The sequence below is a fragment of the Streptomyces sp. 3MP-14 genome (assembly GCF_006334905.2).
Taxonomy (GTDB): Bacteria; Actinomycetota; Actinomycetes; order Streptomycetales; family Streptomycetaceae; genus Streptomyces; species Streptomyces triticirhizae.
The window spans coordinates 1-47604 of record NZ_VDLZ02000027.1 but is presented as its reverse complement, the minus strand read 5'-3'; the positions used below and the strand labels follow the sequence as shown (position 1 = coordinate 47604).

General features: G+C 73.5%; 36 protein-coding genes and 1 CRISPR repeat array. Of the genes, 8 read left to right on the top strand and 28 right to left on the bottom strand.

What is annotated here, in order from left to right:
* Positions 1-622 precede the first annotated feature (622 nt).
* A complete protein-coding gene (locus FH609_RS30240) occupies positions 623-1900 on the bottom strand; it encodes an FAD-binding protein (RefSeq protein ID WP_139675393.1) in 1278 nt (425 codons plus the stop codon).
* A 577-nt stretch (positions 1901-2477) separates the two neighbouring features.
* On the opposite strand from FH609_RS30240, the gene FH609_RS30235 reads away from it, so the two are divergent.
* Positions 2478-3626 (top strand): LLM class flavin-dependent oxidoreductase, encoded by a 1149-nt coding sequence (locus FH609_RS30235; RefSeq protein WP_139675391.1) that lies wholly within the window; start codon positions 2478-2480, stop codon positions 3624-3626.
* A 106-nt stretch (positions 3627-3732) separates the two neighbouring features.
* The gene (gene ssuE, locus FH609_RS30230) at positions 3733-4290 is read left to right on the top strand and encodes an NADPH-dependent FMN reductase (protein ID WP_139675389.1); all 558 of its coding nucleotides are present in this window, start codon (positions 3733-3735) and stop codon (positions 4288-4290) included.
* Positions 4291-4365: 75 nt separating this feature from the next.
* Here the strand turns inward: ssuE and FH609_RS30225 are convergent, their stop codons facing one another.
* From FH609_RS30225 to FH609_RS30180, 10 genes are all read right to left on the bottom strand, one after another.
* The gene (locus FH609_RS30225) at positions 4366-5499 is read right to left on the bottom strand and encodes an LLM class flavin-dependent oxidoreductase (RefSeq protein WP_226962061.1); all 1134 of its coding nucleotides are present in this window, start codon (positions 5497-5499) and stop codon (positions 4366-4368) included.
* A 90-nt stretch (positions 5500-5589) separates the two neighbouring features.
* Complete coding sequence (locus FH609_RS30220) at positions 5590-6606, bottom strand: ABC transporter substrate-binding protein (RefSeq protein WP_139675387.1); 1017 nt, start codon at positions 6604-6606, stop codon at positions 5590-5592.
* The gene (locus tag FH609_RS30215) at positions 6603-7070 is read right to left on the bottom strand and encodes a ferredoxin family protein (RefSeq protein ID WP_139675386.1); all 468 of its coding nucleotides are present in this window, start codon (positions 7068-7070) and stop codon (positions 6603-6605) included. The genes FH609_RS30220 and FH609_RS30215 overlap by 4 nt, the downstream gene beginning before the upstream one ends.
* Positions 7067-8731: an FAD-binding protein gene (locus tag FH609_RS30210; RefSeq protein ID WP_139675384.1), complete on the bottom strand. Its 1665-nt coding sequence runs from the start codon at positions 8729-8731 to the stop codon at positions 7067-7069. The genes FH609_RS30215 and FH609_RS30210 overlap by 4 nt, the downstream gene beginning before the upstream one ends.
* On the bottom strand, positions 8728-9612 hold the full coding sequence (locus FH609_RS30205) for an ABC transporter ATP-binding protein (protein ID WP_139675383.1): 885 nt from the start codon (positions 9610-9612) through the stop codon (positions 8728-8730). Before FH609_RS30205 ends, FH609_RS30210 begins: the two co-directional genes overlap by 4 nt.
* Positions 9613-9667: 55 nt before the next feature.
* Positions 9668-10621: an ABC transporter permease gene (locus FH609_RS30200; protein WP_139675381.1), complete on the bottom strand. Its 954-nt coding sequence runs from the start codon at positions 10619-10621 to the stop codon at positions 9668-9670.
* Positions 10622-10660: 39 nt separating this feature from the next.
* Positions 10661-12025, bottom strand: a complete 1365-nt coding sequence (locus tag FH609_RS30195) for an LLM class flavin-dependent oxidoreductase (RefSeq protein WP_139675379.1) — start codon at positions 12023-12025, stop codon at positions 10661-10663.
* Positions 12022-12864 carry an ABC transporter ATP-binding protein gene (locus tag FH609_RS30190; RefSeq protein WP_139675377.1) on the bottom strand — a complete coding sequence of 281 codons (843 nt, stop codon included), beginning with the start codon at positions 12862-12864 and terminating at the stop codon, positions 12022-12024. The genes FH609_RS30195 and FH609_RS30190 overlap by 4 nt, the downstream gene beginning before the upstream one ends.
* Positions 12840-13739, bottom strand: a complete 900-nt coding sequence (locus tag FH609_RS30185) for an ABC transporter permease (RefSeq protein WP_226962060.1) — start codon at positions 13737-13739, stop codon at positions 12840-12842. The genes FH609_RS30190 and FH609_RS30185 overlap by 25 nt, the downstream gene beginning before the upstream one ends.
* A complete protein-coding gene (locus FH609_RS30180) occupies positions 13736-14932 on the bottom strand; it encodes an ABC transporter substrate-binding protein (protein WP_139675374.1) in 1197 nt (398 codons plus the stop codon). Before FH609_RS30180 ends, FH609_RS30185 begins: the two co-directional genes overlap by 4 nt.
* Before the next feature lie 771 nt (positions 14933-15703).
* Between FH609_RS30180 and FH609_RS30175 the strand changes: the two genes are divergently transcribed.
* From FH609_RS30175 to FH609_RS30160, 4 genes are all read left to right on the top strand, one after another.
* Positions 15704-16450, top strand: coding sequence for a sugar phosphate isomerase/epimerase family protein (locus tag FH609_RS30175; RefSeq protein WP_139675372.1), 747 nt, complete (start codon positions 15704-15706; stop codon positions 16448-16450).
* Complete coding sequence (locus FH609_RS30170; protein WP_139675370.1) at positions 16447-17556, top strand: Gfo/Idh/MocA family protein; 1110 nt, start codon at positions 16447-16449, stop codon at positions 17554-17556. Before FH609_RS30175 ends, FH609_RS30170 begins: the two co-directional genes overlap by 4 nt.
* Before the next feature lie 253 nt (positions 17557-17809).
* Complete coding sequence (locus FH609_RS30165) at positions 17810-18379, top strand: hypothetical protein (protein WP_139675368.1); 570 nt, start codon at positions 17810-17812, stop codon at positions 18377-18379.
* A 396-nt stretch (positions 18380-18775) separates the two neighbouring features.
* Complete coding sequence (locus FH609_RS30160; RefSeq protein WP_139675366.1) at positions 18776-19252, top strand: VOC family protein; 477 nt, start codon at positions 18776-18778, stop codon at positions 19250-19252.
* A gap of 133 nt (positions 19253-19385) precedes the next feature.
* Here FH609_RS30160 and FH609_RS30150 read toward each other — a convergent pair whose 3' ends face one another.
* The 9 genes from FH609_RS30150 to FH609_RS30110 all read right to left on the bottom strand — a co-directional run bounded on the left by FH609_RS30150 (position 19386) and on the right by FH609_RS30110 (position 30599).
* Positions 19386-19844 (bottom strand): VOC family protein, encoded by a 459-nt coding sequence (locus FH609_RS30150; protein WP_139675364.1) that lies wholly within the window; start codon positions 19842-19844, stop codon positions 19386-19388.
* Positions 19845-19972: 128 nt separating this feature from the next.
* Complete coding sequence (locus FH609_RS30145) at positions 19973-20671, bottom strand: TetR/AcrR family transcriptional regulator (protein ID WP_226962059.1); 699 nt, start codon at positions 20669-20671, stop codon at positions 19973-19975.
* A 106-nt stretch (positions 20672-20777) separates the two neighbouring features.
* A complete protein-coding gene (locus FH609_RS30140) occupies positions 20778-22277 on the bottom strand; it encodes a sodium:solute symporter family transporter (protein WP_139675360.1) in 1500 nt (499 codons plus the stop codon).
* A gap of 105 nt (positions 22278-22382) precedes the next feature.
* Complete coding sequence (locus tag FH609_RS30135) at positions 22383-23447, bottom strand: isopenicillin N synthase family dioxygenase (RefSeq protein WP_139675358.1); 1065 nt, start codon at positions 23445-23447, stop codon at positions 22383-22385.
* A gap of 9 nt (positions 23448-23456) precedes the next feature.
* A complete protein-coding gene (locus tag FH609_RS30130; RefSeq protein WP_139675356.1) occupies positions 23457-24275 on the bottom strand; it encodes a hypothetical protein in 819 nt (272 codons plus the stop codon).
* A complete protein-coding gene (gene uca / locus FH609_RS30125) occupies positions 24272-27931 on the bottom strand; it encodes an urea carboxylase (RefSeq protein ID WP_139675354.1) in 3660 nt (1219 codons plus the stop codon). The genes FH609_RS30130 and uca overlap by 4 nt, the downstream gene beginning before the upstream one ends.
* A complete protein-coding gene (locus FH609_RS30120; protein ID WP_139675352.1) occupies positions 27928-28602 on the bottom strand; it encodes an urea amidolyase associated protein UAAP2 in 675 nt (224 codons plus the stop codon). The genes uca and FH609_RS30120 overlap by 4 nt, the downstream gene beginning before the upstream one ends.
* Positions 28599-29477: an urea amidolyase associated protein UAAP1 gene (locus tag FH609_RS30115; RefSeq protein WP_193318126.1), complete on the bottom strand. Its 879-nt coding sequence runs from the start codon at positions 29475-29477 to the stop codon at positions 28599-28601. Before FH609_RS30115 ends, FH609_RS30120 begins: the two co-directional genes overlap by 4 nt.
* Positions 29478-29726: 249 nt before the next feature.
* Entirely contained in the window at positions 29727-30599 is an 873-nt protein-coding gene (locus tag FH609_RS30110; RefSeq protein WP_139675349.1) for a helix-turn-helix domain-containing protein, read from the bottom strand.
* Positions 30600-30829: 230 nt separating this feature from the next.
* On the opposite strand from FH609_RS30110, the gene FH609_RS30105 reads away from it, so the two are divergent.
* Entirely contained in the window at positions 30830-31783 is a 954-nt protein-coding gene (locus FH609_RS30105) for an alpha/beta hydrolase (RefSeq protein WP_193318125.1), read from the top strand.
* A 32-nt stretch (positions 31784-31815) separates the two neighbouring features.
* Here FH609_RS30105 and FH609_RS30100 read toward each other — a convergent pair whose 3' ends face one another.
* The 8 genes from FH609_RS30100 to FH609_RS30065 form a co-directional block, all read right to left on the bottom strand.
* Positions 31816-32844: a LacI family DNA-binding transcriptional regulator gene (locus FH609_RS30100; protein ID WP_139675345.1), complete on the bottom strand. Its 1029-nt coding sequence runs from the start codon at positions 32842-32844 to the stop codon at positions 31816-31818.
* A gap of 32 nt (positions 32845-32876) precedes the next feature.
* On the bottom strand, positions 32877-33791 hold the full coding sequence (locus FH609_RS30095; RefSeq protein ID WP_226962058.1) for an ROK family protein: 915 nt from the start codon (positions 33789-33791) through the stop codon (positions 32877-32879).
* Entirely contained in the window at positions 33788-35488 is a 1701-nt protein-coding gene (locus FH609_RS30090; protein ID WP_139675343.1) for a class I mannose-6-phosphate isomerase, read from the bottom strand. The genes FH609_RS30095 and FH609_RS30090 overlap by 4 nt, the downstream gene beginning before the upstream one ends.
* Positions 35489-35563: 75 nt before the next feature.
* Positions 35564-38752 carry a glycoside hydrolase family 38 C-terminal domain-containing protein gene (locus FH609_RS30085; protein WP_139675341.1) on the bottom strand — a complete coding sequence of 1063 codons (3189 nt, stop codon included), beginning with the start codon at positions 38750-38752 and terminating at the stop codon, positions 35564-35566.
* Between the two features lie 142 nt (positions 38753-38894).
* Complete coding sequence (locus FH609_RS30080; protein WP_139675339.1) at positions 38895-39743, bottom strand: carbohydrate ABC transporter permease; 849 nt, start codon at positions 39741-39743, stop codon at positions 38895-38897.
* A gap of 14 nt (positions 39744-39757) precedes the next feature.
* Positions 39758-40717 carry a carbohydrate ABC transporter permease gene (locus tag FH609_RS30075; protein WP_139675337.1) on the bottom strand — a complete coding sequence of 320 codons (960 nt, stop codon included), beginning with the start codon at positions 40715-40717 and terminating at the stop codon, positions 39758-39760.
* Positions 40714-41976: an ABC transporter substrate-binding protein gene (locus FH609_RS30070; protein WP_226962057.1), complete on the bottom strand. Its 1263-nt coding sequence runs from the start codon at positions 41974-41976 to the stop codon at positions 40714-40716. The genes FH609_RS30075 and FH609_RS30070 overlap by 4 nt, the downstream gene beginning before the upstream one ends.
* Before the next feature lie 276 nt (positions 41977-42252).
* The gene (locus FH609_RS30065; RefSeq protein ID WP_226962056.1) at positions 42253-43560 is read right to left on the bottom strand and encodes a serine hydrolase domain-containing protein; all 1308 of its coding nucleotides are present in this window, start codon (positions 43558-43560) and stop codon (positions 42253-42255) included.
* 337 nt (positions 43561-43897) lie between these two features.
* Here FH609_RS30065 and FH609_RS30060 point away from each other — a divergent pair, with 337 nt between their 5' ends.
* Positions 43898-45409 (top strand): selenium-binding protein SBP56-related protein, encoded by a 1512-nt coding sequence (locus FH609_RS30060; RefSeq protein WP_139675331.1) that lies wholly within the window; start codon positions 43898-43900, stop codon positions 45407-45409.
* Positions 45410-45662: 253 nt separating this feature from the next.
* Positions 45663-46791: direct repeats of the CRISPR family, unit length 28 nt; unit sequence CTCCTCCCCGCACGCGCGGGGATGTTCC.
* Positions 46792-47604 lie beyond the last annotated feature (813 nt).

Genomic DNA, 47604 nt, shown 5'->3' with positions numbered 1-47604 from the left:
GCATTACGGTGGGACACGAAGACCTCCATGCGGTGCAGTCCTAGACAGCTCCACCACATCGGAGGTCTTCGTCATGCTCAAGCCCCAACCACTGTGACCAGTGTCAACAACGCTCGTGATCAATACAGCTAGGCCAGGCCGGCTGGACATCTGCCGGTCGAGTTCGCTTGCGCCTGGTTGAGCCTGGGCGGCCACGTCACTGCGCGGCCGGGCCCGCTCGCGCCCGGTCAAGCTTGGCCCGAGGGGCCCACGGCCGGCCAGGCCACTGCCGAGTCCGCTTGCCCCTGTTCGAGTCGGGCCCGCTGGGCCGCTGCGACGAGCCCCGTCGCCACTGGCTAGGCCAGGCCGGCCGGTCTCGCCGCCGGGCCCAGCCCGCTCGTCGCGGGTCAAGCCGGGCCGGCCAGGCCATCGCCGGCCAGCCCACCGAAGGGTCCAACCCGCTCGCGCCCGCCGGGCCACCGCCGGTCAGGCCGCCGCCGGCCAACCCACCGCCGGCCAGCCCACCGCCGGGCCCAGTCCGCTCGCGCGCGGTCAGGCCGGGCCGGCCAGCCGGCCGCCGGGCTCAGCCCGGTCGTCGCGGGTCAAGCCGGGCCGGCCAGGCCATCGCCGGCCAGGCCACGGCTCAGGGCGTCGCGGCCAGCAGTCCGTCCAGGTAGGCGTTGCGGAAGCAGCCCTCCGGGTCCAGGGAGTCGGCCAGCCGGCGGAAGTCCGCCAGTCGGGGGAAGCGCTCGGCGACGGTCGCGGGGGTGGCCGCCGTCACCTTCCCCCAGTGCGGGCGGGCGCCCAGCGGCAGCAGCCGGGCCTCCACGGCCGCCAGCACCGGCAGCACCGCCGCCATGTCCTTGACCCAGGTGAAGTGGAACGCCACCGAGTCCCGGCCCTCGGCGGGGCTGAGCCACAGGTCCTCGGCCGCGATCGTGCGTATCTCCGAGACCTGGAGCACCCCGGCGAAGTCCGCCGCCATCTCCCGCAGCAGGCCCACCGCCTCGCCGGCCGACGACCGGGGGAGGAACAGCTCCGACTGCAACTCCTCGCCGCCGCTGGGCGTGAACTCCGGCCGGAAGTGCGGCAGTCGCTCGTGCCAGGGCCCGGGTACCCCGCCCTGCTCGGTGCAGTAGGTGGCCGGCATCCCCGGGATCGGGTGCCAGGGTTCGGTGGTCAGCCGCCCGCCCAGCCAGCGCTCCCCCGGGTGGCCGGCCTCCTCCCGGTCGAGCCGGCGCTTGAGCAGGACCGTGGCCGTGTCGCTGTGCCAGTCGGTGAAGACGCTGACGCTGTAGGCGCTGGCGGAGATCTCCGGATACCCCGCGGCGACCGTCCCCACCGGCACCCCCGGATAGACCCACTGCGCCACCTCGAAGGCCGGCTCCACCTCCAGCGTCAGCGCCGTGACCACGCCCAGCGCGCCCAGGTGGACCACGGCGCCCGGGAAGCGCCCCGGGTCGGACTCCCGGCTCAGCGTGAACGTCTCGCCGTCGGCGCCCACGAACTCCATCGCCGTGACGGCCGAGGCCAGCCCGCGCCGCTCGTTCCCCGAGCCGTGGGTGCCGGTGGCCACCGATCCGGCGACCGAAATGTGCGGCAGGGAGGCGAGGTTGGCGAGGGCGAAGCCGGCCGCGTGCAGCTCGGTGGCCAGCTCCCCATAGCGCAGTCCGGCACTCAGCGTGACCGTGCCGCCTGCCTCGTCGATCTCCACCCTCTGCGGCAGTCCGTCCACCCGCAGCAGGTCGCCCTCGGTGTCGGCGATCCGGTTGAACGAGTGCCCGCTGCCGAGCACATGGGCCCGCTGAGCACCGGCGACGATGTGGCGCAGCTCGTCGAGCGAACGCGGCCGATGGAGCCGCGCGGCGCCGAAGGTGATGTTTCCCGCCCAGTTGTGTGCCCGGGCCCCGCTTGTCTGCATGTCCCGACCGTAATACGAAACCCGACACCGAGAGTAGTGGCCTCCGGTCTACATTCCTTCGACGGACCGCGCGCCCCGCACGCCCTCCTCAGGGAGGAGCGCGCGGCGGGCGCGCGGACGAGCGCCCGGCGCACGCCCCGTCTCGCATGGCGAGCGTGGCATTGACGCTCCCCAGGTCGCGTGCTTGCATCGAACCATGCCCGGTGCCCAGACCCTGACCCGCCGCCGCTGCGTGGATCTGCTCCGCGTGGCCGCCGCGATGTGTCCCGTCTGTCGCTGACCCACCGACTCCCCGGCCCGGGCCGCGCGTTCCCCGCTCCGCCCCTCGTTGAGCCTCGTCGTTGAGTCTCGTCGAGGAGCCTGGTCGAGCGCCGTCACGCACGCCCGAGGCCCGGCCGCCTCCGCCGATCAGGCCGGCCCCGTACAGGGGGCCCGGCCCCACCTCCCCAACCGGTCCTCCCCGAGGTCAACTCCCCGTGGCCACCGTGCGCGTGGCGCCGGCCCCCGCCGGCGCGCGCCCCGGGCCGGCCCGTTGCGCGACCGCCCCAGGCCGGGCGCTGATAGGAGCGAATCGTCCATGTCCCTGACCTTCCACTGGTTTCTGCCCACCAGCGGCGACAGCCGCCATGTCGTCGGCGGCGGCCACGGCACGCCGGTCAACGCCGCCGGCGGCGACCGGCCGCCCACGGTCGGCTATCTCGCGCAGATCGCCAAGGCCGCCGAACAGGTCGGCTTCGAGGCGGCGTTGACGCCCACCGGCGCCTGGTGCGAGGACGCCTGGCTGACCACGGCGATGGTCGCGCAGCGCACCGAGCGGCTGAAGTTCCTGGTCGCCTTCCGGCCCGGCCTGATCTCACCCACCCTGGCGGCCCAGATGGCCGGCAGCTACCAGCGGCAGACCGAGGGGCGGCTGCTGCTGAACGTGGTCACCGGCGGCGAGAGCCGTGAACAGCGCGCCTACGGCGACACGTTGGACAAGGACGCCCGCTACGCCCGCACCGACGAGTTCCTCGCGATCGTCCGGGGCCTGTGGCGCGGCGAGACCGTCAGCCTGACGGGCCGTCATCTGCGGGTCGAGGAGGCGCGGTTGATGCGGCTGCCCGATCCGGTGCCGGAGATCTACTTCGGTGGCTCCTCGGCGGCCGCCGGGCCCGTCGCGGCCCGGCGCTCCGACGTGTACCTCACCTGGGGCGAACCGCCCGCGCAGGTCGCCGAGAAGATCGCCTGGGTGCGGGGCCTGGCCGAGGCGGAGGGCCGGACCGTGCGCTTCGGGGTGCGGCTCCATGTGATCACCCGCGACACCTCCGAGCAGGCCTGGGCCGAGGCCCAGCGGCTGCTCGCCGGCTTCGGGCCCGAGGAGGTGGCCCGCGCCCAACAGGGCCTGCGGCTCAGCGAGTCGGAGGGCCAGAAGCGGATGTTGGCGCTGCACGGCGGCACCCGCGACAACCTGGAGATCCATCCCGGCCTGTGGGCCGGTATCGGCCTGGTGCGCGGCGGCGCCGGCACCGCGCTGGTGGGCAGCCACGACGAGGTGGCCGACCTGATCGAGGAGTACCGGGCCGTCGGCATCGAGGAGTTCGTCCTCTCCGGCTACCCGCACCTGGAGGAGGCCTACTGGTTCGGCGAGGGCGTCCTTCCGCGCCTGGCCGCCCGTGGGCTGTGGACGCATCCGCAGCACGCCCAGACCCCGACGTCCGTCCGGCCCGCGCCGGTCGCCGCCGCCTGAGCGGCCGTCGGAGCCGTCGCGTGAACGGCCGTGTGACCGCCGCCCGTTCGACCCGCCCGTGAAAGAACGCAGGGGGCCGACCGCCCCCGAGTCCGAGGAGCCTGCCATGGCTGTCGTCCTGTCCCTGTCCGGAAGTCCCTCGCCGACCTCACGCACCGCCCGGCTGCTGCGCCACCTGGACGCGCGCCTCACGCTCCAGGGCCACGAGGTGATACCGCTCGACGCCCGCAGCCTGCCCGCCGACGCGCTGCTCGGCGCCGACCTGCGGCACCCGGCGATCGTCGAGGTGGCCGAACTGCTCGCGCGCGTGGACGGGTTGGTGGTGGGCACCCCCGTCTACAAGGCCGCCTACTCCGGGCTGTTGAAGTCCCTGCTGGACCTGCTGCCGCAGTACGCGCTGAGCGGCAAGACGGTGCTGCCGCTGGCCACGGGCGGCAGCACGGCCCATGTGCTGGCCATCGACTACGCGTTGCGCCCGGTGCTCTCCTCGATGGGCGCCCAGCACATCACCCCCGGCTGGTTCGTCCTGGACCGCGACATCCAGGTGCAGCCGGACGGCTCGGTGGTGCTGGCCGATGCGGTGGCCGAGCCGCTGGAGCAGATCGTCGACCTGTTCTCGCTGGAGCTGTCGTCCGGCCAGCGGGTGCTCAAGCCCGTGGCCTGAGACAACGGAGGGCCGCCGCACCGGAGTTGGGTGCGGCGGCCCGTGTCGTTCGGCCGACCGTGGTGTCCGAGGCGCCTACGCCAGGCCCCAGGCCCCGGCCAGCAGCCGGTAGGAGCGGACCCGCGCGGCGTGGTCGTGGGCGATGGTGGTGATCAGCAACTCGTCGGCCTCCGTGACGTCCCGCAGCCGCCGCAGGCCGGCCACGACCTGCTCGGGTGTGCCGACGAAACGGGTCGTCAACCGGTCCGCGACCAGGGCCCGTTCCTCCTCCGTCCACGCGACGACGTCGTCGGCCTCCTCGGGCGTGGGGTAGGGGATGGCGCCCCGGCCGGTGCGGATCGCCCGCACCCAGGCGCCGAAGCCGGCCGCCAGCCGCCGCGCGGTGGCCTCGTCCTCGGCGACCAGCACGTCGGCCGAGACCTGCACCCGGGGTGCGGGATGCTCGGCCGACGGCACGAAGGCCGCCCGGTAGGCGGCCACGGTCTCCAGGATGGTGCCCGGGCTGACGTGGTAGTTGGCGGTGAACGGCAGCCCGCGTGCGCCCGCCACCCGGGCGCTCTCCCCGCCGCTGGAGCCCAGCACCCACAGCTGGAGCGCCGCCCCCTCGCCGGGCACCGCGTGCACGGGGTCGCCGTCCGGCGTGGTGAACGTCCCGGCGAGCAGGGCGCGGATCTCGTCGATCTGCTCGGCGTAGTCACGGGGTTGGGCGCCCGGCGGGCGCAGCAGCTCCTGCTGGGCGAGGAAGCGGGGCAGGTTCAGCAGCCGGCCGGGGGAGAACGGCGGCGGGATCACCACCCCGTTCACCTCCCTGGTCCCCACGGGCTCCTTCGGCTCGGGCGGCGGCCCGCCCTCGCGGGTGGCGCGCTGGCCGCCGCGCCCGAGGCCCAGGTCGATGCGGCCGGGGGCGACGGCGTCCAGGGTGCCGAACTGTTCCACCACCGACAGGGCGGTGGGGAAGCCGAGTTGGACCGCTCCCGAGCCGACCCTGATCCGGCTGGTCGCGCCGGCGACCAGGGCGATCACCAGTGCCGGCTGGGAGCTGGCCACCCCGGCCGCCAGATGGTGCTCGGCCAGCCAGTAGCGGTGGTAGCCCAACTCCTCGGCCGTGCGGGCGAGATCGACGGTGTTGCGCAGCGCGGTGGCGGCGTCGCCGCCCGAACTGATCGGCGCCAGGTCAAGAACGGACAGCGGCACGGGCTCTTCGGACACGGGGCCCCTCTCGATGGGTGGTCGATGGTGCTGCTCGCCGGCGTGCCGTGGTGTGGCCGCCGGCGCGTGGTGGTGTCGCCGCCGGCCGGATCAGTTCCCTTCGGTGCGCACCAGCCAGTCCTCCAGGTCGAAGTCCTCCGCGATGAAGTCCTCCTCGACCAGGAACTCCTTGGTGCCGGCCAGCAGTTCGAGGCCGCGCTCGGGGAACGGGCCGTCCGGCAGGTGCTCCTCCAGGGTGGTCGCGCGCACCAGCTCCTCGGGGAAGTCGGAGAGCGTCACGGCGAAGTCCTGGTAGGAGGCGAAGTCCTCGCGGGCCAGCCGCACGCCCTCGTCCTGCCACTCCTGCCAGGCGGCGGCGAAGTCCGGGTTCTCGTCGAGGAACGACTCGGTGGAGACGGTGGCGCTGGTGCCGGCGTAGTCCGGATGGTCCTCGGCCAGATGATCGATGATCCGGTAGCCCTTGGCGACGAACACCTCCGCGTTCACCTGCGGCATCGCGGCGGCCGCGACGTCGCCGCGCTCCAGCGGCGCCTCGGTGTCGGCCGTGTAGATATGCGGCACCTCGGCCGGCTCGACGCCCGCGTCGCGCAGCGCGCCCAGCAGATAGCGGTGGATATAGGAGCCGGTCTGCACGGAGACCCGTTCGCCCTCCAACTCCTCGATGGAGCGCGGCCCGTCGTCGCGGACCACGATGGAGGCGTCGTTGCCGACCTGCGCCTGGGCGATCAGCCGGGTCTCAAGCCCGCTGCCCCGCGCCACCAGGGCTGGGGTGTCGCCGTAGCTCGCGACGTCCAGACTCCCGCCCACCAGCGCCTGGTTGAGGTCGGGGCCATTGGGGAACGGGAACACCTCGATGTCGTCGAAGCCCAACTCCGCAAGGCGCGGCAGCAGTTCGTCGCGGTGGTGCAGATAGCCGACGGGGCCGGTGAGTTGGGCCTTGGAACCGATGACGCCGATGCGGAGCGTGCCGGTCTCGGCGCCGTCGTTGGCGGCGGACTCGGCGCAGCCGGTGAGCGCGGTCAGCAGGGCCAGGGGCAACAGCGCGGCCAGCGCGATCCGTTGCCTCGTCCGTCTGCGTGCGGTCCGTGGTGTGGTCCGTGCGGTCACGGGGTTGGTGCCTTTCGTGCGGCGCCGGCCTGGGCCGGCGCGGTGGTGCTGGTCGTTGTGGCCGGAGTGGCCGGAGTGGCCGGGGTGGTGGTGGCGGCGGGCTCTGGCTCTCGAACGGACGGGGCGACCATCCGGGCGGCGCCGGGGAGTTCGGGGCCAACGGCGAGCCGGGCGCCGGGAGTTCGGCCCCGGCCCCAGCCGATGTGGGCCCGGTAGCTGCCGAGCCGGCCGTCGGCCGCCAGCTCGGCCTCGTCGAGTCCTTCGGGGGCGGCCGGGTGGGTGGTCGGCGCCACGAAGAGCGCGTCCACCGGGCAGTACGCCTCGCACATGAAGCAGGTCTGGCAGTCGTCCTGACGGGCTATCACCGGAACGCCGTCGGCGCCGGTGTCGAAGACGTTCGTCGGGCAGGCCAGGACGCACTTGTCGCAGGCGATGCAGCGCTCGGCCGAGACCACCTCGATCATGCCGCCGCCCCCGCCCGTTCCCCGGCGAGGGACGCGACGGCGCCCGCCGCCCCGGTGGCGCCCGTGGTGTCCGGGCGCGTCCACAACCGGTCGAGGCCGCCGGTGATCAGCCGGTGCCGGAAGTCCGGGTCGATCTGCCGTGGGTGGTCGGCGCGCTTGTGCATTCCCCGGCTCTCCGTCCTGGCCAGCGCGGCGGTGTACATCCAGCGCGCGGTCGCGGTCATCGCCGCCGCCCGGCGGGCCCGCATCGCCTGCTCGCCGGTGGCCCGCAGGCTCGAACCCGCCCTGAGCCACAGGTCGTTGAGGCGTTCCAGGGCGGGTTCGAGCACCGCGCCGTCCCGCAGGTAGTTCTTGTCGTAGGGCAGCACCTCGCGCCGCACCTCAGCGACCACGGCCAGGTGCTCGTCGGCCGGGCCCGGCGTGCCGCTCGGGCGCAGCCCGACCCGCCCGGCCGGGGTGACCCGCCGCGCGTGGGCCCGCTCGCCGAGCGCCGAGGCGAACGCGGCGGCGCCGCGCCCGGCCCAGGTCCCGGACGACATCGCCCAGGCCGCGTTGTGGCTGCCGCCCCCGGTGAATCCGCCGCAGATCAGCTCCCGCGTCGCGGCGTCCCCGGCGGCATACAGCCCGGGCACCTCCGTCGCGCAGTCGTCGCCGACCAGCCGGATGCCGCCGGTGCCGCGCACCGTTCCCTCGGCCAGCAGCGTCACCGGGAACAGGTCGGTGAACGGGTCGATGCCCAGCCGGTCGAACGGCAGAAAGAAGTTCGCCTGGCCCAGCCGCATCGCGCGCCGCTCCGCCTCGGTGGCCCGGTCCAGCCGCGCCAGGACCGTGCCCTCGTCCAGCAGGGTGCGGGCGATCACCGAGCGCCCCTTCTTGCTGCCGGCGCCGTCCAACTCGGTGCCGTCGGCGTGGTAGAACGTCGCGAACGCGTAGTAGGCGGTCTTGGTCACCGAGGTGAACTCCGGTGCGAGCGCATAGGCGTTGGAGAACTCCATGCCCGACATCGCGGCGCCCACCTCGGCGGCCAGCAGATAGCCGTCGCCGGTGTTGACGTCGCAGCCCAGCGCCCGGGACAGGAACGCGCAGCCGCCGGTGGCCAGCACCACGGCGCCGGCCCGCACGGTGAACGGGCGGTCGGCCTGCCGCCGGTGCCCGGCCGCGCCCGCGACCACCCCGGCCTCGTCGACCAGCAGCTCCAGCACCGGGGAGTGGTCCAGCACCGTCACGCCGGCGCGCTGCACCCGCACCCGCATCCGCCGCATGTACTCCGGGCCCTGGAGGCCGCGCCGCAGCTGGCGGCCGGCGGTGTCCACCGGGAACGGGTAGCGGCTGACCGTGGCGACCTCGTGCATGTTCTGCCAGGTCTGGTCGAGGACCCGCGCCATCCAGCGCCGGTCGGCGAGATGCCCGCCAAGACCCTCCCGGGAGGCCATCGCCGCCTCCCGCTCCTCGGGGTGCGGTGGCACGTACCAGACGCCGGTGCCGGCGGCGGCGGTCGCTCCGGAGCTGCCGCAGTAGCCCTTGTCGGCGAGGACCACCCGCGAGCCGGCCTCGGCGGCCTTGACCGCGGCCCAGGTGGCGGCCGGGCCACCGCCCACCACCAGCACGTCCGCCTCGTGATGCTCCGTCAACACGTCGTCGTAGTAGTTCTGTTGGCTCATGGGTGGTTCTCCCTCGGTGCGGTGGCCGGAGCGGTGCTCGGGTGGCTCGGGGCGGTGGTCTCCTCGGTGGCCCGGTCGGCGCCGCGCCGGGCCGGGCCGTGGACGCCGAGCCCGGCCAGCAGCTCGGTGCGCAGCTCCACCAGGCGGGGGTGGTCCAGCGGGCGGGGGCGGGGGATGTCCACGGTGAACTCGGCGGCGATCCCGCCGTCGGCGAGCAGCAGCGCGCGGTCGGAGAGCAGCAGCGCCTCCTCCACGTCGTGGGTGACCAGCAGCACCGACGGACGGTGCTCCGCCCACAGGTCCTCGACGAGCGCCTGGGCCGTCAGCCGGGTCAGCGCGTCCAACGCGCCGAACGGCTCATCCAGCAGCAGGAGTTGGGGCGTGCGCACCAGCGCGCGGGCGAGGGCGACGCGCTGGGACTCGCCGCCGGAGAGCGTTCCCGGCCAGGCGTCGGCCCGGCCCTCAAGGCCGACCTCGGCAAGCGCGGCCACGGCCCGTCGCCGCAGGTCACCGCCCCCGACGCCGAGGGTCACGTTGCGCCACACCCGCTCCCAGGGCAGCAGCCGGTGCTCCTGGAAGACGATGGCGGTGCGCTCGGGCACCTCGATCCGGCCCTCGACGCCCGGGTCGAGGCCGCCGACGGCGCGCAGCAGGGTGCTCTTGCCGGAGCCGGAGGCGCCGAGCAGGGAGACGAACTCGCCCGGGGCGATGGTGAGTTCGACGTCGTCCAGGACCACGCGGCCGTCGAAGGCGCGGCGCAGCCCGGTCACCCGCACCCCGGAGTGGTCGATGGCACGGGCCGACGGCGGAACGGGACCGGCGGCCTCGGAGGGGGACTCGGTTGCCGGGGCGGGATCGGTGGTGGGGGCGTGCGGGCTCATGGGACTCCTCGGAGAGGTCGCGCGGCCGGGCGGGCGGCGCCGGCGCGCGGGTGGTTCAGCGGCCGGTGTAGCCCCGGCGCCAGGCCAGGGCGCGCCGTTCGACGAGCCGGACCAGTTGGTCGGAGAGGACGCCCAGCAGCGCGTAGGTGACCAGCACCACGAACATCACGTCGGTGCGCAGGAACTCGCGGGCGTCGGTCATCAGATAGCCGATGCCGGAGGTGGTCGCCGTCTGCTCGGCCACGACCAGGGTCAGCCAGCCGATGCCCAGCGCCTGGCGCAGCCCGACCAGGATCTGCGGCAGCGCGCCGGGCAGGATCACCCGCCGGGTCAGGCCCCAGCGGCTCAGCCCGCACGAACGGGCCGCCTCCACCAGCCGGTTGTCCACGCCACGGATGCCGTGCAGGACGTTGATGTAGAGCGGGAAGATCGGGCCGATCAGGATCAGCATGGTCTTGGACGTCTCGCCGATGCCGAACCAGATGATGAACACCGGGGCCAGCGCCAGGTGCGGCAGCATCCGGAACGCCTGGATCGGCGCGTCGATGACGTCCTCGACGGCCCGGGTGAGGCCGGCCGCCAGGCCCAGCGCGATGCCGAGCGGGATGCCGATGGCCAGGCCCTTGCCGACCCGCTCCAGCGAGACACCCAGGTGGTGGGTGTACTCGCCGGAGCGGATCAGCTCGACGGCGGCGCTCCAGACGCTGCCGGGGGAGGGGGTGGTGGAGCCGAGCCAGCCCTGGCCCGAGCCCAGCCACCACAGCAGGAGCACGGCGAGCAGCCCGCTGACCCGGCGCAGCCGGAGCGCCGCCGCCAGGGCGGCCCCGGCCAGGGAACGGCCGGCGGAGCGGGCGGCAGAGCGGCCGGCGGAGCGGGCGGGGGAACGGCCGGGGGAACGCTCCGTCGAGGCGGGGGCGGGGGCGGGGGCGGAGGTGGCGGGGGACGCGTCGGCTTCGGTCGGGGACGGGTCGCCGGGGGTGACGAGCGGGGGAGCGGTGCTCTGGGTCATGGCGGAGGTTCCTTCGTCCTGCGTGCGGCGTCGGCGGCGTCAGCCGGCGGCCGTCGGCACCAGGTCGGGCGCCGCGTCGGACGCTGAGGCGAACCGGCCTTCGGGGCGCGGCAGTCCGTAGTGCTCCCGCAGGGTGCGGCCGGTGTACTCCTCGCGGAACAGGCCGCGTTGCCGCAGGATCGGCAGGACCTGCTCGGCGAAGACGTCGAAGCCGCCGGTCAGCCACGGCGGCATGATGTTGAAGCCGTCGGCGGCGCCGTTCTCGAACCACCCCTGGATCTGGTCGGCCACCTGCTCCGGTGTGCCGACCACCACGCGGTGGCCACGGGCCCCGGCCAGCCGGTGCAACAGCTGCCGCACCGTGGGCTGTTCGCGGTCGATGATGTCGAGGATGACCTGGAACCTGCTGCCGTTGCCGCGTTCGCCGCCCGTCTCGATCAGCTCGCGCGGCACGGGGCCGTCCAACTGGTCGGTGGTCAGGCGCAGTCCGAGGATGCGCTGGAGCATCTGGAGCGAGTACTCGGGCTGGGTCAGCTCGTTGAACTCGTCGTGCAGGGCCCGCGCCTCGGCCTCCGTGGAGCCGATGAACGGGCTGATGCCGGGCAGGATCAGCAGCTGCTCCGGGTCGCGGCCCAGGGCGGCGGCGCGGCGCTTGAGGTCGGCGTAGAACTCCTGGCCGCTGGCCAGGGTCTGATGGGCCGTGAACACGGCCTCGGCGTGCGCGGCGGCGAAGGAGCGGCCGTCCTCGGACGAGCCGGCCTGGACATAGACCGGCCGACCCTGCGGGGTGCGGGGGATGTTGAGCGGGCCGCGCACCGTGAAGTGCCTGCCCCGGTGGTCGATGGGGTGCACCCGGTCGGTGTCGGCGAAGAGGCCGGATTCCGGGTCGGCGATCAGCGCCTCGTCCTCCCAGCTGTCCCACAGCTTGGTGACGACCTCGACGAACTCCCGTGCCCGGTCGTAGCGTTCGGCGTGCACCGGGTGCGCGTCCAGGCCGAAGTTGGCCGCCGCCTGGGGGGCGCCGGTGGTGACGATGTTCCAGCCGGCGCGGCCGTTGCTGAGGTGGTCGAGCGAGGCGAAGAGCCGCGCCAGGTTGTAGGGCTCGAAGTAGGTGGTGGAGGCGGTGGCGATCAGCCCGATCCGCTCGGTGACGGCCGCCAGGGTGGCCAGCGAGGTGAACGGCTCCAGGCGGAACCGGCTGGCGTAGCGGACGTTGTCGGCCAGCGCCGGCCCGTCGGCGAGGAAGATCCCGTCGAACTTCTCGGCCTCGGCCCGGCGGGCGATCTCCTGGTAGTAGTGGATGTCCAGCAGCCGTTCGGGGGCCGAGCCCCGGTAGCGCCAGGCGGCCTCGTGGTGGCCGCCGGGGTAGATGAACAGGTTCAGACGGAGCTGACGCGGCGTCACGAGTCGCTGCCTTTCGCGTTCTTCGGGGTGGAGTCGGTGGGCTGGGGGGCGCCGGGGTCGGCGGCGGGCTCGGTGCCGGCCTCGGGCGTGGCCTCGGCGCCGGCCGTCGGGTCCAGGCCCAGCAGGGTCAGCAACTCGTCGCGCAGCGCCGCGTAGCGGGCGGTGCCCGGGCTGCGCGGGGCGGGCACGTCGACGCGCAGGTCGGCGGCGATCCGGCCGTGGTCGAGGACCACGACCCGGTCGGCCAGCGCGATGGCCTCGTCCACGTCGTGCGTCACCAGCAGCACGGCCGGCCGGTGCCGGGCGCACAGCTGCTTGAGCAGCGCGTGCATCCTCAGCCGGGTGAGCGCGTCCAGTGCGCCGAACGGCTCGTCGGCCAGCAGGAGTTCGGGGTCCCGCACCAGGGAACGGGCCAGCGCCACGCGCTGCTGCTCGCCGCCGGACAGCTCAACGGGCCAGGCGTTCTCCCGGCCGGCCAGGCCCACTTCGGCCAGCGCGGTCCTGGCGCGGGTCTCGGCGTCCGCGCCCGGCAGGCCGAGCGCGACATTGTCGAGGACCCGCTTCCAGGGCAGCAGTCGAGCGTCCTGGAAGACCACCGACACGTTCTCCGGCGCGGTCAACTCCTCGTAGCCGGTGACCTCGTGGTCGATGCCGCCGAGCACCCGCAGCAGGGTGCTCTTGCCGGAGCCGCTGCGGCCGATCAGCGCCACGAACTCGTCCGGCGCGATGTTCAGGTCCAGCTCGTCCAGGACCCGGCGGCCGGCGAACTCCCGTACCAGCGAGGTGATTCGGACGGCCGGGGCCGGGGCGGTGGTCAGTCCGCCAGGGTGCGTCGCCATGACAGTGCCTTTCGCTGGGCCAGCCTCACCAGGCCGTCGGAGAGCAGGCCGAGCAGTCCGTAGACCACCAGGCCGACGAGGATCACGTCCGTCTGGCCGTAGGTACGGGCCAGTTCCATCATGTAGCCGATGCCGCTGGTGGCGTTGACCTGCTCGACCACCACCAGGGAGAGCCAGGCGGAGGTCACGGCGAACCGCAGCCCCAGCAGGAACCCGGGCAGCGCGCCCGGCAGCACCACGTGGCGCAGGAAGCCCCAGCGGCTGAGCCGGAGCGTCTCGGCGAGTTCGACATAGCGGCTGTCGATGCCGCGCAGGCCGTTGTGGGTGTGGATGTAGACGGGGACCAGCACGCCGAGGGTGATGGTGATGATCTTCATGGACTCGCCGATGCCGAACCACAGGATCAGCAGCGGGATCAGGGCCAGGGACGGGATGGACCGCTTGATCTGGACGGGGCCGTCGATGATGCCCTCGCCCAGCCGGCTCAGGCCGGCGACCAGGGCCAGCACCAGGCCGGCCGCGACGCCGAACGCCAGCCCGGACAGGGCCCGTTCGGTCGACGCCCACAGGTGGTCCTGGAGGCGGCCGTCCTCGATCAGCTCGACGGCGGTGCCGACCACGTCCCAGGGGGCGGACAGGTTGCGCTCGTCGATCCAGCCGGCGGCCGAGCCCCCGGACCAGATCGCCAGGAGCAGCAGCGGGCCGATGCCCCAGGCGAACGGGATGGGGCGGCCCGGGCCGAGCCGTCGGCCGCGCCGCCGTCGGGGCGGGGCCGGCCGGCGCTGGGGGGACGCGCCGCGTGGCCGCTGTGGGGCGGGGGCCGCCGTCCTGGCCTCGGTTTCGGCGGCCTCGCGCCCCGACACGTCGGTGCTCACTGGGAACCACCCTCCTCCGCCTCGCCGTTGTCCTGCTCGCCGTTCTGGGCGCCGTCGTCCCCGGCGCCGTCTCCGGTGCCGCTCTCGGCGTCGTCCCCGGCGTCGTCCACGGAGGAGTAGTCGGCGACCGCCTCGGCGGCGACCGTCTCGAAGCGGCGGTCGAAGAGGATCTCCGCGTCGAAGGGCTCGTTGCCCAACTCCTCGGCGAGCAGGTCGATCGTCTGCTGCTGCCGCTCGATGGCCTCGGTCCAGTCGGCGGGGATGTCGGGGTGGCCGTTCTGCTCCACCAGATAGGCGCCGTCCTCGGGCGTCAGGCCCTGGTCGGCGACGTAGTAGCCGGCGATCCACTCCTCGGGGTGCTCGTCGACCCAGACCTGGGCGCGCGCCCAGATCCTGATGAACTCCCTGATCGCCGCCGCCTTCTCCGGGTCGCTCACGGACTCGGTCGGCACCCACAGATGGCCCGGGTCGTCGCGCAGGCCGTGCTGGACCAGGGTGCCGCCCTCGTCGCCGTACTGCTCGACATAGCGGCGGATGTGCACCGAGCCGAGCGGCGCCACCTCGACCTGGCCGCTGCCGAGCGCGGTGGGGTAGACGTCGCCGGTGCTGGGCAGCTCGACCAGCTCCACGTCCTCGCGGGTCAGTCCTGCCGCCTCCAACACCCGCAGGATCAGGGCGCCCTGGGCCTGGCCCGGGCTGAACGCGATCTTCTTGCCGCGCAGGTCGGACAGCTCGTTGACCTCGGTGCCCGGGGCGATGCCCAGCTGGTAGATCGGGTTCGCGATGGGGTCCTGGCGGAACTCGGCCGCCACCAGCTTGGTGTCGAGTCCGGTCCAGTGGGCGTGGATGGAGGGGATCTCGGCGGCCGAGCAGACATCCAGCGAGTTGGCGCGGAACGCCTCGGAGCACTGCGGGCCGCCGCTGAGGTTGGCCCACTCCACCTCGAACGGGATCTCGTCGATCAGGCCCGAGAGTTCGAGGGCGACCTCGGCCTCGGGGGCGCCGATGGTCAGCTTGGTGTCGGGCGAGACGGTCTCAGGGATGGGGGTGTCGGCGAGGTCGGAGGCGCTCGCGGTGGCCGAGTCCTCGGCGCAGCCGGACGTCAGCAGCAGCGAGCCGAGCAGCAGCGACGCCCCGAGGGCGGTGCGCAGGCGGGCGGCGGGGAAGCGCGGAAGGAGGCCATGTCTGGGCATAGGTGGTTCCAGGGGTGAGAGAACGCCACGAAACGGGTGATGGAAGCGGAACGGGGGCACGCCGGGGCGGCGTCACGGGGCAGGGGAGACCGGCCGGTTGGGTCGGGGGACCCGTCGGCTGGGGAGGCCCGCGAGACCGGTGTGGCCGGTGTGGTCGGTGTGACCAGGGAGACCGCGAGCGGGGGCGGGCACCGGGAGGCGGCGCCGTGCGCCGCGGCTCATGGGGGAGCGGCCGCGTCGGCGTCGGTGCGGGCGCGGGCCGGAAGCGGAGGGATCAGCGATCAGTGATCAGCGACAGAGAGAGGTGCTCACGCGCATCAGATCGACGGCGCGGCGCTCGGTGAACTGCTCGGAGGTCCGCATGTCGGGGAACGTAGCGAACGCCTGAGCGAGGGGTCAAGGCGGCCGGAGAGCCCCGGCCCGCACGCCGGCGACGCCGTCGTGCGGCGGACATGGGGAGGCAACAGTGTGACGCCCAACTCGCCTGAAGGGACGATTAGTTGGGGTGATGTTGCCGGAACGGGACGGGATGTGAAATCGGAACGACGCCGTCCACCAGGTGGACGCTCGCCCCCGCCGGGCCCCGGCGGTGGGACGCGCCTCGGGCGCCGCGTCCGGAAGAACCGGTCGCGCTGCGGGGGTTGGCGAAGCGCGGAGAGGGCACGTTCGGATTGGTTCGGTTCGTGATCGATAGCCCCTGGCGTCCGGAACGAAAAGCGCATTATCGTCCTCTCTGGCCGCATTTCACGTTCCCTCCGGGAGGCCCTGACCATGCCCGAACCACTGGGCGTTCAGCTCTACACCGTGCGCGAGGCGCTCGCGACCGATCGCGACGCCGCACTGCGCCGGATCGCCGACATCGGGTACACCGCCGTCGAACCCTACGACCCCACCAACGATCCCGAGGGCTTCCGTCGCCTCGTCGACGAACTGGGCCTCACCGTGCCCGCCATCCACGCCATCGCCCTGCTCAAGGACGACGAGCCGGGCCCGGTGCTGGACGCCGTCAACACCATCGGCACCGAACTGGCCATTGTGCCCGCCGGTATCGCCCAGGAGGACTTCACCACCCGGGACGGCATCGCGCGCGCCGCCGACCTGCTCAACGGGCTCGCCGGGACCGCCGCCGGCCATGGCATCCAACTCGGCTACCACAACCACTGGTGGGAGCTGGAGCCCGTGATCGACGGCCGCCACGCCCTGGAGCACCTCGCCGAACTCCTCGACCCCGCCGTCTTCCTGGAGGTCGACACCTACTGGGCCGCCCTCGGCGGCGCCGACGTGCCCCGCCTGCTGACCGACCTCGGCGACCGGGTCCGCGCCCTGCACGTCAAGGACGGGCCGTTGACCAGGGACGGCGCCCATCTCGCCGTGGGCGCCGGCCAGATGCCGGTACCCGAGGTCCTCGCGGCGGCCCCCGACGCGCTGCGCATCGTGGAACTCGACAGCTGCGACACCGACCTCTTCGAGGCCCTCGCCGCCAGCCGCGCCTACCTCAACACCCTGGAGTCCGCATGAGCACGGGCCCCGTGGGCGTCGCGGTGGTCGGCGCCGGAGTCATCAGCGACGCCTATCTGACGGCGCTCACCGACTTCCCCGACGTCCGCGTCCTGGGCGTCGCCGACCTCGACCCGGAGCGCGCCACCCGCGCGGCCGCCAAGCACGAGGTGCCGGTGGCCGGCGACCTCGACACCGTGCTGGCCGTGCCCGAGGTCGAGATCGTCGTCAACCTCACCGTGCCCGCCGCCCACGCCCAGGTGGCCATGGCCGCCGTCGAGGCGGGCAAGCACATCTACGGCGAGAAGCCGCTCACCACCGAGCCCGCCGAGGGCGAGCGCCTCCTCGCCGCCGCCGCCGAACGCGGACTGCTGGTGGGCAACGCCCCGGACACCTTTCTCGGCGCCGGCATCCAGACCGCACTGCGCGCCGTGCGGTCCGGACAGATCGGCACCCCGATAGCGGCACACACCGCCGTCCAGAGCCTGGGCCCCGAGGGCTGGCACCCCGACCCGGCGTTCTTCTACCAGCCGGGCGCCGGTCCTCTCTATGACATAGGTCCCTACTACCTCACCTCCCTGGTCGCGCTCTTCGGGGGCGTGTCCCGGGTGGCCGCCGCCGCCCGCAGGGGCCGGGACCGCCGGACCACCGGCTCCGGCCCCAAGGCGGGCGAGGAGTTCCCCGTGGACGTGCCCACCCATGTGAGCGCGTTGCTCGAATTCCATTCCGGGCCGAGTGCGGCCTCCGTGTTCAGCTTCGACTCGGCCATTCCTCGGATCATGTTCGAGGTCATCGGCAGCGAGGGCGCCCTCGCCGTGCCCGACCCCAACACCTTCACCGGGCCCGTCCGCGTGCGGTCCCACGGCGCCGAGGAGTGGTCCGAACTCCCCGTCACCGGGACCACGGCCGGCCGTGGCATCGGCGTCCTGGAGATGGCCCGCGCCGTGCGGACCGGAGAACCGCACCGCGCCTCGGGCGAGTTGGCACTCCATGTGCTGCACACCATGGCCGCCGTCATCGACTCGGCCGAGGCTCACTCCTTCACCAGTGAGACCGTGAACACCCCCCTTCCCGCGCCGCCGCCGCTCCCAGAGGGCTGGGACCCCTACGCGGCGGAACTCGGCTGACCGACCGCTCGGCGGCCGCTACGCTCCGTCACTTTCCACCGGGAATCTACCCCATCGCTACACACAGTGACAACACGAGAGGGCGGAAAAATCGAGAAAGGGTGAAGAAGAACGGGTGGGTAGGGAAAGCGTTTGTTATCGATCACGTAAGGAACGAAACAGACCCGTAACACCCCTTCTCTGCAGGGCTTTTGCCCGAAAGTGAGCACGTAGCCTCCTGTGGGTCAAGATCGAAACCCACAAGGGGAAGCACATGCGCAAGGCCATACGGTTCGCCGTGCCGGCCGCCCTGGCGGCCGCACTGCTGATGACCGCCTGTGACGACGAGGAGGCGTCCTCGGACGCCTCCTCGTCCGGCGGCTCGGAGGGCGGCGAGCTGACGGGAGGTTCGGGCGGCGGGAGCGACGGGGCGGACGAGACGGGGCCGGACGAGACGGACGCGCCCGACGCGGATGACGTCGAGGGCGCCTGGTATGTCGTCGAGGACGGCGGGCAGCCCGTCAAGCTCCAGTTCATCCTCGGCGAGGCGGTCCTCCACCCCAGCGCCGATCCCACCGACACCTGTCATGGCCTCCTCGACCAGGGGCTCGTCACCCTGGGCGGGGCGGCCCAGCCCTGCCCGGCCCACGCCGGCGCCGACGGTTCGCCGGACGTCTCCGAGGGGGCCCTGGCGCTCGACGGCGAAACCCTCACCGTCGCCTGGCGGGACGGCCGGGTGGAGGAGTTCGAGCGGCTGCCCGACGCGCTGTACGGCGAGAACATCGGCGCGCTCGACGAGGACGAACTCGCCCGCCGGATCGCCGAGTCCGCCGACGGCGACTGAGCGGTCGCAGACCGGCCCGTGGCCCCCGGCCCGTGGCCCCCGGCCACGGGCCGGCGGTGCGCGGCTCGGCACGCGCCGGCGTCCCGCGCTCGCGCCCAGCTCGCAGCTCGTGGGGCGGGCAGCTTCGCGCTCGCGCTGGCTCCGGCGTACCGGTGTCCGTTTGTGGGCGCCCGCGCCCAACTCGGCGCCGGGGCCGGGCGGTTCCCGCCCGCCGGCGCGCGCCCGCTCTCGCGCCTCGGCTCCCGCGCCAGCGTCGCCGCCCGCCCCACGGGCGGCTTCGCGCGCCCGCTCCCGCGCATCGGCGCGCGCCGGCGCCCCGTCCGGGAACGATGAGTTCGCGGTGCGCGGCGGGTCTACCCCTCACCACCCACCGCGTTCGGCGAGGAGAAGCCCGTCATGCAGCAGAAGATCACTACGTTTCTGTGGTTCGACCAGCAGGCCGAGGAGGCCGTCCAGCTCTACACGTCGATCTTCGACGACTCCCGGGTGATCGACGTACAGCGCTACGGCGAGGTCGGTCCCGGCGAGGAGGGCTCGGTGATGACCATCGAGTTCGAACTGGCGGGGCAGCGGTACCTCGCTCTCAACGGGGGGCCCGAGTACCGCTTCAACGAGGCGATCTCACTGTATGTCAACTGCGACAGCCAGCAGGAGGTCGATCACTACTGGTCGAAGCTGACCGCCGATGGCGGTCAGGAGGTCGAGTGCGGCTGGCTCAAGGACAGGTACGGACTGTTCTGGCAGATCGTGCCCCGGGTGCTCACCGAGCTGCTCGCGGACCCGGACCGGGCCAGGTCCCAGCGCGCGATGAAGGCGATGCTCGGGATGAAGAAGCTCGACATCCAGGCGCTGCGCGCGGCCGCCGACGGCTGACCGGGGCACCCCACCCGCCGGCCGTCACGGGCCCAGCGGCCCCAGCGCCCCGCCCCGCCCCGTCCCGCCCCGGGCGGGCCCGCCCGGGACGGCCCCGCCCCGCCCCGCCCGGCGCCACGCCGGGCCGCCCCGGTCAGTCGGCGCTGTTGCCGGCCTTGGCGTAGTGCCCGCGCAGCATCCCCGTCGCCTGGCCCAGTTCGACCAGATAGCCGTCGGGGTCGCGCAGATAGCAGCGGATCTCGGCCTCGCGGTCGATCGGCTCGGTGAGGAACTCCGCCCCCTTCGCCCGCCACTCCCGGTACACGGCCTGGATGTCGGCGACCCGCAGGTTGAGGAAGGCCGATGCGGTGCTCGGCTCCGCCGGGGGCACCAGGGTGATGCCGGGCTTGTCGGGGGTGGGGCCGCCGCCGGGGTTCATGATGATCCAGCTGTTGGCGAGCCGCACGGTGCACGGGTTCTCGGCGAGGACGACCTCCCCGCCCAGGACCTCGCTGTAGAAGTGCCGGGAGCGGGCCACGTCCCGCACGGTGAGGAAGTGGGCGACGAGCAGGCCCTGTTCGGCGTCGGGTGCGGGGAAGGAGCTGTCTGCCATCACGGGTCCCATCTCGTGGGAGGGCGCGGCGGCCCTCGACGGTGACCCTCATCATCGGGCGCGTGACGGTCCGTCAGCGCGGAGCGACACACGGGCCGGGCCCGCCGCCCCGTCCGGCTGACGGACGTTCAGCTCGCGTGCTGGGGTGTCAACGCCACGCCGTCCAGCGCCCGTTGGGCCTCGTCGTGGTGCCCGCCCGGGTCGCCCGGCCAGCCCAGGGTGTGCAGGGCGAGATCGGCGATGCGGCGCGGCTGATCCGGGAAGCCCAGCCCGTCAGCGCGGAGGTTGGGCAGGGTCTCGGTCAGTCGGAAGACCGTGTCGTCGGCCGGGTCGGGCCGGTAGTGGCCCGGGCCCTGCGGGGGCAGCGCGTCGAGCACCGCCTGGGAGAGCGCGCGGTACCGCAGCCGGAGGGCGTCTCGTTGCCGGTGGAAGCGGGCGAAGCGTTCGGTGCGCACCTCGGGCAGCAGATAGAGGATGCCGAGGTTCCAGGGGCTGGTCCACAGCTGGCCCGCGTCGGCCAGGCAGAGTGCGTAGAGCCGCACCGGTGCGGTCAGCGGCAGCGGGTCCAGTGCGTCGGCGATGGCCAGCGGCGCGGTGACGGTGCCGCTGAGCAGGGCCTCCAGGATGTCGTCCTTGGTGCGGAAGTGGTGGTAGAGGGAGGGTTGGCGCATCCCGACGGCCTCCGCGATCCGCCGCGTCGAGGTCGCCGCATAGCCCCGGGTGGTGAACAACTCGCCCGCCGCGTCGAGGACTTCCTCCCTCGGCGTCAGGCCGGGCCGCCGTCTGGTCGCGAGCCGGGGTCGCCCCGGGACACTGGTGCCGCTCACGCCACCAGGATGCCAGGGGCGACCCGTCGGCCGCTCGGCGGGCCGGTGCCGGCCCTGTATCGACCGTCGCTCGGCGGGCCGGTGCCGGCCCTGCATCGACCCTCGCTCAGCGGGCCGGCGCCAGACCGGCATCGGCGGCCGCCGGAGCGGTCGGCTCCGTCGGCCGTTCCTCGGTCCTGCGCGCCGGCACCGGCTCGAACGCGGCGACCGTCAGATAGGCGAGCAGCGAGGCGCCGGCCGCGAGGAACGTCGACCAGCCGTCGATGGACGAGCTGAGCCAGTCGTTGGAGACATGGAGCAGCGTGTTCTCGGTGCCGTAGATGGTCGGGGTGAACACGAAGCACACCAACCGCACCGCGATGCCCACCACGATGGCCGCGCCGGCCGCCCTGGCCCCGCCGCGCCGCCAGAACGTTCCGAGAATGAACGGCGCGATCAGGCTGGCCAGCAACAGGTCGAACGTCAGGGTCAGCAGGATGCCGGTCTGTGGCACCCGGAGCGCGACCACGGTGGCGGCCAGCGCGATGGGTGGCATCACCAGCCGGGTGGCGCGCAGCACCCTCGGGGTCATCACCTCGGCGCCGTCGTCCACGCGCAGCACGTCGCGCACCACGACCGAGGAGGTGGCCAGCAGGATGCCGCCGATGGTGGTGAGGCTGGCGGCCAGCAGGCCGGAGATCACCAACACCGCGAGCCAGGTGGGCGCGTGGTCGCCGAGCAGGACATAGAGGATGGGCCCGTCGGCCGCCCGGTCGCCCACCACGGAGACGGCGGCCAGCGCGACGAAGGAGAGCGGCAGGCAGAACACCACGATGCCGGCCGAGGCGCTGAGCGCGGCGGTGCGGGCGTCGCGGGGGCTGCGGGCGGAGAAGATGCGCTGGGTCAGGTCGATGGCGACCAGGTTGCCGAGGCCGAGCGCGATCAGCGTGGCCCAGTTGATGGCGGCGCCGTGCTCGGTCGAGGTCAGCTGCTCCAGGTCGCCCGGGCCGAGGCCCTCCGGGATGGTGAAGCCGTGGCTGGTCGCCATCCAGATCGTCAGCGCCACGATGCCCACGGTGTTGAGGGCGAACTGGGCGAGCCCCGTGGACAGTCCGGCGAACATGCCGCCGAAGAGCGTGTAGAGCACGGCGAGCGGGATGGTCAGCCAGATGCCGGTGGCGTAGCTCAGGCCGCTGAAGTGCTCGAAGAGGAAGCCGACGGCGACCAGGTTGCCGGCCAGCAGGATCGCGAAGCTGCCTACGGTCAGCGCGGAGGCCGCCAGCCGGGTGCCCTGGCCGAACCGCCGCTGGAAGAACTCCGGCAGGGTGACCGCGCCGCTGGCCCGGATGCGGCGGGCGAAGAAGAGGCCGAGCAGCAGCAGACACAGGGCCAGGCCCAGTGGCAGCGCCGCGCCGGCCCAGAAGCCGAAGCCGGCCGCGAGATCGGCGTTGCCGAGCGTCGCGTTGGAGTCGACGGCCTGGGAGACGAGCAGGGTCGCCACCATCGCGGCGGGCAGACTCCGGCCCGCCACCAGGTAGTTGGTGGAGTCGCCGCGCACCCGGCGGGCGGAGAGCACTCCGATCGCCGCGATGAGCGCCATGCAGACACCGACGCCGACAATGACCATGTGGACACTCCTGTCGGGGAGTTGGGGAGATGGGTGGAACGGGGGCGGCCCGGCGTCGGTGTCGGGTGCGCGGTGGGGGCCGTGCGGGCGGGGGGAGTTGGGGTGTCAGCCGGTCGGCGTGGCGGAGCGGGTCCGTGCCTCCCGGCCGAAGGAGGCCAGCGGGCGGGAGCCGTCGGGCAGCGTCAACGAGCCGGTCTCCAGCCGCTCGCGCAGATAGCGGAAGCTCTGCGCGGTCTGGGCGAAGAGGTGCTCGCCGGAGACCAGCGGGGGCTGCGCGGGGCGTTCCGGCGTGACGAAGGCGGGCAGCGGGGCGACCGGCGTGTCGTAGTCCACGGTGAAGAAGAGCGGGAACGAGTAGCGCTCGGCCGGGACCCGGCGCACCCGGTGGGTGGTCGCGGTGAACTCGCCGTTGGTCCACAGCTCCAGCAGGTCGCCGATGTTGAGGACGAGGGCGTCCTCGACGAACGGCACGGGCAGCCAGTCGCCGGCCCCGTTCATCACCTCAAGGCCGCCCGTGGTGGGCCGCAGCAGGGTGAAGCACTCGTAGTCGGTGTGCGCGCCGATGCCGGGCCGGTCCCGGGCCGAGGCGTCGAACGGGTAGTGGATCAGGCGCAGTTGGGCGGGCGGCGCGCTGACATGGCGGTCGAAGCGGTCGGGGGCCTCGCCGAGCGTCTGCGCGAAGGCCCGCAGCACCCGCCGGGCCAGCCCGAAGACCGCCTCGTAGTAGGCGATGACCGGCGCGCGGAAGTCCGCGAGGTCCGGCCAACGGTTCGGGCCCAGCAGCGGGTTGCCGGCCAGGTGGCGCGGGTCGTCGGCGGGCAGCTCGAAGGAGAGGTCGAACGCCTCCTTGTGGTCGGGCGTCCCGCCGGCGAACACCTCCTCGCCGATGGGCACATAGCCCCGGTGGTTGGTCGAGTCGCCGATGTAGCAGCGCATCTTCTCGTCCAGCGGCAGCGCGAAGAAGCGGCGAGTGGCGTCCAACAGCCGCTCGAAGACGGCCGGTTCGACGCCGTGGCCGACGAGCTGGGCGAAGCCGACGCGGCGGGCCGCGTCGCCGAGCCGCGCCACGGTGGCGTCGCGCTCGGGGTGGTCGTCGGCGAGCAGCGGGGCGATGTCGATCACCGGGATCTCGGTGAAGTCCTCGGGCGGGGTGGGGACTTGCTCCGGCATGGGTCTTCCTCACGGGTGGGTGTGGGCGGTGTGCCAGGCGCGGCGGGTCGGCGAGCCGTCCGGCGCATGGTCGGCGACGGTCAGCCGGTCCAGGTCGGGTCCCGGTGCGGGCGCGAGGTCGTGGCCGACGCGCCAGGGCAGGGTGGAGCGGGTGATCCGCCAGACCTCGCCCAGCTCTGGCGTGCTGACGACCTGGCCCAGCGACAGCTCGAAGTCCACCAGCGCGCGGACTCGGCCCAGGTCGCCCCGGACGTGGTGCAGTTGCTCGGTCAGCGGCGCCGCCGGGTCGAGCACGCCCGGGGCCCGGTCGCGCAGGTAGCCGAACCGGTCGCCCAGCCGCAGCAGCAGCCCAGGACCGCCGTCGACGCCGGTCAGCGCCAGCCGTTCGCAGGGCAGGTCGGTCGGCTGCGGGAGGCTCAACCAGCGTTCCGTGTAGGGCTGGTGCACCCCGGTCTCGATCAGGGCGCCGTCGGCGGCCAGCCGGAGCCGGCCCGCGTCCGGCGTGGCGCCGGGCGGGTGGAGGCTCAGCGGCCTGGTCCACTCCACCCACCTGCCGTGGTCGAGCAGTTCGCCGGCGAATGCCTCCTGGCGGGCGAGGGTCAGCGCGCCGTCGTGGTCCAACGTCTCCAACGAGGGTGCCGCTGCCCGCCGTTGGGGCGGCGGCTGGCGCAGATCGCAGTAGGCGGCGTCGAGTTGCAGCCAGTGCACCTCGGTGGTGCGGTCCGGCGGGGTGTCCGGCCAGGCGATCCAGCCGCGCCGCCAGAGCCGGCGGCGCAGCCGGTCCCTCCCGACCGAACCCTGTGCGGGGTCGAGTTGACGGGTGTTCATGCGCCGGTCCCGGCCAGTTCCTCGGCGGGGGCCAGGACGACCAGGGCGTCGCCCGCCGCGACCTGGGAGCCGGCGCCCACCACGACCTCGCTGACCACCCCGTCGGCGGGCGCGGTCACCAGGGTCTCCATCTTCATCGCCTCCAGGGCGAGCAACGGCTGTCCCGCCGTGACCCGTTGACCTCGGGCGACGTCCACCCGCCAGACGTTGGAGACGAACGGCGCGTCCACCCGTTGCCCGCCCTCGGGCACCACAAGATCCTCGGCCGGCGGTGGGACGACGGCCGACTCGGCGCGCCTGGCCCGGTCGAACTCGCCGGCCGCCTCCCAGCGGGCCCGTTCCCGGCCGAACGCCGTGGACTGGCGCTCCCGGAACGCGGCGATGGAAGCGGCGTTCTCAGCGAGGAACCGCTGGTGCTCGGCGAGCGAGAACGTGCCGTCCTCGATGTCGAGTTGGGCGCGGCCGGCCGCCATGTCGGCGCGCAGCTCCAGGAGTTCGTCCGCGCTCACCGGATACCAGGAGATCCGGTCGAAGAACCGCAGCAGCCACGGCGTGCCGGGCGCGAACGGCGGGGTGCGCCGGTAGCGGCTCCACACCTGGGTGGTGCGGCCGACGAACTGGTAGCCGCCGGGCCCCTCCATCCCGTAGACGCAGAGGTACGCGCCGCCGATGCCGACGGAGTTCTCCGCCGTCCAGGTGCGGGCCGGGTTGTACTTGGTGGTGACCAGCCGGTGGCGCGGGTCCAGCGGGGTGGCCACCGGCGCGCCCAGATACACGTCCCCCAGGCCCAGTACGAGGTACTCGGCGGCAAAGACGATGTCCAGCACGTCCGCCACCCGCTCCAGGCCGTTGACCCGGCGGATGAACTCGATGTTCCACGGGCACCAGGGGGCGTCGTCCCGCACGCCCGTCATATAGCGTTCGATGGCCTCCCGGGTCGCCGGGTCGTCCCAGCTGAGCGGGAGCCGCACCCGGCGGCTGGGCACCACCAGCTCCGAGGTGGCTGGCAGCTCCTCCTCGATCCCGGTGAGCAGGTCCAACAGCGGTCCATGCGGGAGGAGTTGGGGGTCGGTGTGGATCTGGAGCGAGCGGATGCCCGGCGTGAGATCCACGATGCCCGGCGCCTCGCCGCGCTCCTTCAACGCCTCAAGGCGGGTGTGCAGGGCGTGCACGCGGGCGCGCAGCGCCAGGTCGAGCACCATCTCGCCGTACTCGACGAGGAGATGGTCGTCGCCGCCCCGCCGGTAGGTGACCGCGGGGGCCCCGTCGCGGCCGGCGCGGCGCAGCAGCACCCCGCTGTCGCCGTCGCCGCCGGCCGAGCGCACCGTGGGGCGGGCCGCGCCACGGACGGGGGAGAGGTCGGCCCGGTCGGGCGCGGCGGCGGCCCGCACGGGAACGAACCGCACGGTGTCGCCCGGCCGCAGCTGCCCCAGCTTCCAGCGGTCGGCGCTGACCACCGTCACCGGGCAGACGAAGCCGCCCAGGCTCGGCCCGTCCGGGCCCAGCAGGATCGGGGTGTCGCCGGTGAAGTCCAGGGCGCCCACCGCATAGGCCGTGTCGTGGATGTTGGACGGGTGCAGCCCCGCCTCGCCGCCGTCCGGGCGGGCCCAGGTGGGCTGCGGGCCCTCCAGGCGTACGCCGGTGCGGGCCGAGTTGAAGTGCACGGTGTAGGCACTGCGGTAGAGCGTCGCGATGTCCTCGCGGGTGAAGAACTCCGGCGCGCCGTGCGGCCCTTCGGTCACCGCGAGCTGCCACTCGGCGGTCAACGCCGGCCTGCGGTCGGCCGGCACCGGCCCGACGGGCGCCGCAGCGCCCGGCACCGTCCGCAGCACGTCGCCGCCGCGCAGCGCCCGGCCGGCGTGCCCGCCGAAACCGCCCAGGGTGAACGTCGAGGCACTGCCGAGGTACTCCGGCACGTCCAGACCGCCGGCGAACAGCAGATAGGTGCGCAGCCCCGGCCCGGCGGCGGCGCCGATGTCCAGCACACCACCTGCGGGCACGGTGAACGGCTCCCAGAGCGGGGCCGCCACCCCGTTCACCGTCACCGGGCACGGTGCGCCCGTGACACAGACCGTGGTGGCATGGCTGAAGCTGAGTGCCGGGCCGCTCGCCGTGCACTCCAGGCCCGGCGCGCCCTCCGCGTTGCCCAGCGCCGCGTTGCCCAGCCGGAACGACAGGTCGTCCATCGGGCCGCTCGGCGGCACCCCCACCTGCCAGAGCCCGACCCGGCCCGGCGCGTCCTGGACGGTGGTGAGCAGCCCGGGGCGGGTCACCGTGATCCGGGGCGTGGGGTCCTCGACGCCGGCCAGCGTCGCGGTGTCGTGCGCGACGGAACGCACGACGGGATGGTGGGTGAGCGCCGCGAGCAGCCCCAGGTTGACCTCGATGCCGTGCACGGCGGTGCCCGCGAGCGCCTCGCCCAGCCGGTCCAGCGCCGCGTCCCGGTCGGGGCCCGAGGCGATCACCTTGGCCAGCAGCGGGTCGTAGGCCGTGGAGACCTCGGTGCCCGACTCGACCCAGCCGTCCACCCGGACGCCGGGGCCCGAGGGCAGGACCACCGAGGTCAACAGGCCGGCGCTGGGCTGGAAGTCGCGCGCCGGGTCCTCCGCGTAGAGGCGGGCCTCCACGGCGTGGCCGATCACCGGCACCGCACCCAGTGGCTGCCCGGGGGCCAGAAACGGGTCCAGCATGTCGCGTTCGCCGCGCGCCAGACGCAGCATCCAGGCCACCAGATCGACGCCGGTGACCTCCTCGGTGACCGGGTGCTCGACCTGGAGGCGCGCGTTGACCTCCAGAAAGGATGCCTCCTGGCGGCGCGGGTCATAGACGAACTCGACCGTTCCCGCGCCCCGGTAGGCGACCGAGGCGGCCAGCGCCCTGGCCGACGCGTGCAGCCGCTCCCGCAGCCCGTCGGGCAGGCCGGGCGCCGGGGCCTCCTCCAACACCTTCTGGTGGCGACGTTGCAGGGAGCAGTCCCGGTCGCCGAGCGAGACCACCCGGCCGGTGCCGTCGCCGAAGATCTGCACCTCGACATGGCGGGCCCGCTCCACATAGCGCTCGGCGAAGACGCCGGCGGCGCTGAAGCTGGTCTCGGCCAGCCGGCTGACCGCCGCGTACTGCTCGCGCACCTCGGCCGCGTCCCGGCAGACCCGCATCCCGATCCCGCCGCCGCCCCCGGTGGCCTTGAGGATCACCGGGTAGCCGATCTCCTCGGCCGCCGCGACCGCCGAGGCCGCGTCGGCCAGCAGCCCGCTGCCGGGGAAGACCGGCACGCCCGCCTCCACGGCGGCCTCCCGAGCGGTGTGCTTGGTGCCAAAGACCGTCAGCTGCTCGGGAGTTGGGCCGACGAAGACCATCCCGGCCGCCGCCACCGCCGAGGCGAACGCCGCGTCCTCGGAGAGGAACCCGTACCCGGGGTGGATCGCGCCGGCCCCGGTGGCCTTCGCGGCCCCGAGCACCAGGTCCGCGCGCAGATAGCTCTCCTGGGCCGGCGCCGGGCCCAACCGCACGGCCTCGTCGGCGAGATGAACGTGCGCCGCGCCCCGGTCGGCGTCCGAGAACACCGCGACCGTGCGCAGCCCCAGCGTCCGCGCGGAACGGATGATCCGGCAGGCGATCTCGCCCCGGTTGGCTACCAACACTGTGTCAAAACTCATGCGGACACCGCCTGTTGGGACGGGCGCGTGACGACCATCCGCACCGGGGTCGGATCGAAGGCGTTGCACGGGTTGTTGATCTGCGGGCAGTTGGAGACCAGCACCAGCGTGTCGATCTCGGCGCGCAGCGCGACCCGCTTGCCCGGCGCCGAGAGGCCGTCCACGATGCCCAGCGCCCCGTCGGGGTCGACGGGCACGTTCATGAACCAGTTGATGTTCGACGCCAGATCGCGCGCCGTCAGCCCGTGCCTGGCGCCCTCGCGCAGGAAGTTCTCCAGGCAGCCGTGCTGGTGGCGGGTGTGCTGGCCGTAGCGCAGCGTGTTGGACTCCTTGGAGCAGGCGCCGCCCAGCGTGTCGTGTGCGCCGACCTCGTCGGCCACCACGGTCATCAGCGGCTGCCCGGTGTCGGCCCGCAGCACCGAGCCGGTGGTCAGCAGGATGCCGCCCTGCGCGCGGATCGTCTCCGGCGCCGAGTAGCGCACCGAGGTGTCGTCCGCCGCGTACAGCAGGCAGTCCACCGCCTGGTTGCCGGCCAGGTCCACGATGGTCAGCACATCGCCGGCGGCGACCACCGCCGACCACGGCGCCCTGGCCGCCACCACCTCGTCGACGAGGACCCGGCCCGGCACCAACGCCGGTGCGGAGTCCAGGAGTTGTCCGGTCGGGTTCATCGGGTCCCCCTGGCGAGCAGCTCGGCCTCGGTGTTGGCGACGGCCTGGCGGTGCTCGGGACCCAGCGGGCCGACCAACTCCCCGGCCGCCAGCGCCGCGAGCTGCTCCTCGGCCCGCCAGGCCCGCACCTCAAGCGGCGAACAGCTGAACTCCGGCCGGGGATCGAGTGGATGGGCCGTGTTGGCCAGCAACACGATGGTGTCCAGATGGGTCAGCAGCTCGACGGAGCGGCCGGGACCGGCCGAGCCCAGGAAGTCGAACCGGCCAGCCGCGTTGACCCGCACGCCCTGGAAGAACGAGACGGACGGCGGGATATCACGGGCCGTCAGCCCGTGCTTGAGCGCGCCCAGCGTGAACAGCTCGCGCCCGGCGGGGCAGTGGGACTCCGGGGCCGAGGCGCCGTAGCGCGCGTCGTTGCCGGCCGCCGTGCTGGTCCCGGTCAACGCGTCGTGGTGCGCGTCGGCGGTGTCGGCCACCACGGTGGCCAACACCCGCCCGAAGCCGCTGAGCAGCGGATGCCCGGTGCTCGGGTACGCCTGCCAGGGCACCTTGACGGTGTCGGCGACATTCAGCCGTTCCCACGGGGCGTCCGCCCGGTAGAGCAGCAGGTGCGCGCAGGCATCGCCGGCCGGGTCGGTGAGCCGCAGCCGGGTGCCGCGCGCCAGCACGGCGGTGGTGTAGCCGCCGGGCGCCACCGTCTCGGCCCAGGTGAACTCGGAGGGCAACGGGCCTTCCGCGCCCGGGACTTGGGGCGCCTCGTGCGGTGGAACGTACCGGGTGTACGGCGCGCGGCGCCCGTGCTGGGCCCGGGCGTGGGCCCTGGCCCCGGCGGTGGTGGCGGTGCCGGCAGCGGCTCCGCCTGGCTCGGATGTCACATCCACTCCCGCGATGGAGGTTTCTATCAACTGATCCGAAAGGGTTCCGGCGAACGATTTCGGCCAGTGGGCTCACCGCGAGAACAGCGTGTTGCGGAGTCGGGTCACATGTTTCTATCGAGTGAAAGATTCCTCACCGGGGCGCCATGTCCCGTGTCCGGGCGCCCGGTCCGCGTCCGGGCGCCCGGACCGCGCCGGGCGGACGCGTCCTCATAGAAGGGGCGCGTCCTCAACGGGAGCGGCGCGTTCTCACCGGGCGGACGGCGGCGCCGAGCGCGCGGCGTCCCCGGCCCAGGAGGCGAGGAAGCGCAACCCCTCGTGGGTGGGCGTGCCGGGTTCGGCCGTCCACAGCACCAGCTGCTGCTCGGGGGCGGTCACGCTGGCCACCGTGTCCCAGTCCAGGACCAGTTCGCCGGCCACCGGGTGGCGCAGCGTCTTGCTCCCGCCGACCCGCGCCGCCACCCGGTGGTCGCCCCACCAGCGGCGGAAGTCGTCGTCGCGGACGGAGAGTTCGCCGACGAGCGCGGCCATCCGGGGGTCCTCGGGATCGCGGCCGGCCTCGCCACGGAGCATCGCCACACAGGACCGCGCCGACTCCTCCCAGTGCGCGTGGAGCGCCCGCATCGCCGGGTCGGAGAAGAGCAGCCAGATGTAGTTGCGGTGCCGCTCCGGCACCCGCGCGAAGTCGGTGAGCAGCGCGGCGGCCATCGGGTTCCAGTCCAGGATGTCCATCCGCCGGCCGAGGACCAGGGCGGGCGTGGTGGTCAGCTCCGCCAACAGCCGCCGCAGCGCCGGCTGGACGCGCCGCTCGGCCCGGCGGCGGGGCCGCGCGGCCCCGCCCCGGCCCGCCAGCTCCAGCAGGTAGGCGCGCTCCTCCTCGTCCAGCCGCAGCACCCGGGCCAACGCGGCCAGCACCGGCTCGGACGCCTGCCGCCTGCCCTGCTCGATGCGGGTGTAGTAGTCGGTGCTGATCGAGACCAGGACGGCGACCTCCTCGCGACGCAGCCCGCGCACCCGCCGCCGGGGGCCGGTGTCGGGCAGCCCGACCTCGCGCGGGGTCAACTCGGCCCTGCGCGCCCGCAGGAACGCGCCCAGTTCGTTGGTTCGGCCGTCACCGCTCATGGCACCGAGTGTCGCAGAGCGGGGGCCCGGACAGAGGGGGGACGTTTCTGTCCCAGGACAGCCGTGTCCGGGGCCCCGATCCGCCCCTTTTCCGCCCGGGGGCCGGGTGCGACGGTCGAGACGTGGCCGACCGCCCCGTCGGGACCCGGGCGACCCATCGCCGGGACCCGGCCCCACCCACCCACCGGGCCCCGGCGGCCCCAGCGAGCGCAGAGAGAGCGAGACCACCGGTGCCAAGGACCGACGTCACCTTCCCCAGTTCCGGCCTGACCCTGGCCGGGCACCTGTACACCCCCGACGCCCCGCCCGCCGGCGCTCCCGCCGAGCCGGCTCCCGCCGAGCCGGCTCCCGCCGAGCCGGCTCCCGCCGAGCCGGCTCCCGCCATCGTCGTCGGCCACCCCATGACCGGGGTGAAGGAGCAGACCGCCGGGCTCTACGCGCGGCGGCTGGCCGAGCGCGGCTTTGTCGCGCTGGCCTTCGACGCCGCCTACCAGGGCGCGAGCGAGGGCGAGCCGCGCGGCCTGGAGGACCCGTTCCAGCGCGCCGAGGACGTTCGCAACGCCGTGACGTACCTGGCCGACGACCCCCGGGTGGACGCCGGCCGGATCGGCGTCCTCGGCATCTGCGCCTCGGGCGGCTATGTGCCGTTCGCCGCGCAGACCGACCACCGGATGCGGGCCGTGGCCACCGTCAGCGCCGCCGACGTGACCGCGTTCTTCCGCGACGCCGACCCCGACGGCTTCCGGCGGATGGTCGAGGAGTCCGGTCGGCTGCGCACCGAGGAGGCGGCTGGCCGGCCGCTCGTCACGGTCAACGCGGTGCCCGACACGGTGGACGAAGCCACCCCGGCGCCGGTGCGGGAGTTCTTCGACTACTACCGCACCCCGCGCGCCCAGCACCCCCGCTCCACCGGGCACTGGCTGGCCCGCAGCGCCGAACTCCTGGCGCAGTACGACGCGTTCGGCGGCGTGGCGCGGATCGCGCCCCGGCCGCTGCTGATGATCGCCGGCACCCGGGCCCTCACGCTGCGCTTCAGCGAGGGCGCGGTCGCGCGGGCCGGGGAGACAGCCGAACTGTTCCTGGTCGAGGACGCCACCCATGTCGACCTCTACGACCGGCCGTTCGCCGTGGACCGGGCGGTCGACCGGCTGACGGACTTCTTCGCAGAGCACCTGGCGGCCTGACCGCGCAAGGGTGTTGACGGTCCGTCAGTGAGTCAGGCGAGCGGGCGCGGGGTGCCGTACTGGATCGCGCGGGTCGGCAGGACCACCCGGCGCGGCGGGGCGTCGCGCGCCCCGCCGCGCAGCCGGTCGAGCAGCAACCGCCCGGCCTCACTGCCGAGTTCGTCGCTGTCGTAGGACTGCACGGACAGCGGCAGTCCCAGCATGTCGGCCAGTTCGAAGTCGTCGAACCCGGCGAGCGCGGTCGTCAGCCCGGCCCGGCTCACCGCGCGGAAGGCGCCGATCGTGTTGCGGTTGTTGGAGCAGAACAGCGCGGTCGGCGGCTCGGCCAGCGCCAGCAGCTCGCCGGCCGCAGCCTCGGCCGCCGCCACGTCCACCGGCCCCTGGCGGACATACCGTTCGTCCGCCGCGACGCCGGCGGCGGCCAGCGTCTCCCGGTAGCCGCGCAGCCGTTCCACGCTGGTGTGCACCGAGGCCGGCGGCCCGAGGAAGCCGATCCTGCGGTGGCCGAGGGCCAGCAGCCGCTCGGTGGCGTCCCTCGCGCCGCCGTGGTCGTCGACCAGCACATGGTCGGCCGGGAAGCCCACCGGCGGGCGGCTGGCGCAGACCACCGGCACGCCCTGCGCCGCCGCCTGCGCCAGATGCCGCTGGTCGCCGCCGGCCGGCACCACCACGATGCCGTCGACCCGGCGGCCCACCAGGTCGGCGACCAGGTCCCGTTCGTGCTCCACGCTCTGCCGGGTGTTCCCTATCACCGTCTTCAGCCCGTGCGGGCCGACGACGCTGTCCACGCCGAGCGCGAGCCGCGAGTAGAACGGGTTGGCCAGGTTGGTCACCACCAGGCCGACGAGGCCGCTGCCCCGCCCGAGGCGCAGGCTGCGGGCGACGGTGTTGGGCCGGTAGCCCAGCTCGGCGACCGAGGCGAGGACCCGTTCCCTGGTGGCCGCCGAGACGCGGCTGTCCTCCCGCAGGACCCGGGTGACCGTCATCGCGCTCACCCCGGCCCGCTGGGCGACGTCCCGCAACGTGGGCCGTGCGCCAGGGGAGTTGGCCGCATCCGGCATGGGTCCCGCCGTCCTTTCTCGCGCGGCCGGGGTCAGTCCCCGCCCGCGACCAGCGCCGCCCCCAGCAGGGGCGCGTCCGCGTCACGCTCGCTGGTGGTGATGGTAACCACCGGGGCGACCGGCCCCAGACCCGCGCGCAGCGCGGGACCCAGCAGGTCCCAGGAGCCCACCATCGAGCCACCGACGACGAGGCCGGTGGCTTCGAACGCGGTCAGCCAGGGCGCCAACGCCCGCCCCAGCGCGCCGAACGCCTCCACCAGCAGCCGGCCCGCCCGCTCCTCGCCGGCCCTGGCCCGCTCGGCGACGGCCCGCACGTCGAGTTCCGGTTCGCCGTAACGGGCCAGCAGCGCGCGGCGGGAGACGGTCTCCTCCAACGGCCGGCCGTCGATGGTCAACAGGTCGGCCCGGCCCCCCGGCGGCACCGTCGGGCCCGAGGTGACCGGCGTGCCGTCGGCGAGGAACGCGGAGCCGACGCCGGTGCCCAACGTGATCCCGACGCACCGCCGGTGGCGCCTGGCCGCGCCCGCGTGCCACTCGCCGATGAGGAAGGCGTGCGCATCGTTGACGAACGCCACCCGGCCCGGCGGCCCGGGGAGCGCGCCGGTCAGCGCGCGCCCCACATCCACCCCGCGCAGGCTGTCGAACTTGCCCACGTCGGCGAACTCGCCCACGCCACGGGCGTAGTCGAAGGGGCCGGGAATCGCCACGCCCCACCGCGCGCCGGCCGGCACCGGCGCCCGCCGGGCCAGCGCCGCCGCGCAGTCGGCGACCGCCCCGAAGATCTCCCCGGCCGTGCCCCGCCCGTCGAGCGGGGCACGGAGCCGGGCGGCGACCCGGGCGGCCGCCGGCTCGACCAGCGCCGCCGTCACATGGGTGCCGCCGATGTCGAGCACGGGGACCGGCGGGCGGCCGCCCACCGGGCCGGGGCTCACCGGGTGGGGTCTCACCGGACCAGCGCCTTCACCACCCGCGCCCCGCCGGCCGCCGGCCGCAGCCGGTAGGCGCCCACGGCCGCCGGCACGGTCAACGTCTCGAACCGGGCCAGCGGATGCGTCTCCCCGCTCTCGGTGACGACGGTCACCCCCTCCCCGTCCACCACGTTGAGCACATGGAAGCGGCCCGCCGTGTCGTCCTCGGCGACCGCGCCGTCCGCCAGGGTCAGCCGCCGCACCTCGTAGAACATCTCGTCCAGCGCGCCCAGCAGCTCCTCGCGCCAGCCGGGGCCCTCGCGCAGCGCCCGGGGCCTGGGCACCAGTTCCTCGGTGACGCGGGCGCCGCGCCGCTCGAACTCCAGGTTGGCCAGGGCGTGTTCATAAGGGAGCGGGCGTGGGCGGCCGTTGGCGTCGGGCCGGAGCCAGTCGTAGAACCGCAGGCTGTAGAGGTAGGGCGTGGCGCTGATCTCCAGCACCACATTGCCGGCGCCGCTGGCGTGCGGGGTGCCCGCCGGGATCATGAACAACTGCCCCTCATCGGCGGGGAACGTCAGCACATGGTCCTCGGGCCGCATCGGCACCCCGTCCTCGGCCGCCCGCTCGACCTCCTTGCGGAACCGTTCGACGTCGAAGTCCTCCCGCACGCCCAGGAAGACCCGGCCGTCGCCCGAGCCGAGCGTCAGGTAGTACGTCTCGTGCTGGGTGTAGTGCCAGCCGAACCGCTCCCGCATGTATTCCTCACGCGGATGGCAGTGCACCGACAGGTCGCCGCCGTCCAGGGTGTCGAGGTAGTCGAAGCGGATCGGGAACGAGGTGCCGAACCGCTCGTGCGCCTCCGCGCCCAGCATCTCCAACGGGTGCCGCACGCACAGCAGTTGGAACGGCAGCTCGACCTCGTTCCCCGGTCCTGAGCCGACCAGCACCCCGGACTCGGGTGCGATCAGCTCGTAGCCCAGCGCGGTGTTGCGCGCCCCGGGCCGGAAGCCCAGCTCGCGCTGGGCCCAGTGCCCGCCCCACGGCGTGGAGTTGAAGTACGGCCTGGTGCGCACCGGGCGGCGGGCCAGCGTCGCGAGCGTGGCGCGCAGCCCCTCGCCGTCCAGCCAGCCGGGCGCGTCCGGCGTCTGGACGTCCAGCCAGCCGTCGATCCGGTCCACCAGCGCGTCCCGGTGCCGGTCCAGCATCGGCCAGTCGACGTAGAACAGCCGCCGCAGATCGGCCGGTTCGCCCGCCGGCAGCCCCAGGTGCGCGCCGCCGCCCGCGCCGACGGCCGCCTCCGCATACCGCTTGGGCAGGTCCACGTACCACAGCACGTCGTGCCCGAACTCGGCCGCGCCGGGCCCGAACACCAGCGCAAGCGCCTCGCCTTCGGGCGCCCCGGACATCGCCTCGGCCGGCACCTCGGAGAAGAGATCGCGGACCGTGGCCTCGGCCAGGCGCGGGAAGTACGGGTCATCGGCGCCCGGTGGAACGGTGCGCTCCCGCACCACCTCCGGTGGCGCGTAGTGCGCGCGCACGTCCAGGAGGGCCACCGTCCGCCCGGCGGCGCGGAGTTCGGCGGCGAGGCGGTCGGCCAGCGCCGACCAGTCGACGGTGGGCGGGCCGTCCAGGGCGACCACCGCCGCCCGGTCGGGCAGCCGGTCGCTCACCGCGCGCCAGCCGGTGACCAGGTGGGCCGTCGGGGCCGGGGAGTAGCGCGGATCGAGGCGGTACACAGTCTCTCCTAGGAAGCTCCTGGGGGCCGGCCGGGCCGGCCGGCCCCACGCGTGGTGGTGCGGTGGCGGTTCGGGTCAGGCGGGTCGCAGCAGCACGCCGACGGTGCCCAACGTCGGCACGGGAACGGCCAGTTGACCGTCCGCTTCGGGGGTCAGCTCCTCGGTGGCCTCACCGAGGTAGTTGGCGAGCCAGGCCTCGGCCACCGGGAACAGCGGCCGCAGCGGGCAGGTGACCGGGTTCTCGGCGAACGACTGGAGCCGCAGCAGCACCCCGCCGTCCGGCTCGGTGACCGCGCCCACCAACCGCACGCGCGGCTCGTCGAGTTCGACGAAGCCGAGGGTGGCGACGGCGGCCTCGTCCGAGGCGGCGGCGCGCGCCCGCACCGGGTGCGGCGGCCGGCTGGTGGCGGCGGCCGTGCGCGGCCCCAGGTCGGCGGCCCCTGGCGTCGGGGCGCAGGCCACGCTGTACCGGAACGGCAGGTCGAACGCCTGCGCGCTGGGGAAGTTGGTGTCCCACAGGTTGTTGTGAATCCAGGAGAACACCGTCGCCGGCTCGTCCTCCTCCAGTGTCTTCGGGAACGGCGCGTAGGGCAGCGCGATGTTGCCGAACTGCACCAGCGGCGCGTCCTGGGTGGACCAGGCGACGGTCAACTCCTCGTCGGCCAGCGTCACCCAGCGCCGCACCGCCCGCATGTGCCGCGCCGAACCGGGCACCACCGGCAGCCCGTTGCCGGTCAGCCCGCCGGACGCCTCCATCCGCACCCGGGGCTCCACCAGGGCGAAGGGGAACGCGAAGTACGCCGACTCCTTGCCCAACGTGGCGTCCTTGTCGACGGTGTTGACGATGTCCAGCCGCGCCACCCCGTGCGGCAGGGTCAGCGTGGTGCGCACCGCGCGGGCCCCGGCCGGGCGCGTCTCGTAGACCAACACCTCGGCCACCGCCGTCGTCTGACGGTCGATCAGCGCGGCCGGCGGCGCCACCGCGCGCGAGCCCAGGTGTTCGAGCCGGTCCGAAGCGGTGGTGCGGCTTGAGTTGTGGTTGAAAGCGCCCGCCGTGGTGTAGCTGTCGTGGAGATAGCCGTTGAAGCCCACCACCGCGTCCTGGTCGACCAGTTCACGCCCGGTGCCCTTGTCCACGATCGATGCCACGCAGGCCCGCGCCAGGTCCACGGTCACCCGCAGCGCCTCGTTCTCCAGCACCGTCGCGTCCGGCCTGGCCAGGGCCCTGGCGGCGGTGGTCGCGGGGTCCTCGCGGTCGGTGCCGCCGGTCGGGTTCCAGCCGGTCGCCGACTTGAGCGTCCCGGCCTCGTCACCGCCCTCGGCCGTCTCCGCCAGCGCCAGCACGTCAAGCCGCACCGAGCCGGCCGGCGGCAGCTCGTCGACGCGCGCCAGCAGGAAGCGCCCGGCGTCCCGGTGGGTGTCGTTGACCTGCGGCCGCTCCTGGTGCGCCAGCCGTCGCCCGGTGCGGGCGTCCCGCACCTCGACGGGCCGCTCCAGCGGCACCGTCGACTCCGGCAGGAACAGCTCGACGACCTCGGTCCTGGCGAACGAGCACGTGTTGACCACGTGGAACGCGGCGGCCACCCCGGTCGGCGGCGCCAGCCGCTGCCCGAGCCTGGCGCCCGCCCGGTCGAGCAGCGCCCGGCCCTCGTCGTGGCCGCGCCTGGCCTGCCCGTACTTCCAGTGCCACTGGTCCTCGCCGGAGTGCCCGTGGTCGTGGCCGTGGGTCCACGGGTCGCCCGCGCCCCAGGTGTGCTCGTCGAAGAGCGAGACCGCCTCGTAGACGGGCGCCGCGCCCCGGCTGTCGTCGGCGGCCTCGGCCGCGCCCAGCAGCCCGGCGAAGGTGGCCAGCGTCTGGGCGTCGGCCACCTCGCCCTGCGCGGTCCGCGCCAGCGACAGCGGCATGGCGCCGGAGCCGACGCCGTCCACCCACCAGTCGGTCCAGTCGCCCTCGAAGGTCTGGATCTGCCCGTCGAGCCGGGACTCGGCGTCGGCGAAGAAGTCCTCGTTCCGCGACAGCCGCAGCTTCGGGTATTCCCAGGTCTCGTTCCAGCGCCGCACCGTCTCGGCGATGATCCGGCGCGGCGGCGCGTTGTCCCCGAACTTGCCCTGGACGCGCAGGTGGAGCACGTCCCACGGGTACGGCTCGCGGCTGATCGTCTCCCGGTCCATGGCCCAGCCGAAGATGCCGCCGGGGTAGGGGTAGGGGTTGCTGGCCAGCGAGGTCAGATACGCCGGCAGCAGGTCGTCCACGCTGCGGTAGTCGGTGTCGAAGCCGAGCAGCGGGCCCTCCATGTAGGCCAGGCCGTGCGGGGTGTCGGTCATCCACACCAGCAGCTCGCGCCCGCTCGGCGCGCGCCAGCGGAAGAGGCGCGGCAGGTGCTCGCCGCCCACCAGGTGCGGCACCGAGCGGCCGGCCCAGTTGTGCGCGACTGACAGATAGCGCACCCCCGCCGATGAGAGAGCGTCGATCATGCCGACCACATGGCCGGGCACGTCGGTCTGCATCGCCGAGGTGAACTCCACCCCGTACCGCTTCGACACCTCACGGGACAGCCGCAGCAGCTCGTGCAGCTCGTCCGTGGAACAGGTCTCGCTGTGCAGGTTGAACGGCATGGCCGTCAGCTCGATCCGGCCCTGTCGCACCCGGCGGACGAACTCGTCCACCTGCTCGGCCGGCCGCGCCTCCGCCCACTGCCGGAACGACCACAGCGACTCCACGCACCAGCGGAACCGCGATTCCTCGGGCCAGTCATCGGTCTGGCCGGTCAGCTCCAGGCAGGAGTCGAGGAACGACAGGTGTTCCGCCAACACCCGGCCCTGCGGGTCGGTGTAGCCGATGTCCAGGTGCGAGTGGTGGATCAGATGAATGGTCCACCGCCGCTGCGGGGTCAGGGTGACCTCGACGCCCTCCCCGCCCTCGCCGGCCTCGGCCCGGGTCACCGTGACCCGCTCGGCGGAGTCCACGGCCGGCACCAGCAGCCGCACCGAGCCGCCCGGGCCCGGCTCCCGTTCGACGGGTAGCGCGGTGCCGCCCGCGGTGCGCACCGCCAGCGGCCCGAGGTCGACGGCGCCGGCGACGGGGGCGACGCGCAGCGACTGGCGCAGCCCGCCGTCGTTCCCCCGCTTCACCAGGGGCTCCTGGGTCAGCCGCACGGGGACGCCGCCGAGGGCGCCCTCGGCCGACACCACCATCGCCCGCAGGCTCTCGCGTATCCGGTCGTTGTCCCACGCGGTGGCGCGGACCAGGGCACGGGTGGTCATGGGTTTCCCTCCAGGGAACGGTGCGGATCGGTCGGGTCGAACGGCCGGCAGGGCGGGGCGAACGGCCGGCAGGGCGGGTCGGGCGGCCGGATGCGTCGGTCAACGGGCATGAGCCGCAGGGGAGTTGACACGGGCGTTGCTCCTAACGCGCGCTGGCGGTGATGCCGCGCAGGAACAGCCCTCGGAAGGCGAGGAAGACCAGCAGCGTCGGCACCGAGACGATCAGGGCCCCGGCCAGGATCACCGGCGGCCCCGAGGCCCCGTAGGCGCTGTTGAGCGTGGTGAGCGCCGCCATCACCGGCTGCACCTCGGGGCTGCGGCTGAGCGTGATCCCGAAGAGCAGGTCGTTCCAGACCGCGGTGAACTGGAAGATGAATGCCGCGCCCAACCCCGGGAGCAGCAGCGGCACATGGATCTGCCAGAACAACCGCCGGAACGTGGCGCCGTCCAGCATCGCCGCCTCGGTCACCTCGGGCGGCAGGGTGGCCATCTGGTTGCGGATGAGGAAGAACGCGAACGGCACCGCCCAGGCCGCGTAGATCAGCATGAGTCCCAGCCGCGAGTCATACAGGTTGGCGTCGGCGTAGAGGCCGAACAGCGGCGCGAGGAACATCTGGAGCGGGAAGATCGTGCCGGAGTAGATCACCCAGAACCACAGTGTGGGCCTGGGCACCGGGAGCACCACCACGGCGAACGCCGCCATCGCGGCCACCACCACGCCGGCCGCGCCGCAGACCACCGCGTAGAACAGCGAGTTGAGGAAGCTGTCGCCGATCGCGGCGTCCGTCCAGGCGGTGCGGAGGTTCTCCCAGAGCGCCAGGTCGCGCGGCACCCAACTGGGCTCGCCCGGATATGCGTCGGCCGGGATCATCGCGTTGACCAGCAGCAGATACAGCGGCACCAGCCACAGCAGGCCGCAGCCCAGCATCAGCACGGTGCGCGGGGAGGGAACGCGCAGCGAGGGAACGCGCGAGGAGGGAATCCTGTTCATCGTCGGTCCGCCCTTCAGTCCCGAGCCGAGGTGGGCATCTGCCGGCGCAGATAGAGCCAGGCGGAGGCGATCACGATCACCGTCAACACCAGTGCGATCGCCGAGCCGTACCCGACGTGGAAGAGGCGGAACGTCTCCCGGTACATGGTCAGCGCCAGCGTCTCCGAGGAGCGCGAGGGCCCGCCCTTGGTGAGAATCCAGATCATGTCGAACGCCTTCAGGCTGTTGACGATCGCCATCCCGACCACCACCACGGTCACCGCCCGCAGTTGGGGGAAGGTGATGTGCCGGAACAGCCGCCAGCCCGAGGCGCCGTCCAGCGCGGCGGCCTCCAGCGTCTCCCGGGGGATGGCCCGCAGCCCGATCGCGAAGAGCACCACGTTGAGCCCGGTGCCCTGCCAGGTGCTGGCCACGATCATCGCGATCGTGTTGTGCGGCCACTCCAACAGCCAGGGGTGCGCGAGGGAGTCGAGGCCGACCGCCCGCAGCACCTGGTTGACCGCGCCGTCGCTGGTCAGCATGAAGTTCCACAGCACCGCCGTGGCCGCGCCGGAGATGGCGTAGGGCAGCACCACCAGCAGCTGCACCACCCCGCCCAGCCGCATCCGGTAGGTCGCCACGGCGATCAACAGGCCGAGCAGCACCGGCAGCAGCAGCGTGCCCACCACCCACATCAGGGTGTTCAGCAGCGAGCGGGAGAAGATCGGGTCGTCGGCGAGCCGGGCGTAGTTGTCAAGGCCGACGAAGCTCCGCTCGAAGCCGTTGTCCTCGAACAGGCTGCCGTAGACGCTGCGCAGGAACGGATAGACCAGCAGCACCCCGACCAGCGCCAGCGCCGGCAGCAGCCAGGGCACGGCGGTCAGCGGCCCGCCCAGCGAACTGCCGGGCCGGGTGGGGGAGTTGGCGGAGCGCAACGGCACCCGTGGGCGGCGCCCCGGGGCGGAGGCGCGCGGCGCGCGCAGGGTCTGACTCATGACTGCTCCGCCTCCCGCCAGACCTGCCAGGCGTCGTCCGCGCGCTCCTGCATGGTGGCCAGCGTGGAGCGGGCCGAGGACGGGTTGAGCAGGAAGCCGGCCAGGTCGTCCACGGTGGCCTCCACCAACTCCGGTGGGCCCAGCTCCCAGAAGCGGTTGAGCATCGTCAACTCCCGTTCCCTGACGGTGCGGACGATGCCCTCGACCATCGGATTGGCCGCCGCCACCTGGGGGTTGGGCGAGCCGTCCTGGAGCGTGGAGCTGAAGGCGTCCGCCACCTCGGGGCGCAGCCAGGCCGCCGCCGCCTCCAACGCCTCGTCCCGGTCGGGGCCCCTGACGGTGCAGACCAGCGCGCTGGACTCGAAGATCATGCAGGGGTGCGCGTCGGGATCGGCCATCGGCAGCACGAACGCGTCGACGTTGCCGCCCGGTTCGCCGCCGGCCGCCATCAGGTTCGGCGTCATGAAGGTCCCGGCGGGCATCATGCCCAGCGTGCCGTGCACCACGGAGGCGGCCGCGTCGGTGTGGTTGGTGTCCAACTCGGTGAACCAGTCGTTCTCGGCGAACTCGGCAATCGTCGTCAACGCCCGCTCGGCGCGCGGGTCGGTATAGTCCTCGCGCCCGTTCATCAGGCCCAGGTAGAAGTCCGGGTCCTGCCGGCTGAGCACCTCCATGAACCAGATGAACGCCGGCCAGCGGCCGTCCGTGGTGGCGTGCAGCGGGGTGATTCCGGCGGACTTGAAGGTGGCGCACGCGTTCAGGAACTCGTCCCAGGTGCCGGGCGGCGTGAGCCCCAGCTCGGCGAAGACCTCGGTGTTGTAGAAGAAGACCCAGTAGGTCAGGTTCATCGGCAGCCCGTAGACCCGGTCCCGGTAGGTGAACGCCGTCCGCAGCGAGGGGTCGACCCAGCCGGCGGACTCGGCCGTCTCCCAGGCGTCGGTCAGCTCCTCGATGCCCCCGGTGCGCGCGAGGTCCTGGAGGCGGTAGCCGGACCAGTACTTGAGCATGTCGGGCGTCTTCCGGGTGCGCAGCGAGGACTTCACCACCTGCTCGAAGGACTCCAGCGACGGGATCACCTCGGGCACCAGCTCGATCCCGGCCGCCGAGCGCATCGCGCGCCCGGCCTGGGCGAGCGGCTCGCGCCAGTCGGCGTTGTCGCCGTGCAGGGCGACCTTGCCGGCCGGCTGGCTCATCGCCGAGGCACAGGCGGTGGTCAGCACGCCGGCCGTCGCGGCGATCAACAGAGAACGTCGGGCCATGGGCGGGGGAGAGAGGGAGGGATGGCGGCTTCCTGGCATGGCGGCTCCCGGCAAGAAGAGTGTTATCGTTAACACACGTCGAGCAGCTTGGGGCCGCCGAAGGGCGGGTGTCAAGAGTGGTGCATCAGATGACTTCTGCTGATTTCCTGTGATTGTTCATGACGCACGGTGACTCGCCGCCGGCCCGCACACACCCGAGGGGCGGCGTCTCCCCCGTGCCTGCCGGGGAGGCGCCGCCCCTCAAGGGCGTTCTCGCTATGCGTTGTTGGTCGAACGTCAGCCCAGCGTGCGGTCCAACCGGGCGTTCTCCAACGTCAGTTGGGCCTCGCGCAGCGCCTCGCTGCTGAGCGCCGACCCGTCCGAGCCGCAGAGCGCGGCGTCCAGGTAGCGGACGACGGCCGCGTCGGCCGGGTGCGGGTTGAGCGAACCGTCGGACGCGATCGTCTGATAGTGCGTCAGGTTGTAGCCTACGGCGGCCTGTTGGCTGCCGTCCTCGCTGGAGAACGCCAGCGTGCTGGCCCCCCAGGCGATCCCGTCGTGCCCCCAGAAGGTGTCGCAGGAGAGGGTGATCGGGTACAGCCCCAGGCCGTAGGCGCCATACGGCTGGCCGTTGGCGTCATGGCCCATGGGCACTGTCTCGAACATCTCGGCCAGCTGCTCTTCCGGCAGCAACTCCCCGCCGAACAGCGCCTGTTGGAAGAGATTGAGGTCGGTCATGGTGGAGACCAGGGCCCCGGCGGTGGACGCCCAGGACATGTCGTACTCGGTGTAGTCGCCGGGCGGGTCCTGGGTGCCGTGCAGCGGGTCGTAGAGCCGGGCGTGCGGGGTGGGCAACTCGGGCGAGTCGGGGAAGAAGGTGTCGGTCAGCCCGGCCGCGTCGATCACGTGCTCCGTGACGTACTCCTCCGCCGACACTCCCGTCACCTCGCGCAACAGCAGCCCGGCGAGCACGTAGTTGGTGTTGGAGTAGGAGTAGCGCTGGCCCGGCGTGCCGGTGGCCGGCGCCGAGAGCCCCATCTCCACCAGCTCCTCGGGCGCCAACTCCCGGTAGCGGTGCTCCTCCAGGCTCTCCGGCGACAGCTGGCGCAGGGACGGGAAGGCGACGTTGACATAGTCGCCGATGCCGCTGGTGTGGTTGAGCAGCATCCGCACCGTGACGGTGTCGGCCAGCGCCCCGGGCAGGGTGCCGGCCGGCAGGTGGTCGGCCGCCGGGGCGTCCAACTCCACGGTGCCCTCGGCCACCTGCTGGAGCACGGCGACCGAGACGAAGGTCTTGGTGACGCTGGCGATGCGGTGGTAGGAGTCGGCCTCGGCCGGGGTCTCGTCGGTCAGGTCGGCGACGCCGGCGGCGCCGGTCCACCGGCCGGAGTCGTCCAGCGCGGCGCCGTAGGCGCCCGGCACCCCGGCGGCGGGTATCGCCGCCAGCGCGCCGTCCAGCGCCGGCGCGGCGTTCAACGCCGGTGCGGCGGGCGCCGGTTCGGCCTGGGCGATGGCGGGCACGGTCAGGGCGCCCAGGCAGAGCGCGGCCGAGGCGGCGCCCGCCGTCCAAGCGGCGCGCTTCGGTCGTCGGGAGGAGGCCGTCACGCCTGCTCCTTCCTCGTGTGGGTTCGGGTCGGTTTCGTGTTGGTGGCTTCGCGTGCGGAGCGTGTCCATTCTGCCCAGGTCACGCCGTGATCGGCGTCCTCCGCGCGCAACGAATCGCCCCGACCCGGCCCGTTCCGCACCCGCCACCGTGCTCTTGGCAGCGGCGGCCGGCTGTGTCACCCTCCTTGGCGTGACGGCCCTCCCGTGGCTCGGCCTCTACCGACGCCTGCATGTCGACCTGCTGCGCGTCTGCGGTGCCCTCTGTCCCGGCCGGTGAACCAACTCCCGTTCCCCGACCGTTCGTTCGCCGCCCCGCCGGCAGTGGAGGAAGTCACCGATGGCCACGGAACCGCACGCCTCGCACACCCCCGAACACGACCACCAGCACGGTGCCCATGACGGGCACGACCACCACGCCGGGCACGGCGCCCACGAGGGGCACGGCGCCGAGGGCGGGCACGCCGACCCCACCCTCTACCGCTCCCCGGCCGAGGCCGTCGCCGCGCCGCCCGAACCGTTGGCCTACGTCGTGGGCTTCGACCGCTCCGGGCAGACGCCCGACGCCCTCTTCACCGTCGACACCGACCCGGCCTCCGGAACCTACGGGCAGGTGGTGGGGGAGACCCGACTGAGCACGCTGGGCGACGAGTTGCACCACTTCGGCTGGAACGCCTGCTCCAGCGCCCTGGCCCACGCCGGCCACCACAGCCCTGAGCGCCGCTATCTGCTGCTGCCGGGCCTGCGTTCCTCCCGGCTGCACGTCTACGACACCCAACCCGACCCGGTGAAGCCCCGGTTGGTGAAGGTCGTCGAACCCGCCGAACTCGCCGAACGCGCCGGCTACTCCCGCCCCCACACCCTGCACTGCGGCCCCGACGGCGTCTTCCTCTCCTGCCTGGGCGGCGCCAACGGCGACGAAGGCCCGGGCGGCGTCGCGCTGTTGGACCACGAGAGCTTCGAGGTGCTGCGCGCCTGGGAGACCGAACGCGGCCCGCAGTACCTCGCCTACGACGTGTGGTGGCACCTCAACAGTGGCATCGCGGTCACCAGCGAGTGGGGCACCCCGGGCATGGTGGAGAACGGCATCAACCCCGAGCTGCTGCTGGGCCGTTCCTACGGCCACGCGCTGCACTTCTGGGACCTGGCCACCGGCCGCCACCGGCAGCGGATCGACCTCGGCGACCAGCACCAGATGGCGCTGGAGCTGCGCCCCGCGCACGACCCGGAGGCGACCTGGGGCTTCGTGGGCGTGGTGGTCAACGTGGAAGACCTCTCCGCGTCGGTCTGGATCTGGTACTGGGACGGCGACGAGTTCGCCGTGCGGAAGGTGATCACCCTGCCGGCCCAGCCGGCCGTGCCCGACCAACTCCCGCCCGCGCTCCGCCCGTTCGGCGCGGTCCCGCCGCTGGTCACCGACCTCAACCTCAGCGTGGACGACCGCTGGCTCTACGTCTCGGCCTGGGGCACCGGCGAGTTGCACCAGTACGACGTGTCCGACCCGTTCCAGCCCCGGCACACCGCGACCGTGCGGCTGGGCGGGATCACCGCGCGCGCCGCGCACCCGGCGGCGCCGGACGTCCCGCTGAGCGGCGGGCCACAGATGGTGGAGGTCAGCCGCGACGGGCGGCGGGTGTACCTGACCAACTCGCTCTACGGGTCCTGGGACGACCAGTTCTACCCCGACGGCGTCGGCTCCTGGCTGGCCAAGCTGGACGCGGACCCGGAGCGCGGCGGCCTCACCCCCGACGTGCGGTTCTTCCCTCGCGACGATGCGTTCTCCGGCCTGCGCGTCCACCAGACCCACCTCGCGGGCGGCGACGCGTCCTCGGACTCCTACTGCTACCGCTGAGCGGCTGCCGGCCGCGAGGCCGGCAGCCGCGAGGCGGACGGTCGCGAGGCCGTGGGCCTCGCGGCCGATCGGGGCGCCGGGGCGCCCTGGGGGCGCCGGCGGGGCTGGCCTGCCCCGCTAGGCTCTGCTTCGGGAGAGGGGAGGAACGTCGATGAGGTGTTGCGGAGCAGCGACCACACGGGCCGCGACGACCCTCAAAGGTAAAGTAAGTAAAATCCGCCCCCACCGCCGATAAACCCGCAGGTCACGAACTCTCCTCCCCGCACGCGCGGGGATGTTCCACTCCCGGCCAGCGGGCGGGGACTGGAAGCGCGCTCCTCCCCGCACGCGCGGGGATGTTCCCGATAGGCAAGACTCGCCCCGCCATCCAGACCGCTCCTCCCCGCACGCGCGGGGATGTTCCCGGCGCAACGCCCATCCGAGCTGCCGTGCTGCGCTCCTCCCCGCACGCGCGGGGATGTTCCCGTCCCGTTCGGGCGCAGCGCGCGGCGTAGCCGCTCCTCCCCGCACGCGCGGGGATGTTCCCGCGAGAATCGGGGGGGTGTCGGGCCGGCGGGACTCCTCCCCGCACGCGCGGGGATGTTCCCGCGTCACCGTCCGGCACCACCAGGGTCGTGTCCTCCTCCCCGCACGCGCGGGGATGTTCCCAGCACGATGCGCACGCGTGTTGCCACAGGCGGTCTCCTCCCCGCACGCGCGGGGATGTTCCAGCACGATGCGCACGCGTGTTGCCACAGGCGGTCTCCTCCCCGCACGCGCGGGGATGTTCCTCATCAAGCGGGTAGGAATGTCGGTTCCTGCCCGCTCCTCCCCGCACGCGCGGGGATGTTCCCTGGTGGGCCGCGCTGGCCATCGCGCTGGTCGCCTCCTCCCCGCACGCGCGGGGATGTTCCCGAACAGGACATCGAGGCCGCGATCGAGGAGGCCTCCTCCCCGCACGCGCGGGGATGTTCCCGGGGTTGCCTCCTCTGTTGGTTGGGGGAGTCCCTCCTCCCCGCACGCGCGGGGATGTTCCTGCTTTGCCCGTCCGGAGGGGTGATGTCGGCTGCTCCTCCCCGCACGCGCGGGGATGTTCCCGTTGTTCTTTGGTTTCCCAGGCGCCCGCCAGGGCTCCTCCCCGCACGCGCGGGGATGTTCCCGACTGCTCGACGTCGCGGGCGATCTGCACGAGCTCCTCCCCGCACGCGCGGGGATGTTCCCGGGGACGCCAGCATGGTGTCCACGGAGCGCCCCTCCTCCCCGCACGCGCGGGGATGTTCCCACGGCGATCAGGCCGAGCGCGCCGGTCCGGACCTCCTCCCCGCACGCGCGGGGATGTTCCCACTGGGAGAACGGCCGATGTTCGCGCGACCTTCTCCTCCCCGCACGCGCGGGGATGTTCCCGTGCGGCCCGGCTCGGAGGGGTAGTGCCAGGCCTCCTCCCTGCACGCGCGGGGAGTAGTACGCGGCCGTGCAGCGGACGTCCTGGCGGCAGGCCTCCTCCCTGCACGCGCGGGGAGTAGAGGAGCTGACCTGGGGTTTTATCGGCGGGGTAGGCGGTTTCTACTTACTTTCACGGAAACCGGCATCGTGGACAAGAACCCTTCCCGGTGTGCCCAACTGCCTGCCGCTAGCCACGATATCGGGGTGGGTGCGGGGTTTGTCTGCGGGCCGGTGGCCGGTGCGGGTCAGCCCGACTGGTCGCCGTCCCTCAACGAGACGCGCCCACAGGGGTTGGGGCTCTGGCGCGGACCACGACGCCGGGCCTACATGGCGCACGATCGGCCGGGTGCGGGCGTAACGAATACCGGCAAGGGGCTGGCTGGGAAGGGGGACGCGGCTTCCGGGAGGTGGAGTTCGTTGCCGCCGGGGGTGGTGGGTGATGGCGACCGTGCCTTCCGGGCGCGGGGACCGCGCCGAGTTCGAGGGTCGGTTGACCGCTGGGGGCGTGCGTAGCGCGCACCGGCTTCGCCGGCCTGCCCCGGCATGTCGCCCGTCTCGGACATGACCGATCGTCGGACGACTGAAAGGGACGGTGCCGGTTGTTTGGTTGGAGCGGACGGTCATGGGTGGCTTCGGTCAACGACCACGCTGCCGCGCGAACATCGCCTGCCGTCTTGATAGTCCGCGCGCCGTCGACTCCCGAAGGCGGGCGCGCCGGGGTGTGGGGGACTCTTTTTCTAGGTGCCCGTCTAGAAGTGAACAGATCGTTCAAC

Coding starts and splice junctions, on each gene's coding strand:
- FH609_RS30200 (WP_139675381.1), bottom strand. CDS start 10,621: ATGACCCAGAGCACCGCTCCCCCGCTCGTCACCCCCGGCGACCCGTCC.
- FH609_RS30120 (WP_139675352.1), bottom strand. CDS start 28,602: ATGAACCCGACCGGACAACTCCTGGACTCCGCACCGGCGTTGGTGCCG.
- ssuE (WP_139675389.1), top strand. CDS start 3,733: ATGGCTGTCGTCCTGTCCCTGTCCGGAAGTCCCTCGCCGACCTCACGC.
- FH609_RS30215 (WP_139675386.1), bottom strand. CDS start 7,070: ATGATCGAGGTGGTCTCGGCCGAGCGCTGCATCGCCTGCGACAAGTGC.
- FH609_RS30205 (WP_139675383.1), bottom strand. CDS start 9,612: ATGAGCCCGCACGCCCCCACCACCGATCCCGCCCCGGCAACCGAGTCC.
- FH609_RS30110 (WP_139675349.1), bottom strand. CDS start 30,599: ATGAGCGGTGACGGCCGAACCAACGAACTGGGCGCGTTCCTGCGGGCG.
- FH609_RS30060 (WP_139675331.1), top strand. CDS start 43,898: ATGGCCACGGAACCGCACGCCTCGCACACCCCCGAACACGACCACCAG.
- FH609_RS30180 (WP_139675374.1), bottom strand. CDS start 14,932: ATGCCCAGACATGGCCTCCTTCCGCGCTTCCCCGCCGCCCGCCTGCGC.
- FH609_RS30190 (WP_139675377.1), bottom strand. CDS start 12,864: ATGGCGACGCACCCTGGCGGACTGACCACCGCCCCGGCCCCGGCCGTC.
- FH609_RS30140 (WP_139675360.1), bottom strand. CDS start 22,277: ATGGTCATTGTCGGCGTCGGTGTCTGCATGGCGCTCATCGCGGCGATC.
- FH609_RS30210 (WP_139675384.1), bottom strand. CDS start 8,731: ATGAGCCAACAGAACTACTACGACGACGTGTTGACGGAGCATCACGAG.
- FH609_RS30085 (WP_139675341.1), bottom strand. CDS start 38,752: ATGACCACCCGTGCCCTGGTCCGCGCCACCGCGTGGGACAACGACCGG.
- FH609_RS30100 (WP_139675345.1), bottom strand. CDS start 32,844: ATGCCGGATGCGGCCAACTCCCCTGGCGCACGGCCCACGTTGCGGGAC.
- FH609_RS30080 (WP_139675339.1), bottom strand. CDS start 39,743: ATGAACAGGATTCCCTCCTCGCGCGTTCCCTCGCTGCGCGTTCCCTCC.
- FH609_RS30070 (WP_226962057.1), bottom strand. CDS start 41,976: ATGGCCCGACGTTCTCTGTTGATCGCCGCGACGGCCGGCGTGCTGACC.
- FH609_RS30235 (WP_139675391.1), top strand. CDS start 2,478: ATGTCCCTGACCTTCCACTGGTTTCTGCCCACCAGCGGCGACAGCCGC.
- uca (WP_139675354.1), bottom strand. CDS start 27,931: ATGAGTTTTGACACAGTGTTGGTAGCCAACCGGGGCGAGATCGCCTGC.
- FH609_RS30135 (WP_139675358.1), bottom strand. CDS start 23,447: ATGCCGGAGCAAGTCCCCACCCCGCCCGAGGACTTCACCGAGATCCCG.
- FH609_RS30175 (WP_139675372.1), top strand. CDS start 15,704: ATGCCCGAACCACTGGGCGTTCAGCTCTACACCGTGCGCGAGGCGCTC.
- FH609_RS30240 (WP_139675393.1), bottom strand. CDS start 1,900: ATGCAGACAAGCGGGGCCCGGGCACACAACTGGGCGGGAAACATCACC.
- FH609_RS30165 (WP_139675368.1), top strand. CDS start 17,810: ATGCGCAAGGCCATACGGTTCGCCGTGCCGGCCGCCCTGGCGGCCGCA.
- FH609_RS30075 (WP_139675337.1), bottom strand. CDS start 40,717: ATGAGTCAGACCCTGCGCGCGCCGCGCGCCTCCGCCCCGGGGCGCCGC.
- FH609_RS30170 (WP_139675370.1), top strand. CDS start 16,447: ATGAGCACGGGCCCCGTGGGCGTCGCGGTGGTCGGCGCCGGAGTCATC.
- FH609_RS30130 (WP_139675356.1), bottom strand. CDS start 24,275: ATGAACACCCGTCAACTCGACCCCGCACAGGGTTCGGTCGGGAGGGAC.
- FH609_RS30150 (WP_139675364.1), bottom strand. CDS start 19,844: ATGGCAGACAGCTCCTTCCCCGCACCCGACGCCGAACAGGGCCTGCTC.
- FH609_RS30160 (WP_139675366.1), top strand. CDS start 18,776: ATGCAGCAGAAGATCACTACGTTTCTGTGGTTCGACCAGCAGGCCGAG.